The sequence below is a fragment of the Amycolatopsis orientalis DSM 43388 genome (assembly GCF_000411975.1).
Lineage (GTDB): Bacteria > Actinomycetota > Actinomycetes > Mycobacteriales > Pseudonocardiaceae > Amycolatopsis > Amycolatopsis orientalis_D.
On record NZ_ASXG01000094.1, the window covers coordinates 57,000 to 112,543 of the forward strand.

At 69.5% G+C, this 55,544-nt stretch carries 57 protein-coding genes (2 of these 57 cut by a window edge); 24 read left to right on the plus strand and 33 right to left on the minus strand.

The annotated features are described in order from the left end of the window. Positions 1-107: 107 nt before the first annotated feature. The 3 genes from L942_RS18690 to L942_RS18700 are packed head-to-tail and all read right to left on the minus strand — an operon-like array spanning position 108 to position 4,391. Positions 108-1,718, minus strand: a complete 1,611-nt coding sequence (locus L942_RS18690) for an amidohydrolase (RefSeq protein ID WP_037362051.1) — start codon at positions 1,716-1,718, stop codon at positions 108-110. 3 nt (positions 1,719-1,721) lie between these two features. Further along, complete coding sequence (locus L942_RS18695) at positions 1,722-2,510, minus strand: molybdenum cofactor biosynthesis F family protein (RefSeq protein WP_037362053.1); 789 nt, start codon at positions 2,508-2,510, stop codon at positions 1,722-1,724. A 9-nt stretch (positions 2,511-2,519) separates the two neighbouring features. Continuing rightward, positions 2,520-4,391, minus strand: a complete 1,872-nt coding sequence (locus tag L942_RS18700) for a primary-amine oxidase (protein WP_037362055.1) — start codon at positions 4,389-4,391, stop codon at positions 2,520-2,522. A gap of 142 nt (positions 4,392-4,533) precedes the next feature. Here L942_RS18700 and L942_RS18705 point away from each other — a divergent pair, with 142 nt between their 5' ends. From L942_RS18705 to L942_RS18720, 4 genes are read left to right on the plus strand one after another with little or no spacing between them, the layout of a single operon-like run. Then, the gene (locus L942_RS18705; RefSeq protein ID WP_037362057.1) at positions 4,534-5,250 is read left to right on the plus strand and encodes an SDR family NAD(P)-dependent oxidoreductase; all 717 of its coding nucleotides are present in this window, start codon (positions 4,534-4,536) and stop codon (positions 5,248-5,250) included. A gap of 15 nt (positions 5,251-5,265) precedes the next feature. Beyond that, positions 5,266-6,063 (plus strand): SDR family NAD(P)-dependent oxidoreductase, encoded by a 798-nt coding sequence (locus L942_RS18710; RefSeq protein ID WP_037362203.1) that lies wholly within the window; start codon positions 5,266-5,268, stop codon positions 6,061-6,063. A 15-nt stretch (positions 6,064-6,078) separates the two neighbouring features. Further along, positions 6,079-6,552, plus strand: a complete 474-nt coding sequence (locus L942_RS18715; RefSeq protein WP_037362058.1) for a hypothetical protein — start codon at positions 6,079-6,081, stop codon at positions 6,550-6,552. Further along, positions 6,549-7,007 carry a hypothetical protein gene (locus tag L942_RS18720; protein WP_158684490.1) on the plus strand — a complete coding sequence of 153 codons (459 nt, stop codon included), beginning with the start codon at positions 6,549-6,551 and terminating at the stop codon, positions 7,005-7,007. Before L942_RS18715 ends, L942_RS18720 begins: the two co-directional genes overlap by 4 nt. Positions 7,008-7,255: 248 nt before the next feature. On the opposite strand, the gene L942_RS18725 is transcribed toward L942_RS18720, so the two are convergent. After that, positions 7,256-7,933, minus strand: coding sequence for a TetR/AcrR family transcriptional regulator (locus L942_RS18725; RefSeq protein WP_051166078.1), 678 nt, complete (start codon positions 7,931-7,933; stop codon positions 7,256-7,258). 79 nt (positions 7,934-8,012) lie between these two features. Between L942_RS18725 and L942_RS18730 the strand changes: the two genes are divergently transcribed. Continuing rightward, positions 8,013-8,768 carry an SDR family oxidoreductase gene (locus L942_RS18730; protein ID WP_037362064.1) on the plus strand — a complete coding sequence of 252 codons (756 nt, stop codon included), beginning with the start codon at positions 8,013-8,015 and terminating at the stop codon, positions 8,766-8,768. A gap of 28 nt (positions 8,769-8,796) precedes the next feature. Next, a complete protein-coding gene (locus tag L942_RS18735; protein ID WP_037362066.1) occupies positions 8,797-9,126 on the plus strand; it encodes a nuclear transport factor 2 family protein in 330 nt (109 codons plus the stop codon). Positions 9,127-9,172: 46 nt separating this feature from the next. Here L942_RS18735 and L942_RS18740 read toward each other — a convergent pair whose 3' ends face one another. From L942_RS18740 to L942_RS18795, 12 genes are all read right to left on the minus strand, one after another. Then, positions 9,173-9,868 carry an ABC transporter ATP-binding protein gene (locus tag L942_RS18740; RefSeq protein WP_037362068.1) on the minus strand — a complete coding sequence of 232 codons (696 nt, stop codon included), beginning with the start codon at positions 9,866-9,868 and terminating at the stop codon, positions 9,173-9,175. After that, complete coding sequence (locus tag L942_RS18745; protein ID WP_037362070.1) at positions 9,865-11,583, minus strand: branched-chain amino acid ABC transporter ATP-binding protein/permease; 1,719 nt, start codon at positions 11,581-11,583, stop codon at positions 9,865-9,867. Before L942_RS18745 ends, L942_RS18740 begins: the two co-directional genes overlap by 4 nt. Next, positions 11,570-12,430, minus strand: coding sequence for a branched-chain amino acid ABC transporter permease (locus L942_RS18750; protein WP_037362072.1), 861 nt, complete (start codon positions 12,428-12,430; stop codon positions 11,570-11,572). The genes L942_RS18745 and L942_RS18750 overlap by 14 nt, the downstream gene beginning before the upstream one ends. A gap of 24 nt (positions 12,431-12,454) precedes the next feature. Beyond that, positions 12,455-13,633: an ABC transporter substrate-binding protein gene (locus L942_RS18755; protein ID WP_235079245.1), complete on the minus strand. Its 1,179-nt coding sequence runs from the start codon at positions 13,631-13,633 to the stop codon at positions 12,455-12,457. A gap of 93 nt (positions 13,634-13,726) precedes the next feature. Continuing rightward, on the minus strand, positions 13,727-14,113 hold the full coding sequence (locus tag L942_RS18760; RefSeq protein ID WP_037362074.1) for a nuclear transport factor 2 family protein: 387 nt from the start codon (positions 14,111-14,113) through the stop codon (positions 13,727-13,729). A 10-nt stretch (positions 14,114-14,123) separates the two neighbouring features. After that, positions 14,124-14,891: a MoaF C-terminal domain-containing protein gene (locus tag L942_RS18765; protein WP_037362076.1), complete on the minus strand. Its 768-nt coding sequence runs from the start codon at positions 14,889-14,891 to the stop codon at positions 14,124-14,126. 121 nt (positions 14,892-15,012) lie between these two features. Then, positions 15,013-15,960: a helix-turn-helix domain-containing protein gene (locus tag L942_RS18770; protein WP_051166079.1), complete on the minus strand. Its 948-nt coding sequence runs from the start codon at positions 15,958-15,960 to the stop codon at positions 15,013-15,015. Between the two features lie 103 nt (positions 15,961-16,063). Then, positions 16,064-17,116, minus strand: a complete 1,053-nt coding sequence (gene hpaD, locus L942_RS18775) for a 3,4-dihydroxyphenylacetate 2,3-dioxygenase (RefSeq protein ID WP_037362077.1) — start codon at positions 17,114-17,116, stop codon at positions 16,064-16,066. After that, positions 17,113-18,621 (minus strand): 5-carboxymethyl-2-hydroxymuconate semialdehyde dehydrogenase, encoded by a 1,509-nt coding sequence (gene hpaE, locus L942_RS18780; protein ID WP_037362079.1) that lies wholly within the window; start codon positions 18,619-18,621, stop codon positions 17,113-17,115. Before hpaE ends, hpaD begins: the two co-directional genes overlap by 4 nt. A 2-nt stretch (positions 18,622-18,623) precedes the next feature. Beyond that, positions 18,624-19,568, minus strand: a complete 945-nt coding sequence (gene dapA, locus L942_RS18785) for a 4-hydroxy-tetrahydrodipicolinate synthase (protein ID WP_037362081.1) — start codon at positions 19,566-19,568, stop codon at positions 18,624-18,626. Further along, positions 19,565-20,257: a GntR family transcriptional regulator gene (locus L942_RS18790; RefSeq protein WP_037362083.1), complete on the minus strand. Its 693-nt coding sequence runs from the start codon at positions 20,255-20,257 to the stop codon at positions 19,565-19,567. Before L942_RS18790 ends, dapA begins: the two co-directional genes overlap by 4 nt. After that, the gene (locus L942_RS18795) at positions 20,245-21,690 is read right to left on the minus strand and encodes a fumarylacetoacetate hydrolase family protein (protein ID WP_037362085.1); all 1,446 of its coding nucleotides are present in this window, start codon (positions 21,688-21,690) and stop codon (positions 20,245-20,247) included. Before L942_RS18795 ends, L942_RS18790 begins: the two co-directional genes overlap by 13 nt. Before the next feature lie 236 nt (positions 21,691-21,926). Here L942_RS18795 and L942_RS42050 point away from each other — a divergent pair, with 236 nt between their 5' ends. Genes L942_RS42050 through L942_RS42055 form a run of 4 tightly spaced genes read left to right on the plus strand, consistent with a single transcriptional unit; the run spans position 21,927 to position 24,947 of the window. Then, positions 21,927-22,604, plus strand: a complete 678-nt coding sequence (locus L942_RS42050; RefSeq protein WP_051166080.1) for an SAV_915 family protein — start codon at positions 21,927-21,929, stop codon at positions 22,602-22,604. Between the two features lie 2 nt (positions 22,605-22,606). Next, positions 22,607-22,954: a hypothetical protein gene (locus L942_RS18805; protein ID WP_037362087.1), complete on the plus strand. Its 348-nt coding sequence runs from the start codon at positions 22,607-22,609 to the stop codon at positions 22,952-22,954. Further along, a complete protein-coding gene (locus L942_RS18810) occupies positions 22,878-24,215 on the plus strand; it encodes a hypothetical protein (RefSeq protein WP_158684491.1) in 1,338 nt (445 codons plus the stop codon). The genes L942_RS18805 and L942_RS18810 overlap by 77 nt, the downstream gene beginning before the upstream one ends. 18 nt (positions 24,216-24,233) lie before the next feature. Further along, entirely contained in the window at positions 24,234-24,947 is a 714-nt protein-coding gene (locus tag L942_RS42055) for a hypothetical protein (RefSeq protein ID WP_051166081.1), read from the plus strand. 11 nt (positions 24,948-24,958) lie between these two features. Here the strand turns inward: L942_RS42055 and L942_RS18820 are convergent, their stop codons facing one another. Both L942_RS18820 and L942_RS18825 read right to left on the minus strand, forming a co-directional pair. Beyond that, entirely contained in the window at positions 24,959-26,026 is a 1,068-nt protein-coding gene (locus L942_RS18820) for a DmpA family aminopeptidase (protein ID WP_037362091.1), read from the minus strand. Further along, positions 26,023-26,634 carry a TetR/AcrR family transcriptional regulator gene (locus L942_RS18825; RefSeq protein WP_037362093.1) on the minus strand — a complete coding sequence of 204 codons (612 nt, stop codon included), beginning with the start codon at positions 26,632-26,634 and terminating at the stop codon, positions 26,023-26,025. Before L942_RS18825 ends, L942_RS18820 begins: the two co-directional genes overlap by 4 nt. A 156-nt stretch (positions 26,635-26,790) precedes the next feature. Between L942_RS18825 and L942_RS18830 the strand changes: the two genes are divergently transcribed. The 5 genes from L942_RS18830 to L942_RS18850 all read left to right on the plus strand — a co-directional run bounded on the left by L942_RS18830 (position 26,791) and on the right by L942_RS18850 (position 34,366). After that, positions 26,791-28,182 (plus strand): APC family permease, encoded by a 1,392-nt coding sequence (locus tag L942_RS18830; protein ID WP_037362096.1) that lies wholly within the window; start codon positions 26,791-26,793, stop codon positions 28,180-28,182. A 75-nt stretch (positions 28,183-28,257) separates the two neighbouring features. Further along, on the plus strand, positions 28,258-29,211 hold the full coding sequence (locus L942_RS18835) for an MsnO8 family LLM class oxidoreductase (RefSeq protein ID WP_037362099.1): 954 nt from the start codon (positions 28,258-28,260) through the stop codon (positions 29,209-29,211). Between the two features lie 130 nt (positions 29,212-29,341). Then, positions 29,342-30,271 carry an ABC transporter ATP-binding protein gene (locus L942_RS18840; protein WP_037362102.1) on the plus strand — a complete coding sequence of 310 codons (930 nt, stop codon included), beginning with the start codon at positions 29,342-29,344 and terminating at the stop codon, positions 30,269-30,271. Further along, a complete protein-coding gene (locus L942_RS18845; protein ID WP_037362104.1) occupies positions 30,268-31,623 on the plus strand; it encodes an ABC transporter permease in 1,356 nt (451 codons plus the stop codon). Before L942_RS18840 ends, L942_RS18845 begins: the two co-directional genes overlap by 4 nt. Before the next feature lie 4 nt (positions 31,624-31,627). Continuing rightward, positions 31,628-34,366, plus strand: coding sequence for a bifunctional YncE family protein/alkaline phosphatase family protein (locus L942_RS18850; protein WP_037362107.1), 2,739 nt, complete (start codon positions 31,628-31,630; stop codon positions 34,364-34,366). A 129-nt stretch (positions 34,367-34,495) separates the two neighbouring features. Here the strand turns inward: L942_RS18850 and L942_RS18855 are convergent, their stop codons facing one another. Beyond that, positions 34,496-35,803, minus strand: coding sequence for a lipase family protein (locus L942_RS18855; protein ID WP_037362110.1), 1,308 nt, complete (start codon positions 35,801-35,803; stop codon positions 34,496-34,498). 357 nt (positions 35,804-36,160) lie between these two features. Here L942_RS18855 and L942_RS18860 point away from each other — a divergent pair, with 357 nt between their 5' ends. From L942_RS18860 to L942_RS18875, 4 genes are all read left to right on the plus strand, one after another. Further along, entirely contained in the window at positions 36,161-36,898 is a 738-nt protein-coding gene (locus L942_RS18860; protein WP_037362113.1) for an IclR family transcriptional regulator, read from the plus strand. An 89-nt stretch (positions 36,899-36,987) separates the two neighbouring features. Beyond that, positions 36,988-37,968 (plus strand): thiamine pyrophosphate-dependent dehydrogenase E1 component subunit alpha, encoded by a 981-nt coding sequence (locus tag L942_RS18865; RefSeq protein ID WP_037362117.1) that lies wholly within the window; start codon positions 36,988-36,990, stop codon positions 37,966-37,968. Positions 37,969-37,991: 23 nt separating this feature from the next. Next, on the plus strand, positions 37,992-39,026 hold the full coding sequence (locus L942_RS18870) for an alpha-ketoacid dehydrogenase subunit beta (protein WP_037362118.1): 1,035 nt from the start codon (positions 37,992-37,994) through the stop codon (positions 39,024-39,026). Next, on the plus strand, positions 39,023-39,256 hold the full coding sequence (locus tag L942_RS18875; protein WP_037362121.1) for a biotin/lipoyl-containing protein: 234 nt from the start codon (positions 39,023-39,025) through the stop codon (positions 39,254-39,256). The genes L942_RS18870 and L942_RS18875 overlap by 4 nt, the downstream gene beginning before the upstream one ends. A 56-nt stretch (positions 39,257-39,312) precedes the next feature. On the opposite strand, the gene L942_RS18880 is transcribed toward L942_RS18875, so the two are convergent. Beyond that, a complete protein-coding gene (locus L942_RS18880) occupies positions 39,313-39,792 on the minus strand; it encodes a carboxymuconolactone decarboxylase family protein (RefSeq protein ID WP_037362212.1) in 480 nt (159 codons plus the stop codon). A gap of 135 nt (positions 39,793-39,927) precedes the next feature. Here L942_RS18880 and L942_RS18885 point away from each other — a divergent pair, with 135 nt between their 5' ends. Then, entirely contained in the window at positions 39,928-40,893 is a 966-nt protein-coding gene (locus L942_RS18885) for an EamA family transporter (RefSeq protein WP_037362125.1), read from the plus strand. On the opposite strand, the gene L942_RS18890 is transcribed toward L942_RS18885, so the two are convergent. Next, the gene (locus L942_RS18890; RefSeq protein WP_037362128.1) at positions 40,868-41,344 is read right to left on the minus strand and encodes a (2Fe-2S)-binding protein; all 477 of its coding nucleotides are present in this window, start codon (positions 41,342-41,344) and stop codon (positions 40,868-40,870) included. The two genes, L942_RS18885 and L942_RS18890, sit on opposite strands and share 26 nt — an antisense overlap. 14 nt (positions 41,345-41,358) lie before the next feature. Beyond that, positions 41,359-43,695: a molybdopterin cofactor-binding domain-containing protein gene (locus L942_RS18895; protein ID WP_037362130.1), complete on the minus strand. Its 2,337-nt coding sequence runs from the start codon at positions 43,693-43,695 to the stop codon at positions 41,359-41,361. Between the two features lie 169 nt (positions 43,696-43,864). Between L942_RS18895 and L942_RS18900 the strand changes: the two genes are divergently transcribed. Then, a complete protein-coding gene (locus L942_RS18900; RefSeq protein ID WP_235079247.1) occupies positions 43,865-45,499 on the plus strand; it encodes a sigma-54-dependent Fis family transcriptional regulator in 1,635 nt (544 codons plus the stop codon). 189 nt (positions 45,500-45,688) lie between these two features. Here the strand turns inward: L942_RS18900 and L942_RS18905 are convergent, their stop codons facing one another. Genes L942_RS18905 through L942_RS18930 form a run of 6 tightly spaced genes read right to left on the minus strand, consistent with a single transcriptional unit; the run spans position 45,689 to position 50,320 of the window. Beyond that, positions 45,689-46,594, minus strand: a complete 906-nt coding sequence (locus L942_RS18905) for a phosphotransferase (RefSeq protein WP_037362133.1) — start codon at positions 46,592-46,594, stop codon at positions 45,689-45,691. Beyond that, the gene (locus L942_RS18910; RefSeq protein WP_037362136.1) at positions 46,595-47,080 is read right to left on the minus strand and encodes a hypothetical protein; all 486 of its coding nucleotides are present in this window, start codon (positions 47,078-47,080) and stop codon (positions 46,595-46,597) included. It abuts the gene before it with no gap. Further along, on the minus strand, positions 47,077-48,111 hold the full coding sequence (locus L942_RS18915) for a MerR family transcriptional regulator (protein ID WP_037362140.1): 1,035 nt from the start codon (positions 48,109-48,111) through the stop codon (positions 47,077-47,079). The genes L942_RS18910 and L942_RS18915 overlap by 4 nt, the downstream gene beginning before the upstream one ends. Before the next feature lie 59 nt (positions 48,112-48,170). Further along, positions 48,171-49,010, minus strand: coding sequence for an aminoglycoside adenylyltransferase domain-containing protein (locus tag L942_RS18920; protein WP_158684492.1), 840 nt, complete (start codon positions 49,008-49,010; stop codon positions 48,171-48,173). Positions 49,011-49,028: 18 nt separating this feature from the next. Next, positions 49,029-49,637, minus strand: a complete 609-nt coding sequence (locus L942_RS18925; protein WP_051166084.1) for a CatB-related O-acetyltransferase — start codon at positions 49,635-49,637, stop codon at positions 49,029-49,031. 53 nt (positions 49,638-49,690) lie between these two features. Continuing rightward, a complete protein-coding gene (locus tag L942_RS18930) occupies positions 49,691-50,320 on the minus strand; it encodes a DUF5701 family protein (RefSeq protein WP_037362141.1) in 630 nt (209 codons plus the stop codon). A gap of 96 nt (positions 50,321-50,416) precedes the next feature. Between L942_RS18930 and L942_RS18935 the strand changes: the two genes are divergently transcribed. After that, complete coding sequence (locus L942_RS18935; RefSeq protein ID WP_037362144.1) at positions 50,417-51,043, plus strand: TetR/AcrR family transcriptional regulator; 627 nt, start codon at positions 50,417-50,419, stop codon at positions 51,041-51,043. 104 nt (positions 51,044-51,147) lie between these two features. Next, on the plus strand, positions 51,148-52,683 hold the full coding sequence (locus tag L942_RS18940) for an MFS transporter (RefSeq protein WP_037362146.1): 1,536 nt from the start codon (positions 51,148-51,150) through the stop codon (positions 52,681-52,683). Between the two features lie 83 nt (positions 52,684-52,766). Here the strand turns inward: L942_RS18940 and L942_RS18945 are convergent, their stop codons facing one another. The 4 genes from L942_RS18945 to L942_RS18955 all read right to left on the minus strand — a co-directional run bounded on the left by L942_RS18945 (position 52,767) and on the right by L942_RS18955 (position 55,109). Continuing rightward, positions 52,767-53,612: an SAM-dependent methyltransferase gene (locus L942_RS18945; RefSeq protein ID WP_037362147.1), complete on the minus strand. Its 846-nt coding sequence runs from the start codon at positions 53,610-53,612 to the stop codon at positions 52,767-52,769. Between the two features lie 135 nt (positions 53,613-53,747). Further along, positions 53,748-54,053, minus strand: a complete 306-nt coding sequence (locus L942_RS46340) for a cysteine hydrolase family protein (RefSeq protein ID WP_440201326.1) — start codon at positions 54,051-54,053, stop codon at positions 53,748-53,750. A 2-nt stretch (positions 54,054-54,055) separates the two neighbouring features. Continuing rightward, a complete protein-coding gene (locus L942_RS46345) occupies positions 54,056-54,298 on the minus strand; it encodes a hypothetical protein (RefSeq protein WP_440201327.1) in 243 nt (80 codons plus the stop codon). Between the two features lie 49 nt (positions 54,299-54,347). Continuing rightward, on the minus strand, positions 54,348-55,109 hold the full coding sequence (locus L942_RS18955) for an alpha/beta fold hydrolase (protein WP_037362150.1): 762 nt from the start codon (positions 55,107-55,109) through the stop codon (positions 54,348-54,350). 67 nt (positions 55,110-55,176) lie between these two features. Between L942_RS18955 and L942_RS18960 the strand changes: the two genes are divergently transcribed. Next, positions 55,177-55,544 carry the 5' portion of a MarR family winged helix-turn-helix transcriptional regulator gene (locus tag L942_RS18960; protein ID WP_037362152.1) on the plus strand. The gene runs 52 nt beyond the window's last position, so 368 of the gene's 420 nt are visible here — the first part of the coding sequence; it begins with the start codon at positions 55,177-55,179; its stop codon lies beyond the right edge, outside the window. Then, positions 55,539-55,544, minus strand: the 3' end of a protein-coding gene (locus L942_RS18965) for a helix-turn-helix transcriptional regulator (protein WP_037362155.1). 993 nt of this gene lie beyond the right edge of the window; the window shows 6 of its 999 coding nt (coding positions 994-999); its start codon lies off the right edge, out of view — the gene reads right to left on this strand; it ends in the stop codon at positions 55,539-55,541. The genes L942_RS18960 and L942_RS18965 overlap by 58 nt on opposite strands.

Genomic DNA, 55,544 nt, shown 5'->3' on the forward strand with positions numbered 1-55,544 from the left:
CAGCCGGGTTGTCCACAGCACGCGCGAGTTGGGGAAAAGTCTCGCACGCGCCGCAGGGGTCGTGGGTGGCGATGCCGGTGAGAGCCGGCACGCGCCACCCACGACTTTCAATCCCGCGCGAAAACCCGCTTGCCGCCGAACCACGTCTCCCGCACCGTGATCCCCGCCAGTTCGTTCGCCGGGGTCTGGAACGGGTCCTGGTCCAGCACCACGAAATCCGCCGACTTCCCCGGTGTCAGGGAACCCGTCACGTCGTCCAGTCCGCACGCTCGCGCCGAGTTCAGCGTGAACACCTGGATCGCCTCGGCCAGCGTGATCGCCTGTTCCGGCCACAGGCTCCCAGGGTGCTTGCCGTGCGGGTCCTGCCGGGTGATCAAGCCCTCGATGCCCTCCCAGGCGTTCGGGGATTCGCTCACCGGCCAGTCCGAACCTCCGGCGACGAGTGCGCCGGTGTCCAGCAGCGTCCGGTTCGGCTGCATGCGCGACGCGCGTTCGGCCGGAATCACCTGCGCGATGGCGTCCGGGATCACTCCGGGCACCCACAGGAACGGCGAGATGTCCGCCGACACGTTCAGCGTCGCGAACCGCTCCAGGTCGTCCGGGTGGATGAACTGTCCGTGCGCCACCTGGATTTTCGTCGTGGAGTCGCCACGGGCGCGCAGGGCGGCCGCGGCGTCCAAAGTGGCTCGGACGGCCGCGTCGCCCGCGCAGTGGATCTTCGCCGAAAGACCGGCCGAGACCGCGACGTCCAGCCATCCCGCGAGTTCCTCCGGCGGCATCGTGGTGTCGCCGCAGAAGCACTCGTGATTCAGGTACGGCTCCAAGAACGCCGCGGTGTGCGCGGGCGGGGTGCCGTCGAGGAAGATCTTCACGAAGTCCGGCCGGTGGTGCTCGCTGCGGTACGCCGCGGCGCGGTCGAGCAGCGGTCGGCCGATCGGGTCCGCGCCGAAGATCGGGTCGTTAACCAGCATCGACGACACGACCCACGCGGTCAGTTCGCCAGCGTCGTCCAGCGTCTTCAGCGCGGCGAGGATGTCCAAAGTGGCCCCGGCGTCCTGGAACGCCGTGATGCCGTACGAGTGCAGGATTTCGATCGCTCGCCGCGAAGCTTCGGCGTGCTGTTCGGCGGTGAGCGTGCGCGTGTCCCGCATCGCCCGTTCCACCGCGAGTCCCGCGGTCTCGATCAGCAACCCGGTCGGCGCGCCGCTGGCCGGGTCGCGGTGGATCGTCCCGCCCGCCGGGTCCGGAGTGGACTCGGTGATCCCGGCCAGCTCCAGTGCCCGGCTGCTCGCCCACCGGTTGTGCCTGCTGTCCTCGATCAGCACCACCGGACGGCCGCCCGCCGCCTCGTCCAGCGCGCGCCGGACGGAGTCGTGGCCGAGTTCCGGGGCCAAAGTGGACGGCCAGGCTCCGCCGACGACCCATTCGTCCGGGCCGAGCCCAGCGGACCATTCTTTGACCGCGGCGAGGATTTCCTCGAGACTCGAGCCGCTTTTCAGGCGCAGCTCGAAAAGTTCACGTCCAGCCAGGGCGTGGTGGCTGTGCACGTCCACGAAACCCGGCAGCACGAACGCGCCGCCGAGATCGACGACCTCGGTGTCCGGACCGGCTTCGGCGGTGGTGATCCGCCCGTTTTCCACCGCGAGCGAGGTCGCCCACGGCCGGTCTTCGTCCACTGTGTACACAATGGCATTGGTGAGGAGCAGTTCAGCCGCCACGGGTCAGTGTCCAGCGGGGTCGTAGTCCGGCGAATAGACGGTGTTGCTGAGCAAGCGTCCATACGCGCCGAAGGTGAAGTGCGTCGGCGTCTTGCCGTCCTCGGCGAGTCCGAACAGCGAGCCGTGCGACCGCAGTTCCCGCACGTTCCGGTGGTCGGCCACGGTCACCGACGCGCACGGGATGACCTTCTCGCGCCAGGCGAACACGTAGATGCCAGGCCGGATCTGGTAGACCGAGTTCTCGTCGGTGTCGGCGAGGCCGCGCTCCGGCCCGGACAGGCACTGCCAGGTGTACCAGTGCGGAGTGAGGTAAACGTGCTCGTACGCGTGCTCTTCGCTGTAGACCCACTGCACGCGACGGCCGATCAACGCCGTGTTGGGCGCGATTTCCTCGCCGTGCGCCTCGCGGCCCTGGATCGTTCCTGGCCGGAACCGTTGCGTCACCCGGGGAAGTCCGTCTCCGATGGTGCTGGTGATGACCAGCGCGCGGCCTTGCCGCACGTCCAGCAACAGGCTGTACGAGGTCTCCGCGCCCGGGTGGAACTGCACGTAGAACAGTCCGGCGTCCACCAGGAACGTCTCGGAAGCGGCCTCGCCGGCGGTGCCGTCTTCTTTCCAGGACGCGCGGCCGCCGGAGAAGCTGATCGAGAACGTGCCGCCGTCGGCACAGTCCACAGTGAACGATTGGTTGTCGAGATCGTCCACAGTGGCCGCTTTGTTCGCGTCGAAGCCGGGAGCGAGACCGTCGAGCGGGAGCCAGGTGGAGGTGTCGGACAGATTGGTCGCGGGCATGGGCCTTCCTCAGTGTTCGCAGTGGCCGTGAGCGGCCGAGGGCAGGTCGAGTGCTGGGTTCCGGTCGCAGAACCCGTAGGGGCGCACCATGAATCCGGAGTAGTCGACCGGCATGACCGGCCAGTCCTCCGGACGCGGGATGTGCGTCGGGCCGAAGACGTGCCACAGCACGATGTCGGTGTGGCGGACGGAGCGGTCGGCCGCCGTCCACGCGGGCAGGCCGGCCCCGCCCGGGTGCGCGTTCGGGCGGTCGCCCGCCGGGAAGCGTTCGCCGGGCGCGTACGGCGTGACCCACAGGTGGTTCGTGGCGAACGTCGCGCGCTGGTAGACCGACGATTCCGGTTGCGCCATCAGGGTCGCGGACGGCCGCGGCACGAGCTGGTAGGCGGTTGGCGCGCCCAGCCGGTTGGTGTGCTCGGTGCTGCGGACCTCCCACACCCGCGCGGTCGCCGGGTTCGCGTGCCGCTTCGCTTCCTGCTCGGTGCGCAGTTCGGTGGCCTTCCAGGTGAAGGCGTTGCCATACGGGTTTTCTTCCCCGATCGGAATGCCGACCGCGTCCACTTCGTACACCGAATTGCGCTGGCCGTCGACGGCGAAGTCGAGCCGGGCGCAGAACAGGTGCTGGTGCACCGGCGCGAACAGGCCGGGCGCGATCTCGGACGCGTGCGGATGCGCGGACCCGGGCTCGCCCGCGCCGGAGAAGACGATGCCGGTCGCCTTGGCTTCGCATTCGATGGTGCCGTCGAGGTAGAGATACCAGAAGAAACCGTAGTCGTAGTTGCCGATGGTGGAGATCGACGAGATCACCAGCCGGCGCGAACGGCGGACCTCGGCCTTGCCGTCGAGATCGGTGTGCTTCCAGAGGATCCCGTAGTCCTCCTCGTGCATGCAGATCGCGTTGGGCACGCGCACCGGCCGGCCGTGGTCGTCGGCGACGAAGGCGTCGAAGTAGTGGATCACGCCGAGGCAGTCGCAGCCCAGGCGCAGGCTGTTGCCGTTCTTGCCGAGCAGGTATTCGCCCGCGTCGAAGTAGCTGATCCAGAACCGGCCGATTGACGTGTCCCCGTAGGGCACGACCATCTCCGGCACCGACGCGCGATACAGCACCGAGCGGTCCTGGAAAGCCAGCTGGTGCAGGGTCAGGCCTTCGCGTGCGTTGAACCCGACGCGCAGCTGCCAGCCCTCCCACGTCACCAGCGAGCCGTCTACCTGGAAGCTCGGGCCTTCCGGCTGGGTGATCTCGATCGGCTTGAGCGTGGTGCGCGCGGGGTGGTGGCCGTAGCGGCCGGAATCCTCCGGGACCGGGGTGTCGCCCTCGTCCTCGACGCGCAGGACGCGTTGCTCGGTGAGGTTGAGGTGCGCGACCAGGCCCTCGACCGGATGCGCCCAGGGGCTGTCGGTGCTGTCCTCGCGCAGGAAGGTGAGCGAACGGATGACCCGGCCGGTCTCGTCCTCGCGGCCGAAGTAGCCGGGGGCGAGCGGGGCGCAGAAGGCGTGCTCGATGCGGTCGCCGAGGCCGCGCCGGCGCATGGCCGCCTGCCACTCCGGGGAGGCCTTCGTAATGGCCTCGGCCAGGTCGTACTCCTCGAAGAGATACGGCGGCTGGCCCTCGCCGCACTTCTCGTGGCTGACCAGCTCGCCCGCGGTCACCGAGACGACCGCGTCGGCCGATTCGCCGGTCGCGGTGTCGAGCAGGGTGAACTGGATGCGGCGGTCGGTCGCGGTGCCGGCCAGTACGGCGGCCTTGTCCGGCTCTACCGGAAGGACCTGCGGAAACCGGGTCGTCTCGGTGATCAGCCCCTGTGCCTCCAGCACGGCCCGGCCGGCGGCGAGCTCGTCGGCGGTCAGCGGGTCAAGGGGGTGCGGGTGTGCGTTGCTCATGGTGTCCCTTCGCGCTCCTCGCCGCAGTGTTCGCGGTCGCCCGGGGGCAGCGGTAGCCACACTCCGGGGGTCGTGCGGTCGCTGACAACAAGGATGCACTCGTTGCCAAACCGCGGCGGCGCGGTTGCTGCAGGATTGCCGAATGCGACTCGACCTCGCCGGAAAGGCCGTGCTGATCACCGGCGCCGCGTCCGGGATCGGACTGGCCTGCGCGCGGGCGTTCCTGGAGGAGGGCGCGCGGGTCGGCGTGGTCGACCGGGTCCGTCCGCCGTCGCTGGCCGGGGACGTCGTCGCGGCGCGAGCGGACATCACCGACGAAGGGCAGGTCGCCGCGGCCGTGCGGCTCGTGGCGGAATCCTTCGGCGGGCTTGACGCGGTAGTCGGCTGCGCCGGGATATCCGGGCCGGTCGGCCGGCCGCTCGCGGAGACCAGCGCGGAGGACTTCACCGCGGTCCTGTCGGTGAACGTGCTGGGGCAGTTCCTCGTGGCGAAGCACGCCCGGCCGTGGCTGGGAGACGGGAGTTCGATCGTCTTCCTCGCGAGCGATTCGGCCTTCGTCTGCGCGCCCGGGATGGTGCCCTACTGCGCGTCGAAGGGCGCGGTGGTGTCGTTGACGCGGGCGCTGTCGGTCGAATTCGACGGCGTCCGGGTGAACTGCGTGTGCCCGTCGGTCGTCGATACGCCGATGGCGCGCGGGGATTTGGGAGACCTGCTGGACGAACCGGGCTTTCCGGTGCAGGCGGCCGAAGACGTCGCCCAGCAGGTGCTGTATCTGGCTTCCGCGCGGGCGCGGACGGTGAACGGCCAGGCCTTGCTCGCCGACTTCGGCTATTCGGCTCGGTCTGGATTTCCGGCTTGAAAGGGAGAAATGACGATGGCAGACACGCGGGTCGTGGCGATTACCGGCGGAGGGACGGGCATCGGGGCCGCGGTCGCCCGGCGGTACGCCAGCGAAGGCGCCCAGGTCGTGGTGTTGGGGCGGCGGCGGGAGCCGCTGGAGAAGGTCGCGGCGGAGACCGGCGCGCACGTGATCGCCGGCGACGCCAGCGTGCGGGAGGACGCCGAGGCGGCGATCTCCGAGATCCTCGGGAAATTCGGGCGGCTGGACGTGATCGTCGCCAACGCCGGGGGGCACGGGCTGTCTTCGGTGGTGGACACCGGGGACGAGGAATGGGAGATCGCGCTCCGGTCCAATTTGTCCAGTGCGTTCGTGTTCTGCCGGGCCGCGTTGCCTTCGCTGGTGGAGAGCGGCGGGCAGGTCGTCATCGTTTCTTCGCTGGCCGGGTTGTTCGCCGGGCCCAATGTCGCGGGCTACACGGTGGCCAAGCACGCGTTGATCGGCTTGACCCGGTCCATCGCGCGGGATTACGGGCCGCGCGGGGTCCGGGCCAACGCGGTGTGCCCGGGATGGGTGCGCACGCCGATGGCGGACGGGGAGATGGAGCAGTTCGCCGAGGCGGCCGGGTTCGACGGAGGGCACGACGAGGGGTACCGGCGGGTGACCGCCGAGGTGCCGTTGCGCCGTCCGGCCGAGCCGGAGGAAATCGCTTCTATCGTGCGGTTCCTCGGGTCTTCCGAGTCTTCGTACATCACCGGCGCCGTGCTGGTCGCGGACGGCGGGGCGCACGCGGTCGACTTGCCCACCTTGGCCTTTGAGCGGGCCGGAATGTAGGCCGATAATGGCCGGATGACGTTCGAGGGGGACTGGGCGGCGAAGACCGCGACGGTCAATCAGCGGTTCGCGGACCAGGCCGTCGCGATCGCCCGGGAAGTCGAAGTCCTGCTCGGCCGCGAGGCGATGAGCTATCCGCGGCACCCGGTCGCGCGCGTCCGCGAGGCGCTCGCCGACCGGGTGCTCGCGCTTTTCGCCGCGGCGCGCGACGCCAGCACGACCTTCTATCACGTCGAACGGGTGCCGGTCGCGATCGTGTCCGACTCCTACGGCGACGACTGGGTCGACAAGGTGGCCGACGCCGCCGGCACGCTGGCCGCCGCGATGGCCCGGGCCGCCACCGTGCTCACCGGAGTGGTGGACACGCAGTTCAAGGACGCCGACGTGCAGCAGTGGGCCACCGGAGTGCTGGACGACGTGCGCGACGCCGCCGCCGAAGTCCTCCGCGCGGCGGCGGGCCGCCTCCCCGCCGCCGGTCAGCCGACGTGACGACGCAAGCCGTCGTCCGAGCGCGATTGCTGAGCCACTTCACCGAAACCCTCCGGGCGCTTCCGTCCGGATCGGCCCTGGTGCTGCGGCATCCGGACCTGCCCAACGCGGTGTTCCACAGCGGGCTCACCTTGGCTGACGACTACGGCCGCGACGAAACCCGGCGCTTCTTCGACATCGCTTACTGGGTGCTCGGGGCCACCGCCGAGACGTCCGGCCAGTACCTCGACCTGACGATGCGCTCGTGGCGCGCCCGGGGATGGGCGACGGAGTTCCGCGCGAATCCGCCCTCGGCCGGTTATGCGCGCACTTCCGACGGGTACGGGTTCGCGATCCGGTGCAGTATCAACGGATACGTCAGCATGGCGGGCACGACGCCGGTCTTCGCCGCGGACTCGCCCGAGGGAGACCCGTTTCCCTGCCGGATCGATCGTCCGGTGGTCGCGGCAGGGTGATTCCGCGAGGGTGCGGTGCCGGGCGATAGGGGTTCCGCAGTGGGTGGCCGCGCGGTTGCCGCGTCAGCTTGATTCCGCGAGGGTGCGGAGCCGATTGGTGGGCAGTGGAGGTTCCGCAGGGCGGGGAATTCGGTTTCGCGGTCGCGTGCGTGGCCGTCGCGGTGAGGATTTGGCGTGGTGCGATGCCGGTGCTCGCGGTGCGGCGGCGCGTGGCCTGCCTGGTCCGGCGAGATCGTCCGGTGGCCGCGTCAGGCTGATTCCCCCAGAGCCCTGAGCCATTTCGTCAGCAGCTGCGTCTCCGCGACACCCAGGATCTCCGGGTTCGCCGCCGCGTACTCCAAGACCCGGTGGATCTCCGCGTGCCGGTTGTCCGTCGCCGCGGTGCCGGTGATCGCGGCGATCGCGCCTTCGCGCACCGCCACCGACAGGGCGCGATCCTCCTTCGCGAGGATAATCTGCCGCAGCGTGACGCCGATGTTGGCGACCAGGATGTGCGCCGCCGCCTGGTCCGGCGGGACGGTCAGGCGGCCCTGGTCGGCGGCGGCTTGCGTCAGGGCGCGCAGCATCGCGCTGGGGCGTTCCTGCGCCTCGGGCGCGTGTCCGGGGCGGACCTGGCCGTACATCAGCGTGTAGAAGCCGGGGTTCGCGATCCCGAACGCGACGTGGGCGTCCCAGCCGTCGCGCAGGTCCTGGATCGGGTCGCCGGACGGCTCGCGCGCGCCTTTTTCCGCCAGGTACAGGTCGAAGCCGCGCTCGACGACCGCGTCCAGCAGGCCCTGTTTGCTGCCGAAGAAGTGGTACAGCGTCGGCATTTTCACCCCGGCCTGTGCGCAGATCGCGCGCAGCGAGATGTCCTCGCCCGGGGTCGCGGCGACCTGCTCGGCGGCGGCGTCCAGGAGCCGGGTCCGGGTATCCGCGTTCGCCATCTGTGTCACACCGCTATAGTAACCGCTGTTGCAGTGATACAGTGGTGCATATCAGCGATAAAGAGATGGAGGGATCCGCATGACCGACCACACCCTCAAGGGCAAGAACGTCCTCGTCGCCGCCGGCGCGAAGAACCTGGGCGGGCTCATCAGCAGGCAGGCCGCCGAGGCCGGCGCGAACGTGGCGATCCACTACAACTCCGAGCAGACCCGCCCGCAGGCGGAGGAGACGCTCGCCGCGGTCGAGGCGGCGGGCGGCAAGGGGGCCGTCCTCACCGGCGACCTGACCGTTCCGGCGAACGTGGAAAAGCTGTTCGCGGACGCCGAGGCCGCGCTCGGCAAGATCGACGTCGCCGTCAACACGGTGGGCAAGGTGCTGCGCAAGCCGATCGTCGAGACGACCGAGGACGAATACGACTCGATGTTCGACATCAACTCCAAGGCCGCGTACTTCTTCATCAAGGAAGCGGGCAAGAACGTCGCCGACGGCGGCAAGATCGTCACGATCGTGACCAGCCTGCTCGCCGCGTTCACCGACGGGTACTCGACCTACGCGGGCGGCAAGAGCCCGGTCGAGCACTTCACCCGCGCCGCGGCCAAGGAATTCGCCCCGCGCGGGATCTCGGTCACCGCGGTCGCGCCCGGTCCGATGGACACGCCGTTCTTCTACGGCCAGGAGACCCCGGAACGGGTGGAATTCCACAAGTCGCAGGCCATGGGTGGGCAGCTGACGAAGATCGAGGACATCGCCCCGATCGTGTCGTTCCTGGCGACGTCCGGCTGGTGGATCACCGGGCAGACCATCTTCGCCAACGGCGGCTACACCACTCGCTGATTTTCACCGCGACAGCAAGGGAAGCGCAATGTCCGAAGTGGAGATTCCGGAACCGGTGGCGTCGTTCGTCGACGCGGTGAACCGGCACGACGACGCCGCGTTCCTGGACGCGTTCACCGAAACCGGCGTCGTCGACGACTGGGGACGGTCGTTCGCCGGGCGCGCCGCGATCAAGGGCTGGAGCGACGTCGAGTTCATCGGCTCGCGCGGCGTCCTCACCCCGGAGGAGGTCACGGTCTCCGGCGACGAGGTCACCGTGGTCGGGGACTGGCGAAGCAACCACGCCAACGGCCGGTCGAAGTTCGTCTTCGCCGTCGACGGCGACCGGATCGCCAAAATGACCATCCGGGAAGGCTGACCGGCCGGGGCGCGGGCGTCCCACCGCGGAACGCCCGCGCCCCGGGTCAACCGGCGCCCAGGTACGCCTGGTGCAAGGTGTCCGGATGGTCCAGCAAGTGCTGAGACTCGCCGGCGTAGGTGACCTTGCCGGAGGAGACGACCACGGCTTCCTGCGAGACCTTCAACGCCAGGTGGGTGAACTGTTCCACCAGGAGGATCGCCGCGCCCGCGGCGGCGAATTCGGTGACCGCCGGGAGAAGCCTGGTGAAGACCGCGGGCGCCAGGCCCAGGGACATCTCGTCGATCAGCAGGAACTGGGGTTTCGCCGCGAACGCCCGGCCCAGCACCACCATTTGCTGCTCGCCGCCGGACAACAGCGCGGCCGGGGAGTTCTTGCGTTTCTCCAGTTCCGGGAAGAGCGCGAGGACTTCTTCCACGCCAGCAGGGGATTTGGCGGTCAGGCGCAGGTTTTCCAGAACTGTCAAGCCCGCGAAGACCGCGCGGCCTTGCTCTACGTGCGCCAGTCCGAGCCGCGCTCTGGCTACCCGCGAGTGTTTCGTGACGTCCGCGTCTCCGATGCGGATGGTCCCGTTCGCCGCGGGGAGCACGCCGGACAACGCTTCCAGCAGGCTGGTCTTGCCCGCGCCGTTGGGCCCGACCAACGCGGTGATCTTGCCGGCCTCCAGCGTCAGGCCGACATCGGCGATGACCGGGCCGGCGCCGCGCGTGACGGTCAGGTTCTCGATCCGCAGCGTGCTCACAGCATCTCCGTTTCGCCCAGGTAGGCCTTCAGGACCGCCGGATCCGCCAGCACTTCCGCCTGCGGGCCGCTCGCCAGCACCTCGCCGAAGTCGAGCACGGTCAGGGTGTCGCAGACCGACCGGACCAGGTCCAGGTCGTGTTCGATGATCAGCACCGAGACGCCGAACCGGGCCGGGACCTGCCGCAGCCGTTCGCCGAACGCGACGTGTTCCTCGTGCGGCAGCCCGGCGGCCGGTTCGTCGAGCAGCAGCACCTGGGGCTGGGCCATCAGGTGACCGACGACTTCGACCAGGCGGCGCGCGCCCACGTCGACCCGGTCCAGCGGCGTCGCGGCCGGCGGGCAGCCGAAGAACTCCAGCGCGGCGGCGACCTCGGCGGCGGGCGGCCGACGGCGGGCCACGAAGTGGACGTACGCCTCGATGGTCAGCCCGGAGGGGACCCGGTCCTGCTGGAACGTCCGGCGCAGCCCGGAACGGGCCCGGTGCGTCGGGTCGCCGGTGAGCGGGCGGCCGGCCAGTTCCACGGTTCCGTCGGCCTGCGGCAGGAAACCGCTGATCGCGTCGACCAAAGTGGACTTTCCGGCGCCGTTCGGCCCGATGACGCCCAGCACGCCGCCCTTCGGAACGGCCAAGTCCACTCCGGACAGTGCCGTGACCTGTCCGAAAGCGACACTCAGGCCGCGGACCACCAGCACCGGCTCGCCCGGCGGCAGGCGCGGAGGTTCTTCGTCCAGCGTGGTGATCTGTACCCCGGCGCTCGCCCGCGATCGGCGCCGCCACAGTTCGCGGATCGCGGTGCCCAGGTTGCCGCGCCCGGCCAGCGCCTGGATGCCCAGCAGGCCGAAGATCACGTAACCCCAGTCCTGCGGGACTCCCCAGCGCTTCAGCAGCTCCGGCACCGCGACCCAGAGGACCGCGCCGAAGATCGCCATGTCGATGAGGTGCGCCCCGGACATGATCGCCAGCACGTACAACGCCAGGGACTGCAGCGGGGCGAAGCTGGTCGGGAAAGCGAACCCGACCTGCGCGGTGAGCAGTCCGCCGCTGAGGCCGCCCAGGGTCGCGCTGACCGCGAAGGCCGACAGCTTGGCCATCCGGACGCTCGCTCCGGCCGCGGCGGTGCCGCGTTCGGAGAACGCCACCGCGGCCCAGCTGCTGCCCCACGGACCGCGGCGGAGGAAATGCACGAGCAAGGCGCAGACGATCAGCACGATGACGCAGAGCAGGAAGTACGCGTTGTCGTCGGCGACCAAGGACGGCCGGTCCACCGAAACGCCTTCGGTGGTGCCGGGGAACTGGATTTCCACCAGGGTCACGTCGGCGGCCGCGGCCAGGCCGAGCGTCACCACCGCCAGGTTGATGCCACGCAGCCGCAGTGCCGGGAGTCCGATGAGGACACCGACCACGCCGGCCGCGAGACCGCCCAGCAGCAGCCAGAAGAGGAATCCGCCGGGAGCGTGCGCGACATTCAGCGCGGACACGACCCACGCGCCGATCGCGCCGAAGGTCAGCTGGCACAACGAGATCATGCCCGCGCTGCCGGTGACGACGCCGAGGCCGAGAAGGGCGATCGCGGCCACCACGACGCTCACGCCGAGGTAGGCGAAGTAGCCGTTGAGGCCGACGGTCAGGCCGATTCCGGCCAGCACCGCGACCACCGCGACGACCAGTGGGGTTCCTAAGCGGGACACTGCGCCCCGGTCAGCGAGCTGCATCCCACACCTCCTTGCGCTGAGACCACACGAGCAGGCCGACGATGGCCAGGAACGGGACGAAATTCCGCACTACCGAAAGCTGGTCGACCTGCGCGAGCGCGCCCTGCAGCATGCCGAGCACCAGCCCGCCGACGACGGCGAGGTCCAGCCGGCGGAACCCGCCGAGCAGGGCCGCCGCGGCGGCGGGCACGACCAGCATGGCCAGCGACGTGGCGTCGTTGGACTGTGACGGGGCGACGATCACGATGATGACGGTGCTGATCAGGCCGGTCGCGCCCCAGACCGCGGCACTGAGCCGCTTCGCCGGGATGCCCAGCAGCTCAGCGGTGGTCGGGCGTTCCGACAACGCGCGCAGTGAGATGCCGACGGGCGTCTTGGTGAGGATCAGCCGCGCGGCGAAGGCGATCACCACGGCCAGCGCCACGGTCACGACCGTCACCTGGCTGATCACCACGCCGCCGACGGTGAAGGCCGGACCGGCGAGCAACGCCTGGAACGGCTGCGGTTTGTTGCCGAACAAGATGAACGACAACGAGATCAACAGCAGCAGCACCGCGACCGTGACCGCCGAACGAGTGCCGGTGCCCGCTTCGGCCAGCCAGGTCGAGACGACCCAGCCGATCAGCACGCTCAGCACCCCGCCCAGCAGCACGCCGAGCACCACTGCCAGCCATTCCGGCAGTCCGCCGTGGACGGACAACGCCACCCCGACGTAACTGCCGAACATGCCGGTGGCCGCCTGGGCGAAGTTGACGACCCGGACCAGCCGCGACATCAGCGTCAGGCACACCGCCAGCACCGCGTAAAGCCCGCCGGCGGCCAGCCCGGCCAGCGCTCCCTGCACCATTGCAGTCTCCTCTGTCAGATCGGGCTAGCGCCGCGGGATCCGCAGCCAGTCGGTACCGGCGATCTGCCACCGGTTTGCGCCCGTCGCGAGCTTCACCGGCCAGCCCGCGGTGTTGTCGTGGTGAGTTTGCCCGGGGCCGAACACGTACGGCGTGCCGACCATCGGGTCGGAGATCGGTTTCATTTCGCGCAGCGCCTTCGTCACCGTTTCCCGCGTGATCTCGCCCCGCATGCCGTTCAGCACCCGCAGGAAGTACTTCGCCGCGAGGTAACCGCCCTGGCTGAACGAGGTCAGCGGAATGTTGTTGCGCGTCATGAGATCCCGCCACTCCTTGGTGCGCGGGCTCGACGGGTCGGTGAAGGGGTAGAACTCAGCGGGAACGTAAACTCCGGCACCGGCTTCGGAGACCGCCTTCGCGTACTGTTCACTGTAGACACTCGTGAGCAGCAGCCAGGTCACGTCTTTCCACCCTTGTGCCTGCGCGGCTTTCAGCTGGCCGATCGAGTCCGGCTCGACCGGGTTGACCGTCACGGCTTTGCACCCGGCGGCGCGCGCCTTGACGATGTAGGGCGTGTAGTCGGAACCGTTGTACGGAACGGTCGCGTCGACGTACTTCAGTTTCTTGCCGGTGATCTTCGACCATTCGTCGATGGCCGCGCGGTAGTACGGCAGGGTGTTCCCGGCGATTTCCAGCAGCGCGCACATGTCTTGCAGGTGCAGCACTTCGGAGCCGTACAGCAGGGTCAGCGTCATGTCGTGGAACGGCCCGACGTTGGCGGGGCCGATGTTCGGGCTGGTGAAGCACGACGGGTCGACGCCGATGCCGGAGATGGAGAGCACCTTCTCCTGCTGGTAGTACTTGGCGTTGATCTGGCATTCGATGAGGCTGGACGAACCGACCAGCGCGACCGCCTGATCGCCGCCGACGATTTCGCGAGCGGCGGCCGCCGCGGCGGCGGGGTCGCCCTTGTCGTCGATGGCGTGGTATTCGATCTTGCGTCCGTGCACGCCGCCGGCCGCGTTCGCCGCGTCGAAGACGGCCTTGGCGGCCTGGGAGGATTCCGGGAAGGTGGCGGGTCCGCTCAGCGCGTTGACCGAGCCGACCACGATCGGTCCGTTCGGATCGGCGGTGCCCGCGCAGCCCGCCGCGACCAGCGTGACGAGCACGGCCGAGGCGAGCGCGGGCAGGAACTTTCTCATCATGGCTCGGCTTTCCGGTCCGCAGTGACCAGAGGGGAGGGGAGGAGAACGGGGGCGGTGCCGGGGGAAGGCCCGGCACCGCCGTTCGCGGGAGGCTCAGTCGGTCGCGGCGGCGACCGGCGCGGAATCGACGATCTGCTCGAAGCTCGCGACCTGGTCGCCGTCGAACTTCCACACGTGCGCCACCCGCGCGGTGAACGCTTTGCCGGATTTGCGGTTCGTGCCGGAATACGTGCCCAGCCCCACGATCGAATCGCCGGCGTCCAGCAGCGCGGACAGGGTGAACTGGTAGCCGTCCCAGTCGCGCGCGATCGCCTCGAAGACGTTGCGCCGCACCTCGTCCGGGCCGGTGTAGGTGCCCGCGTAGGGGAATCCGGCGGCCTCGGTCCAGGTGGTTTCCGGGCCGATCGGCGCGAGCATGCCGTCGAGGTCGCCGCGGTCGCTCGCGTCGTAGTGCGCGGTGATCACGTCCATCTTGGACACGGGAAACTCCTTAGACAGGCTGGACGTCGGGGTAGCTGATCGAGCCGAGCGGGTAGATGTGCCCGCCCGCGCGGGAATGCTCGGACCGGCCGTCGCCGGTGATGCCGAGGAAAACGCCGGTGGTGCGCAGGTCGTAGCCGAGGTCGTGCAGCCACACGCTGGCCACCGCGATCCGGAACTCCCGGAAGCAGAACAGGTACAGGCCGTCGGCGAACTTCCAGACGGTCGACAGGTCCACGTCGCCGTGTCCGCGCTGCACGCCCTCGACGCACTGCCAGCAGTAGCGTTCCGAGGAGAGGTAGACGTGCTCGTACAGGTGGTTCGGGCTGTAGCGGTAGACGTTGCGCTTGCCGATGAGGTCCCGCGACGGACCGGGCACGTCGCCGGTCGGTTCGCCGCCGTCGGTGGTGGCGGCGTGGAAGGTCTGCGAAACCCGCGGCGTGCCTTCGATGTCCTCGTCGCCGATCACCGACCGCACGGTGAGCGCGCGGTGCGTGGTGGTCGAGTAGACGACGGTGAGGGCCTCGCCCTCGACGCTCGTCCGCGGCAGGTTCACGAAGAAGACGTCGGGACGCACGGCGACCGCGTCGTACGGGTCCTCGACGCCGTTGCAGGCAAGCCGTTCGCCGTCGAGGAACCGCAGTTCGAGCTTCGTTCCGTCATCCTGCGTGACGGTGAGTTCCTGCCCGGTGAGGTCCGCGTTGGGCAGCCGGTAGGTGTCGATCCCGGCGGCGAACTCGTCATAGGTGCGCCATTCGTCAGGGGAAGGGTCGGACATGCCCCTCATGCTCGCCGCGCCCCGCCCCGGGAGCGAACGTTCGTGCGCTGGCTGGCAACTGCCGGACGCTCGCGGTCAACCCCTCGTGAGTGCTGATGCCGGTTCTAACCGGCATCAGCACTCACGAGGCCCGCGCGCGCAGCTCGCTGGGCGACTGGCCGAACGCGGCTCGGAACACCCGGGAAAAGTGCGCCGCGTCGACAAATCCCCACCGCGCCGCGATCGCCGCGACCGGACGGGCCGCGAGCAACGGATCCCGCAGATCCCGGCGGCAGTGCTCCAGCCGCCGCTGCCGGATCCACCCCGCCACGGTCGTCCCCTGCTCCTGGAACAACCCGTGCAGATGCCGCGTCGAGATGTAGTGCTCCGCCGCGATCTGCGCGGGCCCGAGATCGGAGCGCGACAGATTCGCGTCGATGTAGCCGCGGATCCGCCGCATCAGGTCGTGGTGCGGGTCGGCGGCCGTGCGGTCCAGGTCGAGTTCGGTGGCGAGCATGGTGGTCAGCAGGTCGACCGCGTTGTGCGCCAGCCGCACGCCCACCGGGCTCGTCAGCACGTCCAGATTCCCGCCCAGCTGCGCCAGGAACGGCACCACGACGTTGCCGACCCCCTCCCGCCCGGACATCCGCACCGCGGTGAGCTGCCCGACCAGGTCGCGGGGCAGGTCGACCTGTTGCTGCGGGAACATCAGCACCAGCGTGCGGAAATTCTCCTCGAACACGAGCGAATACGGCCGGTTCGTGTCGTACAGCGCGACGTCGCCGGGCCGCAGCACCGCCTCGCGGCCGTCCTGGGTGAGGATTCCGGTGCCGGCCAGCATGACGCTGAGCTTGTAGCACGGCCGGTCGGCGCGGGCGATGAGTTCCTGCGTGCGCTCGACCGCGTGCGGCGACGCGGTGATCTCGGTGAGCGCGATTTCGCCCGCCTCGTGCGTGCGGAGCCTGCCGTGGAAGCGATCGCGATGTTCGGTGCTCACCTGCAGCGGCACGAACGAGCGCAGGACAGCGGACCGGAACTCCGTGAAGTCCTGCGCGGCCGTGGCGGGCGTCTGCAAGATTGCCGTCATCATGTCACCTCTCCGTCGAAGTGCCGCTGCCGCTGCTGGTGGTCCGTGAAGGGCCCCTTCCGGGAATCAGATTCCCTCAAGGAGCCCTTCACGGACGGGACGCACCTTAGACCTGTTCGCCCAGTTTGAAACCCTGCTCGGCGCCGTCGGCGCGGGTGTAGGAGAACCCGTCCGCGCCGATGGTCACGTCCATTTCCTTCGTTTCCGTGCGCTCGACGACTTCCTGGAGCTTGCCGTCGAGGTCGAGCACCCGCGAGGCCTCGGTGTACCAGCTCGGCACCACCGGATTGCCCCACCAGTCGCGCCGCTGGTTGTCGTGCACGTCCCAGCTGATCACCGGATTGTCCGGGTCGCCGGTGTAATAGTCGTGCGTGTAGATCTCGATCCGGTGCCCGTCCGGGTCACGCACGTACAAATAGAACGCGTTCGACACGCCGTGCCGGCCCGGGCCGCGCTCGATCTGGTCCGATTTCCGCACCGCGCCGAGGTGGTCGCAGATGTGCAGGATCTGGTGCCGCTCGTGGGTCGCGAACGCGATGTGGTGCAGGCGAGGGCCCGCGCCGCCGGTGAGCGCGACGTCGTGCACGGTCGGTTTGCGGAACATCCACGCCGCGTACACGGTGCCCTCGTCGTCGCGGATGTCTTCCGACACCCGGAAACCGAGGCCCTCGTAGTACTTCCGCGCGGCAGGCACGTCCGGCGTGTTCACGTTGAAGTGGTCCAGCCGCGAAAGCGCGCCCGCGCCGTGCACGTCGTAGCGCTGGGTGAACCGCTCGACGTGTTCGGCCTCGTAGAAGAACTCGATCGGGAAGCCGAGCGGGTCGAGCACCCGCACCGCTTCGCCGATGCCGCGCGTGGTGCCCGCCGGGACGCGGCGCACCTCCACGCCGAGTTCCCGGTAGTACGCCTCGGCGACGTCGAGTTCGCCCTCGCCGCGCACGCGGTAGGCGAGCACGGCCAGCGCCGGTTCCGCGCCCTTGCGCAGGATCAGCGAGTGGTGCAGGTATTCCTCGAACGCGCGCAGGTAGATCGCTTCGTCGTCCTCATAGGTCACGACGAGACCGAGAATGTCCACATAGAACTCTCGCGACGCTTTCAGGTCGCTGACGATCAGTTCCGCGTACGCGCAGCGGATGACGTCCGGCGGGGTCGTGGTCATGCGTTGTCCTTCCCGGCCCCGAAGCGCGCCGTGTGCACGTCGCCGAGCGTGATGTGCACGGCCTGCTGTTCGGTGTAGAAGTCGATCGAGCGGTAGCCGCCTTCGTGGCCGAGGCCGGACGCCTTGACCCCGCCGAACGGCGTGCGCAGGTCGCGCACGTTGTGCGAGTTCAGCCAGACCATGCCGGCTTCGATGTTCTGCGCGAAGGTATGCGCGCGGGTCAGGTCGGCGGTCCAGACGTAGGCGGCCAGACCGTACTTGACGTTGTTGGCCAGCTCGAGCGCTTCCTCGTCGGTGTCGAACGGCGTGATCGCCACGACCGGGCCGAAGATTTCCTCCTGGAAGATCCGCGCGTCCGGCTTCACGTCGGCGAACACCGTCGGGGCCACGTAGTTCCCGGTCTCCAGGCCCTCCGGACGGCCGCCGCCGGCGAGCAGCTTCCCTTCCGTCTTGCCGATTTCGATGTAGCTCATCACCTTGTCGAAGTGCTCCGGGTGCACCAGCGCGCCGACCTCGGTGGCCGGGTCGTGCGGGTCGCCTACCACGATGTTGCGCGCGCGTTCGGCGTACCGGGCGCAGAACTCGTCGTAAATCGAGCGCTCGACCAGGATCCGGCTGCCCGCCGTGCAGCGTTCGCCGTTGAGCGAGAAGACGCCGAACAGCGTCGAGTCCAGCGCCGCTTCGAAGTCCGCGTCGGCGAACACGACGGCCGGGGACTTGCCGCCCAGCTCCATCGACATGCCCTTGAGGCCGCGCGCGCAGTTGCGGAAGATCGTCTCGCCGGTGGTGGTTTCGCCGGTGAACGAGATCAGCCGGACGTCCGGGTGCTTGACCAGCGCGTCGCCCGCTTCCTCTCCGAGCCCGTTGACGAGGTTGAACACCCCGTCGGGCACGCCGGCCTCGCGGAAGATGTCCGCCCACAGGCTCGCCGACAGCGGCGTGAACTCGGCCGGCTTGAGCACCACGGTGCAGCCGGACGCCAGCGCCGGCGCGAGCTTCCAGCTCTCCAGCATGAACGGCGTGTTCCACGGCGTGATCAGCCCGGCGACGCCGACCGGCTTGCGGTTGACGTAGTTGACCTGGCGGCCGGGCACCTTGTAGGTGTCGTCGGCCTGCGCGACGATCAGGTCGGCGAAGAACCGGAAGTTCTCGGCCGCGCGCTGCGCCTGGCCGAGCGCCTGCTTGATCGGCAGGCCGGTGTCGAAGGTTTCCAGCTCGGCCAGCTGCTTGTCGCGGCTCTCCACGAGATCGGCGATCTTGTTGAGGATCCGGGCGCGCTGGCGCGGCAGCATTTTCGGCCACGGGCCGTGGTCGAAGGCTTCCTTCGCCGCGGCGACGGCGAGGTCGATGTCCTCGGCCTTGCCCGCGGCAGCGGTCAGATACGGCTTGTTGGTGACCGGGTCGAGCACCTCGAAGGTCTCGCCCGAGACGCTGTCGGCCGGCGCGCCGCCGATGTAGTGGCGGATGTGCTCCGGCAGGTTGTCCGGAACGTAGTGCGCGGTCATGGTCACTTTCCTTCCACAGTGAAGCCGTCGACGGGCGAGAGGTACTGCTCGCCCTGGCGCATCAGTTCGGTGATCCGGGCGAGGCCCGCTTCGGTCGGGGTGATCAGCGGCGGGCGCACGAAGCCCGACCGGATGAGGCCGCGCTGCTCCAGCACCCACTTTCCGGGCGCCGGGTTGGTCTCGACGAACAGCAAGTCGACCAGCGGGTGCAGGCCGTAGTGGATCTCGCGGGCGCGGTCGAAGTCGCCCTCGGTCCACGCGCGGTACATCTCGGCGCTGGCCGCCGGGGCGATGTTGGCGGTGGCGCTGACGAATCCGGCGCCGCCGAGGGAAAGCAGCGGCAGGCACAGCAGCTCGATACCGGACCAGACGAGCAATTCCTTGCCGCACAAGTGCAGCACGCGGGAGAAGTGCTCGAAGTCCTTGGTGGTCTCCTTGATCCCGACGAAGTTGTCGAAATCGCGGAACAGCCGCGCGACCGTCTCCGGGGCCAGGTCGACCGACGTCCGGCTCGGCACGTTGTAGGCGACGATCGGCAGGTCCGGGAATTCCTTGGCGACCGTGGCGTACCAGCGGTAGAGCGCTTCCTGCGTGGGCCGCGCGTAGTACGGGGTGATGATCAGCGCGGCGTCGATGCCCGCGTCGCGCGCCTCGGCGGTCAGCTCGAGCGTCTCGTCGAGCTTCGCCGAACCGGTGCCGGGCATGAACGGCACCTTGTCGTCCACCGCCTTGGCGACGGTGCGGATCGTCTCCGCGCGCTCGGCCACCGTCATCGCGCCGGGCTCGCCGGTGGAGCCGCCGATCGACACGCCGTGCGAACCGGACGCGAGCTGCCAGTTCACCAGGTTGGCCAGGCTCTCGTGGTCGACCTCGCCGTCGGAGGTGAACGGGGTCATCAGCGGCGCGATCGAGCCGGTGATGGCGTTCGGGGTGCTGCGGAACCTCATGGAGTGGGGTCCTTCCGGGTAGCTTCGGCGGGCAGGGCGGCCCGCCGGTCGAGGTAGGCGTCGAGGGTGGCGGTGCGGTGCCGGCGCGCGGCCAGCTCGAGTTCGAGCGGGTCGACGTTCTGCTCGATCAGCACCAGCAGTTGTTCGTGTTCCTTGACCGATTCGTGCGCGCGGCCCGGGACGAAGCTGAACGTCGAATCGCGCAGCGAGGCCAGCCGGTGCCAGCCGCGGTGCACGAGGTCGAGCACGTGCGGGTTCGGGCAGGGTTCGAAAAGGACGGAGTGGAACTCCTGGTTCAGCTCGGTGAACCGGTGCGGTTCGAAGTTTTCCAGGGACAGCCGCATCTGCTCGTTGACCGCACGCGCCCGTTCGATGTCCTGTTCGGACAGCATGGGTGCGGACAGCGAGGTGGCGAAACCTTCCACCAGGGCAAGGGTTTGCATGGTGTGCTCGTAGGCGGTCTCGTCGACCATCACCACCTGCGCGCCGACGTTCCGCTCGAACGTGACCAGCCCTTCGGCTTCGAGCAGCCGGATCGCTTCCCGCACCGGGACGACGCTGACGTCGAGTTCCTTGGCGATTTGCCCCAGCACCAGGCGGTAGCCGGGACCGAAGGTCCGGTCGGCGATCCGGTCCTTGATCCAGCGGTACGCGCGCTGGGATTTGCTCTCGCCGGCTACGGGCGCCACTGGGCGTACCTGGCCTTCCAGTGCTCGTTCATCGGGTAGAGGCCGTCGACGCTCTCGCCGTTCGCGACCTGCTCGGCGATGAACGTTTCCTGGCGTTCCTGTTCGATTGCGGCGTCCGCGATTTTTTCTACCAGGTGCGGCGGAATGACCAGGACGCCGTCGGAATCGCCGACGATCACGTCGCCCGGCTGCACGGTCGCGCCGCCGCACGCGACGGTGACGTCGATGTCCCACGGAACGTGGCGGCGGCCGAGCACCGCCGGGTGCGGGCCGGAGTGGTAGGTCGGGATGTCCAGCGCGGCCACCGCCGCCAGGTCGCGCACGCCGCCGTCGGTGACGATCCCCGCCGCGCCGCGGACCTGGGCGCGCAGGGCGAGGATGTCGCCGATCGTGCCGGTTCCCTTTTCGCCGCGGGCTTCCATCACCAGGACGTCGCCGGGGTTGAGCGAGTCGATGGCGCGTTTCTGGGCGTTGAAGCCGCCGCCGTGGGATTTGAAGAGGTCCTCGCGGAAGGGGACGTAGCGGAGCGTCCTGGCCCGGCCGACGAGTTTCTTCTCCGGGCGGGTGGAACCGAGACCGTCGATGGAGACGTGGTTGTAGCCGTTTTTGCGCAGCTGGGCGGAAAGCGTTGCCGTGCCGACGCTGGCGAGCTTGGTCTTGAGTTCCTCGGTGAGCTCGAATTCCGCCGGAAGTCCCGCGGATTCCCGGTCGCCGTAAGCCTGTTCGCGCTGCTTGTCGTCGATTTTGGGCTGAGCGCTGAAGTCTGGGAGCGGGGTGGTGCCTTCGACGACCGGCGTGACCAGCCGCCCGGTCGTCTTCTCGCCGCAGCTGACCTCGACCTCGACCACGTCGCCCGGCTGCACGACGGACGATCCCGCCGGGGTGCCGGTGAGAATGACGTCGCCGGGTTCGAGGGTGCTCAGCTGCGAGAGGTCGGCGACGAGGGTGCCGAAGCCGAAGATGAGGTCTTCGGTGGTGTCGTCCTGGACGAGTTCGCCGTTGACCCAGGTGCGGACGCGGAGTTTCTCGGGATCGACCTCCGCGGCCGGAATCGTGGCGGGCCCGAGCGGGGTGAAACCGTCGCCGCCCTTGGAGCGGAGGTTCGACCCGCCGTCGGCGTGCCGCAGATCGTATACGCCGAAGTCGTTGGCGGCGGTGATGCTCTCGACGCAGTCCCAGCCCTGGTCCGGGGTGACGCGGCGGGCCTGCTTGCCGATGATCAGGGCGATTTCGCCTTCGAAGGCAAGGAGTTCGGTGCCCGCCGGGCGTTCGATGGGGGTGCCGGAGGAGCTGATCGAGGTGGCCGGCTTGACGAAGTAGGAGGGCTTCGCCGGAATCCGGCCGCGTTGCTTCGCGCGGGACGGGTAGTTCAAATGAAGCGCGATGACCTTGCCCGGCCGCTCCGGCGGGGTGGTGCTCGATGCGGGACTCATGGGGGTTGACCTGCCCGGATGTCGTCGGGAGAGGAAGATATCTCAAAAGATATACGATTCTGGCGGGTTGGGGCAAGGGCTGGATTCAGTCTTTGCGTGGCAACGGAAGCGGCGGCGTACCTGCTGGTCAGACGTCTCCATTCGGCGCAGGCCGGTTGCCGCCCGCTGACACTCGGCCGGTGCCGCCACTACAGTGACGGCACGAACACGCATAGTCGCGCGGGCGGGAGGTGAGGATGTCCGGTCACTCCGACGCGTCCAACGTCGTCCAGGCCCTCGTGCGGCTCGACGACGTGCGGGAGCGATTGCCGGATCTGGTGTTCGTGCTGGTCACGCTCGGAACCGGGGAGCAGCCGGGCGAGCTTGAGGTCCGTCGGACCACGCGGAACGAGTTCGCGGTCGCGGCGTACTCGTCCCTGGATCGGCTGGTCGAGGCGTGCGGGAGCGGGCAGCCGTGGGCGCGGGTCACCCGGGACCGGCTGCTTGAGGTATGCCGCGAGCTGGGGATCGGCGTCGTCGTGTTCGATGCCGTACTCGACCTCGTGCCGCGGTATCCGGAGGTCGACAGCCGGGAGCAGCCTCCGCTGGAGCCAGCCGAGCCGCTGGCCGAACCGGACGGCCGGCTGTACGTGCCGTCGCGCCCGGTCCGGGCCGGTCGCCAGATGGTGGAGCTGGAATTGCAGCCGGTTCGCAACGGCCGTCCGGTGTTGCTGGCCTACACGTCGCCCGAGCTGCTGGCCGCTGGGTGCGGACCGTATCAACCGTGGGTCGCGGTCGAGAGCGCTGATCTCGAAGCCGTCGCGGACGAGGCGGGAGCGCACGGGGTGTTGCTCAATCCCGTGCTCGCTGAAGAGTCCCGGCATGCCGCGCCCGTGCGGGACTGGACGTCTCGGGCCGAGATCGGAGGGGAGTAGGCATGTCCGCGCCGTATGGGGATGCGACCGGCTACAGCTTCACCGAGGGAGCGCTCAACAGCATCGTCGGCCAGCTCCGCGAAGGCGAGAAGGCCCTCGACGACGTGACCTCGAAGGTCGTGCGCGGAGTCGATGCGGGTGCGTCGTCCGCGATCGTCGGCACCGTGCTGGACGATCTCGTCAAGTTGGGCGTCGGAGCGGCTGGTGCGGCTGGTGGCGCGGCGGAGAAGGTGCATGCCGCCAACGGCGCCTACGACGATATCGAAAACACCCATGCCGGCCAGCTCAAGCTCAACGGCAAACACGCCGACGATCCTGATACGCAGCGGGAATCGCACGTCCACGGCTGAAGGGGAGGTCAGCATGGGGCAGGCGCTCAACACCACCGTCAACGGTTCGTCCGGCACGTGCGTCGCCGCCGCGGACTGGCTGCGCACCGTTGCCGAGGCCGGGCATCGGGCGGCGGGCAATGTCCGGGCCGCGCGCAGCGGTGCGGAGGCGGGCTGGCACGGACCTTCCAGCCAGGCCTTCCAAGAATCGATCGCGAATATCGACGTCGCCGCGGACGACATGGCCAACTGGGCCGCGACCGCCGAGCGAGGCCTGCGCGAGTTCGCGTCGTCGCTGGACGCGGTGACCGCCCGGATGAACGAGGCTCTCGCCCAAGCCCGCGCGGCCGGGCTGCGGGTCGACGGCCCGTTCATCGTCGAGCCGGACCCGATCCCCGCGAACAAGCCCGGCACCCCGGTCGAGGTGTGCACCGCCGGCGGCGCGACCCGGGCGGTCGGCACCTACCAGGGCGACATCAAGCAGTACAACACCCTCGTCTTCCAGTACAACGGCAAAGTGGCTGCCTACAACGAGTGCAAGGCGATCGTCGACGCCGCGCGCACCGCCGAAGGCAACGCGCACCAGGCACTCCGCCACGCCCTCCAGCCGCCGTCGGGCCGGCTCGACATCGATGCCTACGCGGTGGGAACAACGACCATCGCCCGGGTCAACGGCTACATCAGCTCCTTTGAAAACCCGCGCAAGGAAGCACTCCTCAACGCTCAGCGCTCCGCGGCCAGCGCACAGTTCTTCGACGACTGGGCCCACGGCACGCGCATCAACCTGACCGCGCTCAACAAGGAAGACCTCGCGTGGGCGGCTGGCAAGGCACGGGACAACAAGGCTGCGTACGAAACCCGGGCGCAGCAGTTCCAGCAGTACGTCGACAAGGTTCCGGAGCCGGTGCGCAAAGCAATTGCCGCCTACCCTGGAAAAGGCAAATACCACGTCCTTCCGGAGGAAGCAGGGGCAAGCCTGAAAGCCGGGCAAAAGCTGCTCAAGGGAATGCCGTATGTCGGTAGCACGCTCACCGTGATCAACGAGGCTGCCGGTGCAATGAGCGGCGAGCAGTCCTGGGGGAAAGCTGTCGCAGATTCGGGCGGCTTGATCGTCGGAGGCGCAGCGGGTGCGGCACTTGCGAGCGCAGGCGCGGGCGCGGCCAGCGGCGCTCTTTTCGGCTCGCCGTTAGGGCCGGTCGGCTCTTTCGTGGTAGGCACGGTCGGCGGAATCGCCGGCGCGGTCGGGGGTCAAGCTGTCGCTGACTGGCTCGTGCCGAAATAATCCGAGGAGCCGGATCCGATGACCGACGCAGCAGAGGCGGATGACGCCATGATCGACGCACTTCCACCGCGACCGGACAGAGAGACGGGCGAACCGTTCCCTCCGCCCGGTCTCAGTTACTTTCGCGGCGAGGAAGCAGCTTCGGAGCAGGACGTCCGCCGGGAGAGCCGGCTCGCGGACCGGCCGGACCCGCCGCCGGGCCTGGGGCCTGCGCTTGCCTGGCATCGGGAGAGCCGCCGCGGGAAAATCGCGCTCATCCTGACCAGCGCTATCATCCTGATCGTCGGGGCCATTGTCATTTCCTTGTTCCACCGGGGCGGGATCGGGATCCTCACGGCGTGGCCCATCTGGGCGATTGTCGCCGTAGGCGTTCTCCTGATTTCCAGTCCGTTCAGTTACTTCACCTACGCGGCCGGCGCAGACTGGTTGATGGTCGAGCGCAGCCGGTGGGGAGTGAAGAGCCGGGCCTGGGTGGATACCTATGAACTGACGAAGATAGACGCTGCGTACGGCGGGACGACCTTCCATTTGTGGCTGTACGACAAGGACATGGGCATCACCCGCAGCAGCGAAGAACTCCAGCGCGATCGCCGGATCTGGGACCTGGTGTACAACGGGATCCTGCACTCGGTGGCCGGCGGTGCCCAAGTCAGCCCTCAGGCGATCGGCATTCTCCAGCTCAACAAGACACCAGCTCTCAAGATCCGGGACTCTGGCGACACCGGCCGGTAGCTGCGCCCGCTCTAGGCCTCCCAGCGCGTCAACGGAAGCGCCGGAACCCGGTGGCCCCGATGCCCGACCATCTCTTCATTCGCCACCAACGCGTTCAGCACCGCTTCCTCCACCGCCTGCACCACCGCTTCGAAGAACGGGTCGATCGCTCCCCACGGCACGAACCGCATGGTCTCGTACGGTGCATCGTCCGGCCGGGGGAAATGGCTGGTCAACGCGCCCGCGTTGGCCGTGCTGAAGGCCAGGAACAGATCTCCCGAGAAGTGCGACCCGGTGGTGCCGGTGCGGGCGAGGCCCAGCGGTACGCGGCGGGCCAGGGCAGTGCACTGGCCGGGCAGCAGAGGCGCATCGGTGCCGATCACGACGATCACCGAACCGGCGCCCGCCGGGGCGAGCCAGCTGGTATCGGCCATCGGGTTGTCGTCGGCGAGTTCGGCGCCCAGGTGCGAACCGGCCACGGTGAGTTCCGAGCGGCTGCCGAAGTTCGCCTGTACCAGGGCGCCGACGGTGTAGCTGTCCGAACCATGCGCGACCACCCGGGACGACGTACCGGTACCGCCCTTGAAGCCGTAGCACGTCATCCCAGTGCCGCCGCCGACCGAACCCTCGGCAATGGGACCCGAAACAGCCGCGTCGATGGCGGCGACTGCGTGTTCGGTCCGGATGGTCGGGGCGTTGACGTCGTTGAGGTAGCCGTCCCACGTTTCCGCGACCACGGGCAGCAGCCATTCCGCCGCGGCGTCCGGGCGTTCGCGGACGACCCAGTCGATCGCGCCCCGATGGCACTGCCCGACCGAGTGGGTGCTGGTGATCAGCACCGGCAGGGTCAGCGACCCGGTCTCGGCCAGCCAGGCGCGGCCGGTCATTTCTCCGTTGCCGTTCAACGAAAAGGTGCCCGCCGAGCACGGCACGTCGAACCGGGAACGGCCGCGCGGGAGGATCGCGGTGACGCCGGTCCGCACCGACGAACCTTCGATCAACGTGGTGTATCCGACCTCGACGCCGGGGATGTCCGTGATCGCGTTATGCGGGCCGGGCTTGCCGCCGAGGGCGAGACCTAGGTCGCGGGCGCGGGTCATGCGGGGTCCTCCAGGGAGCATCGGGTCGAAACGCGGGCGTAGGACAGCACCATCGTCTCGGCGACGGAGCGGTCCACCGGCGGCACTGCTTGCGTCAGGTGCAGTCCGTACCCGTCTTCGAGGGTGACGAGGTTGCGGGCGATCGTGACCGGGTCGTCGGTCAGGTCGAAAATCCCGGTCGCGGCACCGGCTTCCAGGATGCCGACGTACCCGCGGACCTGGCGTTCGTACAGCGCGATGTGCCGCGCGGCGTACGCCGGTTCGCGGCGCGCGATGGTGCCGAGTTCATACAGCAGCACGCACAGCTCGTCGTTCTTGCCGTTCGGCAGGCCGCTGCTGATCATCGCGCGCATCCGGGCGCGCGGGTCGGCTTCGGCGGCGACGGCGGCTTCGCGCGCTACACAGAAGCGTTCGACGGCCTCCTGCTGCACGTCTTCGAGCAGGTCGCTCAGGGAAGGGTAGTAGTACAGCAGGGAACCCGGCGACATGCCGGCTTGGTCCGCGACGTCGCGCAGCTTCAGGTTCAGCACGCCGCGTTCGACGACCGTGTGCCGCGCCGCCGCGACCAGTTCCGCCCGCCGCTCGGGGGCCTTGCTCGGTCTTGCCATGCCCTGATTCTTTGAACAAAACCCGAAAAACGCAACCCCTGGCGACGCTTGAGCACACCAGACCCTTGACGTAGCGGGCGTGAAGGCCTTAGCTGAACGCCCGGCTGGTTATTTGAGTTCCATTCAAAGAACGCAACGACGTGATGGAGGCCAGCGTTGTCCACCCCAGTCTTGCGCCGCGGGTTGCGCACCCTCGGCATGCTGCTGATCACGCTCTCCGCGATCAGCCCGGCGTCCTCGGTGTTCGTCATCGCGCCGGGTGTCCTCACCGGTGCCGGATCGGGCGCTTTCTACGCCTTCCTCGCCGCCGCCGTGGTCGGCGTCTTCATGGCCTTCGTGTACGCCGAACTGGGCTCGGCCTTCCCGAGCGCGGGCGGCGAGTACACGATCGCCGCCCGCACGCTGGGCAAACTGCCCGGATTCATGGTGCTGGGCATCATGATCGTGACGCAGGTGCTGATCGTGGCGGTGATCGCGCTCGGCGTCGGCACCTACCTCAGCGTGGTGCTGCCCGGCGTCTCGCCGGCGGTCGTCGCGTCGGTGACGTGCGTGCTCGCCGCGATCGTCGCGGTGTTCGACATCAAGCTGAACGCCTGGGTCACCGGCGTTTTCCTCGCGGTGGAACTGCTCGCGCTGGCCGTGGTCGCGGTGCTCGGGCTGTCCAGCCCGGCCCGTCCGTTCACCGACCTGCTGGCGCATCCGGTCGCCCCGGGCGGCGGTCCGGCGACGATCAGCGCGGTGATGATCGCTACCGCGATCGCGATCTTCGCCTACAACGGCTACGGCTCGGCGGTCTACTTCGGAGAGGAAACCAAGGACGCCGGACGCGGGGTGGCGCGCGCTGTCCTCATGGGACTCGGCGTTACCGTGCTGGCCGAACTGGTCCCGGTCACCGCGGTGCTGATGGGCGCGCCGGATCTCGGCACTTTGTTCACCTCTCCCAACATGTTGTCCTACTTCGTGCAGGCTCGCGGCGGCAGCACGCTCGACACGGTGCTGAGCCTCGCGGTCGCGCTCGCCATTATCAACGCGGTCCTCGCCATCGTGCTGATCAGCTCGCGATTGGTGTTCAGCAGCGGACGCGACCGCGCGTGGCCGAAGGCGATGAACCGCGCGCTCGCCGCGGTGCACCCGAAGTTCGGCACGCCGTGGGTAGCGACGCTGGCGACCGGTTTCGTCGCCGCCGCACTGTGCTTTGTGGACCCGCAGATCCTCACGGTCGTGACGAGCACGTCGATCGTCGTGGTCTACGCGGCGTTGTGCCTCGGTGCGATTTTCGGCCGCCGTTCCGGAGCGACGGCGGGGGCCAAGTACCGGATGCCCGGTTTCCCGATCGCACCGGTGGTCGCGTTGGTCGCGCTGGCCTTCGTGCTGTACGTGAACGCGACCGACCCGGTGATCGGACGGCCGAGTCTCATCGTCACCGCCGGGATCGCGTTGCTGGCCTTGGGGTACTACCTCGTGGTCTTGCGCCGGCGGGGCGGCTGGCAGTTGAGCGAGGCGGTGGAGGAGGAGGGCGCGCCCGCGCCGGTGCGGGAGACCTCGTGAGCCGCGGCTGGACCGTCCACTTGAGACGTGGGCGGTCCGGTTGTCCTGCCGCGTCCGGTCCGGGATGATGCCCGGGTGCGGGTTTCAGTGCTGGACACATCGCCGATCGTCGCGGGCTCGACCGCGCGCGAGGCGTTGCGGCACACCGTCGAACTGGCCGAACAGGCCGACGAGTGGGGCTATCACCGCTACTGGCTGGCCGAACACCACAGCATGCGCGGGGTCGCGAGCGCCGCACCGGCCGTGGTGGCTGCCCGGATCGCGGATGCGACGAAACGGATCCGCGTCGGCGCGGGCGGTGTCCTGCTGCTCAACCACTCGCCGCTCGTCGTCGCCGAACAGTTCGGCACGCTCGCCGCGTTCCATCCGGGCCGCATCGATCTCGGGCTCGGCCGCGCGCTCGGCGGCCCGCGCCGGGTGGCCGAAGCGCTGAATCCCGGTCCTGCGGAAAGCTTTCGCGACCGGATCGAGGAGTTGCTGGAGTACTTCGCGGACGCTGACCAAGCGTTGCGGGCAACCCCGGCGCAAGGGAACGTGCCGGACATCTGGCTGCTCGGCTCGACCTCGGCCAGCGCCCGCCTCGCCGCCGAACTAGGCCTGCCGTACGCGTTCGCCTACCATCTCCGTCCCGCCGAAGCCGCCGCCGCGACCCGGCGTTATCGGGAAACCTTCCGTCCCGGCCGGGTCCGTGAACCGTCCATTGTGGTCAGTGTCGCGGTGGTCGCGGCCGCGACCGAGGAGCGGGCCGAGTGGCTCGCCAGGTCCATTCGGGCTAAGGCGTTGAGCCGTTCGCGCGGCGAGCGGATTTTGTTGCCGCGTCCGGAAGACGCGGTCGTCGACCCGGCGATCGGCCCCGGCCCGGTCCTCGCCGGAGCCCCGGCGGCGTTGCGGAATTCGTTGCGCACAGTCATCGCCGAAACCGGCGCGGACGAGCTGATGATCATCACCCCGATCCACGACCACGCGGAGCGGAAACGGTCCTACGGCCTGGTCCGGGAGGTCTCGGACACTTTACCGACGCGCTATTAGTTCTGTTTGTCCGGTTCGGTCGCCGGAAACCGGCGGTGGCGCACGGGGTTTCCCCAACGTTCAACCTGGCGCGGGTTCGCATGTCACTTGTCGTGCCTAAGTTCCTCACGGCTTCGGAAAGTGGGGATTCATGAACACCAGCGACGCGGTGCGAGCCCGCGCGATCACCAAGTGTTTCGGCGACGTGCTCGCGCTCGACGACGTGGATCTCGACGTCGCGTACGGCGAGATCCACGGGCTCGTCGGACCGAACGGCGCGGGCAAGACCACCCTGCTCGGCCTGCTGCTCGGGCTCGCGGTCGCGGACGAGGGCGAACTCGAGATCCTCGGCCGCCCGGTCGGCCGGGCACTCGCCACCCCGGACGGCATCTCCGGATTCGTCGACGGGCCGGGGCTGTATCCGTCGCTCACCGCGCGGCAGAACCTCGCCGCGCTGGCCTCGCTGCGCGGCCAGACCGTCGACCTCGACGACCTCCTCGCGCAGGTCGGGCTCACCGACGTCGCCGACGACCGGACGCGCGGGTTCTCTCTCGGCATGCGCCAGCGCCTCGGCCTCGCCGCCGCGCTGCTGACCAAACCGAAGCTGCTGGTCCTGGACGAACCCGCCAACGGCCTCGACCCGGCGGGCAAGAAGCACGTGCACCGGGTCCTCACCCGGCTCGCTGACGAGGGGACCGCGGTGGTGCTGTCCAGCCACCGGATGGACGACCTCGAAGCGCTCTGCTCGGAGGTCACCATCCTTTCCGCCGGCCGCGTCGTCTTCACCGGCCCGCTGGCGAAACTGTCCTCGGAGGACCGCGAACTGGCCTACCGCCTGGTCACCTCGGACCAGAAGGCCGCCCGCGAGATCGCCGAGACCGTGCCCGGACTGCGGATCGACGACACCCAGGCCCCGCGCGGACAGGCCGACGTCCTGGTGGTGAGCGGCCTGGTTCCCGCGCTGGACGACCTGGTCGCGCGCATCGTCGGCAAGGGCATCGGCGTACGGGAACTGGCTCCGGTCGTTTCGCCGCTGGAGGCCGCGTTCCTGGAACTGACGGAGCAGGGGGAGAAGCGATGACCGTCGTCGAGGCCCCGGAAGCACCGGCCTCGGTCCGCCCGGTCGGACTGGGCCGCGGCTACCGGTTCGAGCTGGTGAAGCTGGTGTCGCAGTGGCGGATCCGGGTCCTGCTGCTCGCCTGCTGGCTCGCGCCCGCGGTGTTCGTCGCCGCGGTCAGCCAGCAAAGCGACCTGCCGGTCGACACCCTCTTCGGCCGCCTGATGAACGTCACCGGCTGGGCCGGTCCGCTCGTGCTGCTCGGCTTCGCCGGCAGCTATGCGCTTCCGCTGCTGACCTCGCTGGTCGCCGGGGACGTGTTCGCCGCCGAGGACCGGCTCGGCACGTGGCGGCATCTGCTGGTGGCGATGCGGTCCTACCGGCGGATCTTCGTCTCGAAGACGCTCGCCAGCCTCACCGTGGTCCTGCTGCTGGTCGTCGGGTTGGCAGCGTCCAGCACGGTCGGCGGGCTCGTCGCGGTCGGCGGGCAGCCGCTGATCGGACTCGACGGACATCTGCTCTCCTCGGGCGACGCGGCGCTGAAGGTCGTGCTCGCGTGGATCTGCGTGCTCGCCCCGACCCTCGCCCTGGCCGGGATCGGCCTGCTCGGCTCCGTCGCGTTAGGACGGTCGCCGATGGGCCTGCTGCTGCCCGCGGTGGTCGCGCTCGTGATGGCGGCGGCGCAGCTGCTGCCGTTGCCGGTCGTCGTCCGGCTCGCCCTGCCGACGTACGCGTTCATCTCCTGGAACGGGCTCTTCACCGACCCGGCCCAGCTCGGCCCGCTGCTGATCGGCGTCGGAGTGAGCCTGGCGTGGGCGGTGGTCGCGACTGGGCTGGCCTACGTGCTCTTCGTGCGGCGCGACTTCACCGATCTGACCTACGACGGAGCCGGTCGTCGCGTGCTGACCGCGGGCCTGCTGCCGCTCGCCGCGTTGCTCGGCGTCACAGTGGCGGTCGTCGCGGTCGCCACGCCGGCGTCGGGTTCGGGCATCGACCAGGCCAAGCTGCAGCACTCGCTGTCCGCCGAGTTCGCGCACCTCTACCGGATCCAGACCGCGCAGCTGCACCGCCCGGACGTCCCGGAAGAGCAGCTCGCGGCGAGCACGGAATGCACCAAGGGCGGCGGCCTCGTCGAGGCCGAAGGCCCCGGCAACGACTGGCATTGCGTCGTCTCCTGGCATCTCCCGGGCATCTCGGCGACCGGGCAGGCGATCTACCAGCTCGATGTCACCTCCGACGGGCGGTTCGTCGCCGACGGCGACGGACCGAAGGAAGTGAACGGCTACTTCCAGGTGCGGACCCCGGAAGGGGACCGGCCCAACCCGCTGTGGCAGTTCGACGGCAACGTCGAACTGCTCTCCTCCACGAAGGGATGAGGACATGCAAGTAACGCGCCGTCGCAGGCGTGGCGGGAAGAAAGAACTCCGCAGATCCCGCAAGCTGCGCTTCGTCACGGCCGGGGCGACCGCGGTCGCTCTCGTCGCCGCGGGCTCGGGCATCGGCCTCGCCTCCACCAAGCAGTTCGGCACCGACCAGGTCGGCCAGGAAACCGGAAACGGCCTGACCATCTCCAGCGACCAGTACCTCAAGCCGATCGGCGAGCGGCTGGTCCTGCCGAACGGCAAGATCATGTCCTCGACGGTCAGCCCGGACGGCAGCCACCTCGCCGCGCTGACCACCGACGGCGGCATCGCGCTGACCATCGTGGACCTGAAGAGCTGGAAGGTGCAGCAGCTCGTCGGCAAGGACAAGAAGGCCGACCTGCAGCTGCCCGGCAACGACGTCGGCCAGGAAGGCCCGTCGTACTCGCCGGACGGCAAAACGCTGTGGCTGGGCCAGATCGACGGCTACCGCAAGTTCGCCGTGAACCCGGACGGCAGCGTCGCCAACCCGGTCTTCGTGCCGATCCCGGCCGACGGGGACAAGCATTCCCTCGCCTCGGGCGCGGTCTTCTCCGCGGACGGGTCCACTGTGTACTCCGCGGTGAACGGCCAGAACCGCGTCGTCGCGATCGACGCGGCCAGCGGCCAGATCAAGCAGAGCTGGACCGTCGGCAACGCGCCGCGCGCGCTCGTGCAGATCGGCAACCGGATCTACGTCAGCAACGAGGGCGGCCGTCCGGCGAAGCCGGGCGACCCCACGATCAACTCGTACGGCACGGACATCGTCGCCGATCCGAACACCGCGTCCGCCACGACCGGCACGGTCAGCGTGATCGACCTGGCGAACCCGTCCGCCCCGGTGAAGAGCATCGACGTCGGCCTGCACCCGACCGCGTTGCGCGCCAAGAACAACACCCTGTTCGTGGCGAACACCGGCAGCGACAGCGTTTCGGTGATCGACACCCAGCGCAACGCCGTGGTGCAGACCATCGCGACCCAGCCGTGGCCGGAGGCGACGGTCGGGTACGAACCGACCGACATCGCGCTCACCGACGACGGCCACCTGCTGGTGACCCTCGGCCGGGCCAACGCGGTCGCGGTCTACCGCTACTGGTTCCCGCAGGCTCCCGCCGCGTTCATCGGGCTGCTGCCGACGGACTACTTCCCGTCCGGCATCTCCGCCTCGGGCAAGAACATCCTGGTCGCGAACACCCGCGGCATCGACGCCCGCCGCCCGACCACCGCCGCCGGGCACGGCACGCACGACACCACGTCGAGCCTGCAGCGGTTCACGCTGCCGAGCGACCAGCAGACCTGGGCGCAGACCGCGCAGGTCTTCAAGCAGAACGGCTGGACGCCGGGTTCGGTGCAGGAGGCGAACGGCAACCGCGACGTCAAGCCGGTCCCGGTGCCGCAGCGGCTGGGCGACCCGTCGACGATCAAGCACGTCTTCTTGCTGGTCAAGGAGAACCGGACGTACGACCAGGTCTTCGGCGACATGGCGAAGGGCAACGGCAACCCGGCGCTCGCCCAGTTCGGCCAGGAGGTCACGCCGAACCAGCACGCGCTGGCCAGCCAGTTCGGGCTGTACGACAACACCTACGACATCGGCACGAACTCGGCCGAGGGCCACAACTGGCTGATGCAGGCGGACAACCCGGAGTACACCGAGTCGTCCGCCGGCGAGTACAAGCGCAGCTACGACACCGAGGACGACGCGCTGGGCCACCAGCGCAGCGGCTTCCTGTGGACCGGGGCGCAGGCGGCGGGCAAGACCGTCCGCGACTTCGGCGAGTTCCAGCAGTTCCTCACCAAGCCCGCGGGCGCGAGCTGGCAGAACCTGTACTGCGACTCGAAGAACATGGCCGCGACCGGCGAGCCGACCGCGTACCCGCTGGTCTCGTCGTCGCCGATCCCGTCGCTGAACAAGGTTTCGGTGCCGGGCTTCCCGAAGTTCGACACCGACGTGCCGGACCAGTACCGGTACGAGATCTGGAAGAACGACTTCGAGAAGAACGGCCCGGCGAACCTGAACATGTTCTGGCTGTCGAGCGACCACACCGGCGGGCCGCCGAGCCCGGCCGCGCAGGTCGCCGACAACGACCTGGCCGTGGGCAAGATCGTGGACAAGATCTCGCACAGCCAGTACTGGAAGGACTCGGCGATCTTCGTCGTCGAGGACGACTCCCAGGCCGGGCTGGACCACGTCGACGGGCACCGGGCCCCGATCCAGGTGATCAGCCCGTACGCCCAGCACGGCAAGACCGACAGCCGGTACTACTCGCAGATCACCATGATCCGCACCATCGAGCAGATCCTCGGGATCCACCCGATGAACCAGAAGGACAGCGCGGCCACCCCGATGGCGACCGCGTTCACGCCGCAGCCGGACTACACGCCGTTCACCGCGGTGCCGAACCAGACGTCGCTGACGGCGGGGCTGAAGACCCAGCCGTCGTGCGGCCCGGACAACGTCCCGACCGCCTCCACCGCGGCGGCGTCGGCGGCGGTGCCCGCGGACAAGCAGCAGCTGGCGCAGCAGTGGCAGCAGTGGCAGGCGCAGCAGAAGCTGACCGGCCCGAACGCCACCGCGGACTACGCCAACCCCGCGCAGATGGACCACTTCACGTGGTACCAGGTGCACGGATGGACCCAGCCGTATCCGGGCGAGGACAAGATCTTCGCGCCGGACCAGGTGCCGGGTGCGTTCATCCCGTCGGCCGAGTCGGACGGCTGATTGCCTAGCTGGTAAGGGAAAGCCCCTGTCCGCGAACGTGCGGGCAGGGGCTTTCTTCGTGAGCGCGGGCGGGAGTCTCGTGAGTGCGCAGGCCGGTTCTAACCGGAACAGGCGCTCACGAGACGGCGGTCAGGAGCCGGTGTGCTGCTCCGGGGCCAGCGAGTTCCCCGGCGGGATGTGCCCGCAGCTGGACGGTGCGGCCTTGCCCGCGAACCGGTCGCCGAGCCAGGCGATCGCGGCCGGGGCCCACGCCGGGAGCGCGGTGGCGTGGCTGAGCGCGTCATACTGGGTGTACTGGATCGAAGTGTTCCCGGTCGCGCAGTACTGATTCGCGAGCGCGCGGACGTCTCCGGCCACCATCACGCCGTCGCCGCCGCCGATGCCCGGTTCGTTGCTGACGGTGCCTTCCAGCGCGCCGTTGGCGGCCTGGCCGATGAAGCCGGGGATCGAGGGCGTCGCCGCGGACCCGATGTTCACCTCGTTGACCGCGTCGACGAACGGCGGCACCGAATCCGGGTTCGCGTACTCCGGCTTCACCAGCTTCTGCCAGGTCAGCCCGGGGTAGTGGCCGAGCGCGTCGGCGATCGACGCGTGCTCCAGTTCGGCGAGCACCTTGAGGCCGTACTCGCTGGCGTACGGCTTGAGGTCGATGCCGTAGCCGCGCGCGACGCCGATCAGCGCCATCGGGATCACGCCGGACCAGATCGGGCTGCCGCCCACGTACTTGAGGTTGTGCGCGGGATCGACGAGCACCCCGCCCTCGGCGAAGCCGACGAGGTTCTTCTCGACCTCCGGTGCGTAGCTCCCGGCGATCGCCGACGCCCAGCCGGTCGCGATCGCGCCGCCGGAATAGCCGAGCAGGCCGAATTTGGTGGACTCGGTCATTCCGGTGCCGGACGCGTGCGTCGCGGCGCGAATCGAGTCCAAAGTGGTCTTGCCGTATTCCGGACCGGCGGCGAAATCGGCCGTCGGGCCTTCGGTGTCCGGAATGACGACGCTGTACCCGAGCGCGAGCGCGGGGGCGATGAGCAGCGATTCCGCGTTCGGCAGCACGCCGCCGAGCCGGACGTCGCCCGCGATCGCGCGCGACGGTGCGTCCGCGGGATCGAGCGAATCGTACGCGGACTGGTACGAAACGGCTTTTCCGTTGTTGCTCAACGGATTGCGGACGACCGAGGTGACGTTCGCGGTCGGATTTCCCTGTGCGTCGGTAGTCCGGTAAAGCAGCTGGGTGGCCTGTACCGGAGTCGGGAAGCCGAAGACGTGATACGTCAACGTCCGGGTTTTCAAAACGGTGCCCGGGGCGTACGACGAAAGCGGCGTGCTGCCGTCGTAACTGTAGAAGGAATCGGCCGAAGCCGCGGCGGGCACCGCGACGGCGGACGTGATCGCGAGAGCGGCGGCGGCGATCAGCGCGCGGACGGGTTTCCGGATCATGACTCCCCTTTGAACCATGAAGTGGATCACGACTGGCGGGTAACTTACCAGCGAGTAGGTATCTGCACAACTACGGAAGGTGCAGGTCGGGCCGCAGCCGAGAGTCCCGGGAGGCCCGGCGTACGCGGCGACCAGGGCATGTGGTTCGGTGCACAATGGTTGCGGCGCAAGGACTTCCGCGTTCGGGCGAGCTGCCCCGGCACCCAGTCGGCCCCCGGGAATCCGGAAAGCCGCCGCTGGCCGAAACCCTCCGTTCGTACTGGCTTCTTCCCGCGCGCCGTCCGGCGGAACTGCTCTTGCCCAGGTCAGAGCGGTAGCGCATGCTGGAGGCCGCAGGGACGCGCGGAGGTGACGGGGATGGCGGCTGAGCCGACCTTGATCGGGTCCGTGCAGCGCGCGCTTCATCTGCTCGACGCGGTCGGCGCGAGCGAGCGGCCGGTGCCGGCCAAGGTGCTCGCGCGGACGGTCGGGCTGCCGTTGCCCACGACGTACCACCTGTTGCGCACCCTCGTCCATGAGGGATACCTCCGCAAACTGGAAGACGGCTACGCGCTCGGCAACCAGGTCAGCGAACTGCGCCAGCACACGTCGCTGCACGCGTTGCTGCCGAAGATCCGTCCGGTGCTGCGAGCCCTGCGCGACGAGGTGCACGGCGCGGCGTACCTCTCGCTCTACTCCGACGGCGACATCAAGCTCGTCGACATCGCCGACGGCCCGGCCGCCCCCTCGGTCGATCTGTGGGTCGGCGTGCACGAATCGGCGCACGCGACGGCGTTCGGCAAGTGCATCCTGTCCGGTCTCGACAGCGAGCGCCGCCGGGATTACCTGTCGCGGCACCGGCTGGCGGACCTCACCCCGCACACCATCACCGACAGCCGGGTCCTGGAGCAGCGGCTCTCGCAGAGCGGCGACGTGTTCAACGATCGCGAGGAGTACCTGCTCGGCACCGCCTGCTTGGCGACCATGGTCCGCACGCCCGGCGCGCTGGGCGCGGTCGCGATCTCCCTCCCCGCGCGGCGGCTGGGTTCGGCGCCGGCGCAGTCGTTGCGCCGAGCAGCCCAACGGGTGTCTCGCGCACTGGCCGTCACGCACTGAACCGGCCGGTTATCACCATCTGAAATCCAGCCCGTTGTCCGGCGGAGCGCGCCCGGCGAAAGTGGCCTCCAGAGCGAACGGGAGGTCCCATGGAAGCGCAGGACAGGCTGGACCTGTACCGCACGATGGTCCTGATCCGCACCTACGAGGAGGCCATCCTCCGCGAGTACCACGCCGACAAGAAACCGGTCTTCGACATCGGCGCCGGGCTCGTCCCCGGCGAGATGCACCTGTCCGCCGGGCAGGAACCGGTGGCGGCGGGCGTGTGCGCGCATCTCACCGGCGACGACGCGGTCACCGCGACCCACCGGCCGCATCATTTCGCTATCGCGCACGGCGTCGACCTGAACCGGATGACCGCTGAGATCTTCGGCCGCACCACGGGACTGGGCAGGGGCCGCGGCGGGCACATGCACCTGTTCGACCCCGCCGTGCACTTCTCCTGCTCCGGCATCATCGCCGAGGGCTACCCGCCTGCGCTCGGGCAGGCGCTCGCGTTCCAGCGCCGCGGGACGGACCGGATCGCCGTCGCGGTCACCGGCGAGGGCGCGGCGAACCAGGGCGCGTTCCACGAATCGCTCAACCTCGCGGCGTTGTGGAAGCTGCCGGTGGTCTTCGTGGTGGAGGACAACGACTGGGGCATCTCGGTGCCGCGCAGCGCGTCCACCTGCGTCACGTCGAACGCGGACCGCGCCGCCGGGTACGGGATTCCGGGCGTGCGGGTCGAGGACAACTCGGTCGAGGCGGTGCACGAGGCGGCGGGCCAGGCGGTCGCCCGGGCGCGCGCGGGGGAAGGCCCCAGCCTGATCGAAGTGCACACGCTGCGGCTGTGGGGCCACTTCGAGGGCGACGCGCAGGGTTACCGGTCCGATTTGGACGGTGTGCCTGGGCGGGATCCGTTGCCCACCTACGAGAAGCAGCTGCGCGCCGACGGCCAGCTCGACGACGCGAAGGTCGCTGGGTTCCGCGCGGCGGCCAGCGAACGAGTCGAAGCGGCGATCGAGTTCGCCAAGGAAAGCCCCGAGCCGGACCCGGCCACCGCGCTGGACTTCGTGTTCGCGCGAGCCTGACGACACAGCGAGGAGACGCAGCAATGACGCTCACCGAACCCTCCGCGCCCGCCGGGCGGAAACTCAGCACCGCGAAGGCCATGGTCGAGGCCATCGCCCAGGAGATGGACCGCGACGAGCGCGTGTTCGTGCTCGGCGAGGACGTCGGGTCCTACGGCGGGATCTTCAGCTCCACCACCGGATTGCTCGACCGGTTCGGTCCCGGCCGGGTGCTCGACACGCCGATTTCCGAGACCGCCTTCATCGGCGCCGCGATCGGAGCGGCGGTCGAGGGCCTGCGGCCGGTGGTCGAGCTGATGTTCGTCGACTTCTTCGGCGTCTGCATGGACCAGATCTACAACCACATGGCGAAAATCCACTACGAATCCGGCGGCGCCGTGTCCGTGCCGATGGTGCTGACCGCGGCGGTCGGCGGCGGGTACTCGGACGGGGCGCAGCATTCCCAGTGCCTGTGGGGAACGTTCGCGCACCTGCCCGGCATGAAGGTCGTCGTGCCGAGCAATCCCGCCGACGCCAAGGGGTTGATGACCTCCGCGATCCGCGACGACAACCCGGTGGTGTACCTGTTCCACAAGGGAGTCATGGGCCTGCCGTGGATGGCGAAGAACCGCCGTTCCATCGGCCCGGTTCCGGAAGGCGACCACGAGGTGCCGATCGGCAAGGCGAACGTCGTGCGCCCGGGCACCGACGTCACCGTCGTGACGCTGTCGCTGTCGGTCCACCACGCGCTCGACGTCGCCGACGAACTCGCCGGGCAGGGCGTCGACTGCGAGGTCGTGGACCTGCGCAGCCTCGTCCCGCTGGACACCGACACGATCCTCGACTCGGTCGGCAAAACCGGCCGGTTGCTCGTCGTCGACGAGGACTACCTGTCGTTCGGCCTGTCCGGCGAGGTGCTCGCCCGCGTCGTGGAGCGGGACCCGAGCCTGCTGCGCGCTCCCGCGGCGCGCCTAGCGGTGCCGGACGTGCCGATTCCGTACGCGCGACCGCTGGAGTACGCGGTGCTGCCGACGCCGGCGCGGATCCGCCAGGCTGTCCTCGACCTGGTGGGCGCATGACCGACGTGCCGTTCCCCGTCCTGTCCGAAAACGACCCGGACGGCGAGGGCGTCCTCGCCACCTGGTTCGCGACGGACGGCGCGGCGGTCCGCGAGGGCGAGCTGATCGCGGAGGTCGCGGTGGACAAGGTCGACGCGGAAGTCCCGGCTCCGGCGTCCGGCGTGGTGCGGTTCCTGGTGGGGGAGGGCGAGGTGGTGAAACAGGGCGCGCCGATCGCCCGCATCGAATAGGCGCACGGGCCGCCGCCGGCTTCCACCGCTGGCCGGCGGCGGCCCGTGTTTCCCCTTCAGCTGACGTTCGCGAACTGGCCTGGCTGGTACAGCCCGGCCGGCGTGCGCACGATGACGTTCATCCGGTTGGCCGCGTTGATCAGCCCGATCAGGCAGACCAGCACGGCGAGCTGGTCGTCGTCGTAGTGCTCGCGGGCCTGCGCCCACGTCTCGTCCGAAACCCCGCCGCCGTCCGCGATCCGGGTGCCCTCCTCGGTCAGCGCGAGCGCGGCCCGCTCGGCCGGGGTGAACACGGTCGCCTCGCGCCAGACGGCGACCAGGTGGAGCCGTTCCGCGGTCTCGCCGGCCGCGGTGGCGTCCTTGGTGTGCATGTCGGTGCAGAAGCCGCAGCCGTTGATCTGGCTGGCCCGCAGCGAAACCAGCTCCTGCGTCGCCTTCGGCAGCGACGAGTTGTGCAGCAGCATGCTCAGCCCGGCGAACCGCTTGCCGAGCGACTTGCCGAGGTCGTTGTTCATCAGGTCGAACCGTGCGCTCATCAGATCCTCCAGTGTGGTGAAGCGGATGCCCATGAGATGCCGCCCGCGCGCCGGATGTGACACCGCGGGTTGTGACCCGCGTCGCATCCGGAAAACCGGTGGCCGCGGCGACCGGCCGGGCCGCAGAATGCCGGCATGGCCGACCGGGGCGGTACCGCGCGGGCGACCGGGCTGAGCCTGGTCTCCTGGACGCTGTTCGCGAGCTCCGGCCCGCTCGCCAAGGCCATGCTGGACGCGGGCTGGAGCCCGGCGGCGGTCACCGCGGTCCGGATCGGGCTCGCCGCGGTCCTGCTGGCGCCCGGCGTCGCGCTCCTGCGGCCGCGGGCGTTGCGGTTCCGGCGCGCCGAACTGTGGCTGCCGCTCGGTTACGGACTGCTCGGCGTCGCGGGCGTGCAACTGTTCTTTTTCGTTGCGGTGTCCCGGGTTCCGGTCGCGGTGGCGATGGTGCTGGTGAATCTGTCACCGGTGCTGGTCGCGTTGTGGGTGCGCGTCGTGCGGCGGACGCGGCTGCCGGTGGCGGTGTGGCTGGGCATCGCGCTGGCGATCGCCGGGCTGGTGCTGGTCGCCGGCCTCGGACCCGGGGCGAAGCTGGATTTTCTCGGGGTCGCGGCGGGATTGGCGTCGGCGGTGTGTTCCGCCGGATACTTCCTGCTCGGCGAACGCGGTGCGCAACGGCACGATCCGCTCGGGATGACCGCGGCCGGGCTGACCATCGGCGCGGCGGCGACGCTGGCGGTGAGTCCATTGTGGACATTGACGGTCGCCTCGAATCCGGTGTCGCTCGGCCGCGCGACGATCCCGGTCTGGCTGGCCCTGGTGATTCTGGCGGTCTTCGGCACCGTGCTGCCGTATCTGGCCGGGCTGCACGCGTTGGGCGGCTTGCCGGTCGCGCTGGCCGGGGTCCTGGCGCTGGCCGAACCCTTGGTCGCCGCGCTGCTCGCGTGGTTGCTGCTGGGCCAGGCCCTGGGTCCCGGGCAGCTCGTCGGGGTGGCCGTGCTGCTGGGCGGCGGAACACTGGTACAGACGGGAAAGCTTGCCCCGCGGCCGGAAATGGCCGCGGGGCAAGCGAACCCGGTCACATCTTCGCGGCGCCGGCCTTGATCGCCTCGCGGATCCGGGAGTAGGTGCCGCAGCGGCAGACGTTGCGGATCTCGTCCAGGTCGTCGTCGGTGATGTCGCGGCCTTTCGCCTTGGCCTCCTTGACCTTCGCGACCGCCGCCATGATCTGGCCGGGCTGGCAGTAGCCGCACTGCGCGACGTCGTGCTCCAGCCAGGCTTCCTGCATCGGGTGCAGGTCGGCCTTCACGGTGTCCGGCAGGCCCTCGATCGTGGTGATCTCGTCGGTGGCCTTGATGTCGGCCACCCGCACCGAACACGGGTTGAACGCCTTGCCGTTGAAGTGCGACGTGCAGGCCTTGCACACGTTGATGCCGCAGCCGTACTTCGGGCCGCGGACGCCGAGCACGTCGCGCAGGACCCACAGCAGCCGCACGTTGTCGTCGACGTCGACCGACACCGGCTTCCCGTTGAGGATGAAGGTGTGCTTGCTCATCGGTGGCTTGCTCCTCAGTAGGTCCAGTTCAGGCCGTCGGTCGGCGATTCGGGAACAGGCGGGACGAACGACTTGACCTCGAAGGCGAGCGGGTCGTCGTGGTTGATCGGGAACCGCTTCGGGACCTTCCCGGTCGCGCGGGCGTACGCGCACGCGACGGCCGCGACGGAACAGGCCACGCCGGCCTCGCCGCCGCCGCCGGGCTGCTCGCCGTTGGACGGCATCGCGATCGCGGTGAAGTCGTGCGGGATGTTCCACTGCCGGGTGTAGAAGTAGTTGTCCCAGCTGGCTTCCAGGAAATGCCCGTCCTTCAGGTGGACACTGCTGGTGAGCGCGAGCGCCAGCCCGTCCGAGAAGCAGCCCATCATCTGCGCTTCGAGCCCGCGCGGGTTGATCACCAGCCCGGCGTCGATCGCGATGACCGCCTTCGTCACGCGCGGTCCGGTGACGCCGTCGCGCACCTTGCGGTTCACCGTCTCCGGACGGCAGTCGATTTCCACCAGGCAGGCGCTGGCGCCCTTGTACTCCTTGTGGATCGCGATGCCCTGCGCGGTCCCCGGGGCCATCTTCCTGCCCCAGCCGCCGACCTCGGCGACCTTGCGCAGCACGCCCTTCACCTTGTCGTTCTTGAGGAATTCCATCCGGAAGTCGTACGGGTCCTTGCCCATCGCCTTGGCGAGCATGTCCACGACCAGCTCGTTGGCGCAGCCGACGTCCGGCGAGTAGACGTTGCGCATCGACCCGGTGTTGAACCGCTGGTCGGTTTCGGTGAGCGTCTGGTCGACGACGCCGAAGTTGTACGGCATTTCCTGGCTCAGCACGAAAACCGCCTCGGCGACGCCGAGATTGCCCAGCCCGGTCGGGAGTTTGGTGGCGACCGAGGTGAGCATTTCGCCGAGGCCGTGCCGGAACGACGTCTCGACCGAGGTGTGCCGCTGCTCGAAGGTGAGCACGTTCCCGGCGAGCACGGTCGCCCGGATCCGCGACGTCGCCATCGGGTGCAGCCGGCCCTGCCGCGGCTCGTCGGCGCGGTGCCACATCAGCCGCACCGGCTTGCCGAACGCCTTCGACGCCTGCGCCGCCTCGACCGCGTGGTTGCCGAACAGCTTGTGCCCGAAGGAACCGCCGCCGGTGACGACGTGGACCTTCACCTTGCCCTGCGGCAATCCGATCGCCTGCGCGACCTCGCCTTGCGCGACGATCGGCGACTTCAGCCCGGCCCAGATCTCCGCGCTGCCGTCGCGGACGTCGGCGACCGCGCAGTACGGCTCCAGCGCGGCGCTCGAGCGGAACATGAACTCGAAGTCCGCCTCGACCGTCTTGGCCAGCACCGGAACCTTCGGCACGGCCAGCGGAAGCTCGGCGCGGCGCAGATTCGCGAGCACCGACTCGTCGTTCTCGCCCTCGACGCTGCCGGGACCCCAGTCGACCTGCAGCGCGCGCACGCCGTCGATGCACTGGCCGAACGTCTCCGCGCGGACCGCGACGCCGGTCGGGATGATCGCGACGTCGGTGACCCCGGGCAGTTTCAGCACGTCGGCCTTGTTGCGCACGGCCTTCGGCGTGCCGTTGAGCGTCGGCGGACGGCAGATCATCGTCGGCAGCGCGCCGGGGATGTCCAGGTCCATCGCGAACTGCTTCTTGCCGGTCACGATGTCGAGCGCGTCGAGCCGGGTCTGCGGCTTGCCGAGCACCGTGAACTGGCTGGAGCCCTTCAGCTTGCTCGGGTCCAGCTGCACCTGCTTGGTGGTGCTGGACGCGGCCTTCGTCGCCAGTTCGCCGTACGTCGCGGACTTGCCGTTCGGCGCGGTGACGACGCCGCCCTTGACGATGAACCGCTCCGCCGTGCCGCCGAGCAGGATGGCCGCCGCTTCGAGCAGCTGCTGCTTGGCGATCGCGGCGGCGACGCGGATCGGCGTGTAGGTCGAAACCGTGGTGTTCGACCCGCCGGTGAGCTGGTTGAACACCAGTTCCGGACGCGCCGGGGCGAGCGTGACGTGCACCTTCTCGACCGGAAGGTCCAGTTCCTCGGCGATGATCATCGCGGTCGAGGTCGTGATGCCCTGGCCGACTTCGGCGCGCGGGATTTCGAACGAGGCGCTGCCGTCCTTGTTGATGGTGACGGTGATCAGCTGCGACGTCGGGAGCCCGGCGTCGGTGAGCGCGTCGTTGAGGTCGTACAGCTCGGGCGGCTGCGGAGCCGACGGGACGGCGGCCGCGGCGGGGGTGGAGAGCCCGACGTCGGCGGCGACGACGAGGGTCCCGGCCGCGACGACGTACCCGAGGAACCCGCGCCGGGAAACGCCCGGGCGCTCCTTTCCGGTGTCCGGCTCGGAGTGACTGAGAGTCACGCTGATTCCCCTTTCGAGGTAAGGACCGCGTGCCGGAAGGCAACACGTGCACGCGGGTGGTGGTGAGGGACCACCTTGCCGGGTGAATCGGGGCTTGAGTGTTCAAGTTCTGTACAGCGGCAGCGGAGAGCGATGGTTATCCTGCTGCGCGTCACCAACGAAGGTGGAGATGCGCGTGAGCTCGATGACGTCCTCGCGCAGCGTGGCGCTGCGGGAACCGATCGCCCAGTCTTGGCGGCGTGCCTCGCTCGCCGGAGTGCGTCCCGAAACCGCGCTGCTCGACCTGCGGTTCGAGGAGGTCGACCCGGGCAGCAGGCTGCTCTCGGCGGCCGCGCCGGTGCTCGCGGACCTCGACGATCGGCTCGCCGGAACCGCGATGTCCACGGTGCTCGTCGACCACGACGGAAGGCTGGTGCACCGCTGGAGCGCGGACCGCGCCGCCGAGAACTGTTTCGAGGAACTCGGCCTCGGGGTGGGCGTCTGCCTGCTGGAGGACGAGGTCGGCACGACCGGCCCGGGCACCGCGCTGGAAACCCGGTCGAGCATCGTGGTGCACGGGGAGGAGCACTACGCCGAGGCGCTGCGCGGGTTCAGCTGCTACGGGCACCCGATTTTCCACCCGGTCACGCGCCGGCTGGAGGGCGCGCTCGACATCACGCTGCTCGCCGCCGAGGCGAATCCGCTGCTCGCGCCGCTGGTCGCGAAGGCAGTGGAGGAGATCGAACGCCAGCTGCTGGAAGGCAGCCGGGTCTCCGAACGGTCGCTGCTGGCCGCCTTCCAGGCCGCGACGCGCCCGACCCGGCCGGTGGTCGCGATCGGCCCGGACCTGTTGCTGTGCAACCAAGCCGCCGCGGACCTGCTGGAAGGCGCGGACGTCGCGCTGCTGTGGAACCTGGCCGGCGAGACGGCCGGACCGTCCGAAATGGAGACCGAACTGCGCTCCGGCCAGCGCGCCCGGGTGCGCGCCGAGCCGGTGCCCGGGGCCCGCGGCGGAATGCTCGTCGAGATCCGCCCGCTCAGCGCGAACGAGGCCCGCCGAACGCGCCGGCGCGCTGCCGCCGAACCCAGCCCGGTGGCTGGCCACGTGCACATTTCCGGGCCGCCCGGGAGCGGCCGCACCACCGAGGCCCGGCTGCGGGTGCCGGAGGAACCGTGCACCACGTTGACCGGCTCGGAAGCGGTCCTCGGCGGATCGGCGGCTTGGGCCGCGCGATTCACTGCCGCGGTCGAGACCGGCTCCGGCAGCATCTGCGTCGACGGCGCGGATCTCCTGCCCGCCGAACTGGTCGACCTGGTGGCCAGCCACGCCGCCCGCGGAGTCGGCCCGCACCTCGTGCTGACGACCGGGCCGCGCGAGGGGCTGACCGGTCCGGAACGGGCGCTGATCGCGTCGTGCGCGGAGTGCGTCGAACTGCTGCCGCTGGCGCACCGGCCGGACTTTCCCGAGGTCGCGGTACGAATGCTGGCCGAACTCGGGGCGGCGCGCACGCACAACATCACGCCGGGCGCGTTGCGGATCCTCGGCTCGTACGACTGGCCGGGGAACCTGCCGGAGCTGCGCGGCGTGCTGAGCCAGGCGATCCGCAAACGGTCCGTCGGCGCGATCGGCCCGGGAGACCTGCCGCCCGCGCTGGTCGCGGACGCTTCCGGACCCGAGCTGGCGCCGATCGAACGAGCGGAACGGAACGCGATCGTCGCGGCCTTGCGGTCGGCTGGCGGGAACAAGGTGCGCGCGGCGAGCACGCTGGGGATTTCGCGGACGACGCTGTACGCGCGGATGCGGGCGTTGAAGGTGCCGGGCTAGGTCCTGGCGGGCTTCGAAAAACCGGGGCGGAAGGGGGCCAGAACCGCCGGATCGTCGGTGGTCAAGGTTAGCCCTTGGTTAGCGGGCGGCTTCCGGTGGATTTCCACCCGATCGGGTGACTTTGCTGTGCTCGGGCGCCGGCCAGCTGTGGGTCCGCTTCGGAGCTCGGCAGCAGTTCCGCGCGAGTGCTCAGGCGTTCGCGAGACGCAGGCGTTCCGCGGCCTGCTCCCGAAGCGCGGTGCCGCACGTCGGTCGATCGCCGTGCAGCGCTTCCCATCGGGCGTTGTGCGCGGCGGGCCACAAGCTCGCCGCCCACGCGACTTCCCGTTCGGCCAAGGAGAACCGGCGGCCGCGGAAGTCCTGATAGGACTCCAGGAACGCGGCGGAACTCTCGATCGGCGCCAGCGTCGGCGGGGTCGTGTTCGGGAACATCCCGCTCGCCGCTCCGGCCAGGGCCGCTTCCGGTTGCCAGGCCAGGCTGTCCCAGTCGTGCACGGTCCAGCCTTCGGTGGCCTTCCAGCGCAGGTTCTGCGCTTCGAAGTCTCCGTGGCCGAGGACGTTCGGCAGTTCGGCCGCGAGCAGCCGGCGGCGGGCCCGGTCCGCGGTTTCGCCGACGTCATCGGGGACGACGCGCTGGTCTCGTTCGTCCAGGAAATCGATCGCCGGCCAGAGACCGGAGCCGGAGTGATCCCAGCGCAGCCAGCGGGGGTTCGGCAGCGGCGGCTTGACGGAAATCCCCTCGAGGGCGGCCAGCAGTCGGGCGAAGACCTCGGCATAACGCGTTGCCACGTCCGGCGAATCTCCGCGGACAACTTCGCCGCCGGGGCGGTATTCCTCGGCGTGCACGGCGAGGGAGCCGACCCGGACAACTGGCGTCAGCGGTCGCGCGCACGGGAAGCCTCGGTCCCCTAAGCACTTCTGCGCGGCGACGCACGACTCAGCGCGGCCGTCGTCCGGCCGGGCCTTGACGACCACCTTCCGCCCATCTTCCAGCTGAAGGCCATGCACGGTCGAGATCTGCCGTGCCTCGAACAGCACGCCGACCGGTGCGGTGCCGAGATGCGTGCGGCACCAATCCGACAGCCATGGTTCCAACTATTCGACTCCCGGTGCCGTCGTGCGTCGTTCGGTAGACCGGCGCTCGATCGCCTCCGCGACGCCGTCGATCGCCTGCCGGATGACCGCACCGTACTCGTCGTCGGCGAGCACGTCCTGATGTTTTCGCGCGGCGGCGAGCTGCTCCGCTGCCGCGGAGAACGAGCCGAGGCGGCGGAAGTTGTCGGCCAAGTTCAGGTGCAGCGACGGGTAGAAGCCGGCGACGGCGAGTCCGGCATCGTGGGCCTGGACTTGTTCGTCGGTGACCGTCGCGGCGGCGTCCACGGCGCGGATGTCCCAGACCAGGGCTTCGGCCGGGTCGGCGAACAGGTCTGCCTGGTAGTGCGCGAGAACGCAGCGGTGGAACGGATTCCCGTCCGGGCCGATCTCCTCCCACAGTTCCCGCAGACGCGCCCGGGCGGCGTCCGGCGAGCCCGTCCGGCCCAGTGCCACCGCGGCGGTGATCTCGGCCATCGTGTCCGTCATCCGGGAGTTCCTTTCACTGGCATGGCAAGGGAGGTCAGGTCGCCGTCGTCGGCGGAGCGCACGACGACCGGCAGGTGCGGGCCCGCGACGTCGAGCATCACGTCCGGGCCGACAGCGGTGCTGATCGCCGGGTGCAGCGTGCTGACGGCGAAGGAGAGCGAGATCGGCGGTCCTATGACGTCCGCTGGGATCTTCTCCGCGCCTGCCGTGACTGCGGCGGCGGAGAAGTCCAGCTGGAGCTGCGGCGCGTAATGGCGCTCCAGGGATGCCACGAGCGCGTTGCGAGATAGCACCGCCCGGGTAAGGACTTCCGGCAGAGAGGCGAGCATGAGCCGGTAGTCGGGGAAGTCGTCGGCAAGGGTGCGGCAGGTTCGTACCGAGCTGTCTTCGCCGTGGAAGCAGATTTCGTCGGCGCGGACGCTCAGCCGCAGTTCGTGCTGACGGCGCGTCCATGGCATCGCCAGCCGCAGGTCGTCCGCGTCGACGGTCGCGGTCCAGGCGGAGGCGCTCGGTTCGGCGAGGACCAGAGTGCGGGTGGAGAGCCGGTACCGGTCCGTGGCGGTGAGCACGATCGCCTCCGGAGCGACTTCCAGGTGCACGCTGTTCAGCACCGGCAGGTCCTGCGACGTCGCGGTCAGCACCTGCTCGATCGCCGCGGTGAACACCGGACCGGTGAGCTGGACCGACGGAGCCGGGGCCGACGAACCCAGCGTGGCCTTCACCGCCGCGGCGGTTTCCCGTGCCTGCCGTACCTGAGATGCCAACCCGGCGACGTGGTCGTCGATGACCCGCGACGCTTCGGCCGGTTCGGCGGCGAGCACCGCGCGGACCCGCTCCAGCGGCAGGCCGATCTCGCGCAGCCGCCGGACGACCAGCGCGGCCGAGACCTGGTCGGGGGAGTAATAGCGGTAGCCGGAGTCCTCGTCGACCCGGATCGGGCGCACGAGGCCGGAATCGGCGTAGAAGCGCAGCGCGCTGGCGGTCAGGCCGCAGCGGCGGGCGAACGCTCCGATGGTCAGCAGGTCGGGCACCTGCCCATCATCAGGCTTCAAGCAGCTTGAAGGTCAACCCGGCGCACCCGATCGGCCCGTTACGCCAGGGCGAGCGCGTCGTCGATCGTGGCGTCCAGGAAGGCGAGCGTGTCGCGTCGCCGAGCCAACGGGTTCCGGTAGCCGCGCTGGCCTTCGGCGCCTCCGGTGCGCAGGCGCAAGCTCTCCGCGACGATGCGCTGCCATCGCGCGCCGAATTCTCTTGCCGCATAACGGCCCGCGCCGGATTTGGACGTCAGCTCCCCGGTGGCCAGCACGTGGTGCAGGCGGCTCACCCCGAGCACCGCCCACACCGGGAACCACGGGCTCGTCCCGAGCGCCAGCGACAACGCGCTGATGCGCCGGTTCTTCTCCCACCACGGCCGCCAGTAGCCGCGCAGGTTGTCGACCGTGAACGCACGCAAGGCCGCCCGGTCCGCCCAGACCTCCACATCGGACGGTCCCGGACCCCGCAGCGCGATCCCGCGGCTGGCGAGCTCGCAGAACGTCACCGGGTTGATGCCGTGCCGGCCCGCGGCGGCGAACCGGTTCTCCTGCGCGCACGGAACGTCCGGACAGGCGTCGGGTCCGGCGGCGAGGTCGGCCCAGGTGAGCACGGAGCCGTCGAAATGCGGCTGGGGATACTGGGCGATCGTGGCGGCATGCGCGTGCGCCAGCGTGGAGATCTCCCTCGGCTCCGGACGTCGGTCGGTGACCGCGACGAAGTCGATGTCGCTGGCCGTGCCCAGCCGCCCGCGTCCGGCGCCGCGGGCGTGGAAATCGCCGAAGCAGACCGAGCCGACCAGGTAAAAACCAGTCACCAGTCCCGGGGCTGCTCGGTCCACTGTGGACAAGAACCGGGTCGTGCTTCGGCGGACTTCCTCGGGTATCTCAGGCGGCACGCCCGCCACGCTACCGGCTCAGGCCAGTTCGGCCGCGGCCTTCGCCAGGTCGTCGACGCTGCCCGACATCACCGTGCGGACGTACTTGGTGAGGTGGTCCAGCGGCCAGTCCCACCACCCGATCTCCAGCAGCCGCTCGACGTCCTCGTCGCGGTACCGGCGGCGGATCAGCTTGGCCGGGTTGCCGCCGACGATCCCGTAGTCCGGCACGTCGTCGACCACGACGGCCCCGGAGGCGACGATCGCGCCGTGCCCGACGGTCACGCCCGGCATGACCGTCGCCCGGTAGCCGAGCCAGACGTCGTTGCCCAGCACGGTGTCGCCGCGGCCGGGAAGACCGGTGATGACGTCGAAGTGCTCGGCCCAGTCGCCGCCCATGATCGGGAACGGGAACGTGGACGGCCCGTCCATCCGGTGGTTCGCGCCGTTCATGATGAACCGCACGCCCTCGCCGAGCGCGCAGTACTTGCCGATCACGAGCCGCTCCGGCCCGTAGTGGTACAGCACGTTGCGGGTCTCGAAGGCGGTCGGGTCGTCCGGGTCGTCGTAGTAGGAGAACTCGCCGACGTCGATCAACGGCGAGGTGACCAGCGGTTTCAGCAGCACTACTCGCGGCTGTCCGGGCATCGGGTGCAGGACGTTCGGATCGGGGAAAATGGGAAGCCTCCTCGGTCGGTGTCTCAACGGCGGCCCGTGGCGGAGCCGAAACCCAGCCAGGTGTGCCGGTTGCCCCACCAGCACCACCCGACCTTCGGGGCGTTGCGCCGCTCGCTGCCGTCGCGGCCGGTGCCGTTGCTGATCCACAGCGCCGGCGTGCGCGCGTCGAACTTGCCGTTCTCCTTGCGCAGCCGGGAGCCGATGGTCATGAAGCAATGATTGCGTTCGAGCGCCGACGGCTGCTGCAGCACCCAGTGGATCCCCTCGGTGAGCAGCAGCGGACTGCGCCCGGCCTTGGTGATCGCGGGCAGCGCTTCCTCGGGGCTCCAGTTCGCCATCTCGTCGCCGCGGTCGATCCCGGTGACGAGGTACAGCGGTGCGTCGGGCAGTTCGAGGTCGCACGGCGCGAACTGGTCGACGTCCGGCATGTCGGTGACGACGAAGCCGGGCTTGTCTTCTCGGCGGAGCAGCGGCGAGAGCGCCGACGCGGGCGCCCGATCCGGATGGACCGCCAGCAACGCGCCCTCCGCGGTGCCGTGGTCCGCGGCGAAAGCACGCAGGTCGTCGTCGGAAAGGCGGGCGATCTCGGGCACTCCCAGGGCGATCAGGCGGTCGGCCTGGTCCGCGAGCGACGGGAGGGCAGCGATCGACAAGGGGTTCTCCTTCGGGCTATATTTACATCGGTAGTAAAAGTATCCCGAGGCGAAAAACGGATGTCAAGGTAAAATTACGTCGGAGGTAAGTTTTCGATGGATGTGGGCCTGCGGGAAGCCAAGAAGCAGGAGACGCGCCAGCTGATCTCCGACCACGCCACGCGGCTGTTCCTGGAGCAGGGCTTCGAAGAGACGACGATCGCCCAGGTCGCGGCGGCCGCGCGGGTCGCGAAGAAGACGGTGACCAACTACTTCGCCCGCAAGGAAGACCTGGTGCTGGACCATCAGGACGAATTCGTCGCGACCCTGGCGGACGCGGTGGCGGCGCGGAAGCCCGGGGAGTCCGCGCTCGCGGCGCTGCGGCGTTCGTTCGAGGCCGCGGTCGCCGCGAAAGACCCGGTGGCCGGGTTCGCCGGGCTGGAGTTCAGCCGGATGATCGCCGAGAGCCCGAGGTTGTCCGCGTGCCTGCGCGGCCTGCACGAACAGCGGGAACGAGCCTTGGCGCAGGCGCTGGCGGACGCGGTCGGCAGCTCCCGGTCGGACATCACCGTCCGGACGGCGGCCGCGGTGCTGGGGGCGGTGCACCACAGCCTGTTCCAGCGCATCGAGGAGCTCACCCTGGCCGGACGGCCCGTCGACGAGGTCGCGGAGACGGTCGCGGCGGAGGCGGCGCGGGCGTTCGACCTGCTGGAACCTTCTCTCGGGGACTACGCCGTGGCCTGATCCGGCAGGCTCGCCGGAAAAAGTTACCCGGCGATGTCGATCCGGGCGCGCCCCGATCGTCGCGTCAGTGAGACCACCGACGAGACGACCACCGGGGAGACGAAATGAGTGCCGGACGACGCGAGTGGCTGGGCCTGGCGGTGCTGGCCCTGCCGACCGTGCTGTTGTCGCTGGACATGAGCGTGCTGCACCTCGCGGTTCCGCACCTCGCCGCGGATCTGCGGCCCTCCAGCACGCAATTGCTGTGGATCATCGACATCTACGGCTTCATGATCGCCGGGTTCCTCGTCACGATGGGCACCCTCGGCGACCGGATCGGCAGGCGGAAGCTGCTGATGATCGGCGGCGGCGCGTTCGGGCTCGCGTCGGTCGCGGCGGCGTTCTCGACCAGTCCGGAGATGCTGATCGCGGCGCGGGCCGTGCTCGGGATTGCCGGGGCGACGCTCATGCCGTCGACACTCGCGCTGATCAGCAACATGTTCCCGAACCCGAAGCAGCGCGGCACCGCGATCGCGGTGTGGATGAGCTGCTTCATGGGCGGCATGGTGGTCGGCCCGGTCGCCGGCGGATTCCTGCTGGCGCATTTCCGCTGGGGCTCGGTGTTCCTGATGGGCGTGCCGGTGATGCTCCTGCTGCTCGCGACCGCCCCGAAACTGCTGCCGGAATACCGCGACCCCGACGCCGGACGCCTCGACCTCGCCAGCGTCGCGCTTTCTCTCGCGGCGATCCTGCCGGTCATCTACGCGCTCAAGGAGATCGCCAAGAACGGCTTGTCCCTGACCGAAATCGCGGTGCTCGTCGCGGGGCTCGCGGTCGGCGCGGTGTTCGTCCGGCGGCAGCGGCGGCTGGCGCATCCGCTGCTGGACCTCCAGCTGTTCCGGGTGCGGGCGTTCAGCGCGGCGGTGGCGATCATCCTGGTCGGCGCGGTCACCATGGGCGGGGTGTTCATGCTGGTCAGCCAGTATCTGCAGATGGTCGCCGGGCTGAGCACCGTCGGCGCCGGGCTGCTGCTGGTCCCGCAGGCGCTGGCGGTGGTCGCCGGGTCGATGATCGCGCCGCGGCTGGCGCGCCGGTTCCGCCCGGAGTTCGTGCTGGGCTTCGGAATGCTGATCGCGGCGGGAGGCATCGTGTTGTTCACGCTCGCCGGCGGGTCCGGCGGGTCCGGCGGGGTGGCGTTCGTGGTGCTGGGCATGTCGGTCGCCAGCTTCGGCATGGGGCCGCAGGGCGTGCTGTGCACCGAAATGGTCGTCGGTTCGGTTTCGCCGCAACGGGCCGGCGCGGCTTCGGCGATGTCGGAAACCAGCGCGGAATTCGGGATCGCCATGGGGATCGCGGTGTTCGGCAGCGTCGCGACGGCGGTGTACCGCGGCCAGATCGCGGTCCCGGCGCACGTGCCCGCCGCGGCGGCTGCCCAGGCGACCGACAGCATGGCCGGGGCGATGGAGGCGTCGGCGACGCTGCCCGGTTCGCTCGGCGAGCAGGTGCTGGCGACCGCGCGGGAGGCGTTCAGTTCGGGGCTGCACACGGTCGCCGGGATCGGGGCGGCGATCGTGGTGGTGTTCGCGGTGGTGGGAATGGCCGCGCTGCGGCGGACCGCGGCGGCGGCGAAGGCGGAGGAGCCCGTGCCGGTCGCGTCCTGACCCCGCACGCCAGCGGGCCGGTGCCCCAGCCGAGCGTCAGCCCGGCCGGAACACCGGCCCGCGGTCGCGAATTCGGTGCGCGCTCAGGGTTTCCGTGCGACCCCGATCCCCACGATCCGCTGTGCGACGGTCGGCTCGCCCAGCAGCGGACCGTCCGGCCACCATTCGACCACCGGCACGATTTCCGCCGGTTTGTTCGGCCCGCTCGGGATCAGCTCCAGGTCGTGGAACAGTTCCTTGATCTCGGCGCGGGTGCGGGAAGAAACGTCCTTCATCGAGCCGTTGTGGATCGATTCGACGAGGCCTCGCACCGTTTCGTCGTCCTCGGAGCCGTCGTGCGGATCGAGCAGGTGCGAGATCGCCACGTACGAACCGGACGGCAGCCGGTCGATGAATTCCTTCGTGACCTTGCCCGGAAGCTCGCGGTCGCCGGTCTGGTGGTGCAGGGCGAGCAGGAACAGCACCGCGATCGGCTGGTTCCAGTCGAGGTGCTCGTTGACCGTCGGGTGGTCGAGAATGCTCGGCGGGTCGAAGAAATCGGCCTGGACGTATTCGGTGAATTCGTTTTCGTCGAGCAGCGCCCGGCCGTGGCTGGCCACCACCGGGTCGTAGTCGACGTAGACGACCTTCGCGGCCGGATCCGCGCGCTGCACGATCTGGTGCACGTTCTCCGCGGTCGGCATGCCGGACCCGCAGTCGATGTACTGGCGGATGCCCGCGTGGTAAGCGAGGAACCGGCAGACCCGGGTCATCAGGTGCCGGTTGACCTGCGCGGTTTCCGCGACGTCCGGCATCACCCGGGCCAATTCCCTGGCGACCTGCCGGTCGATCTCGTAATTGTCCTTCCCGCCCAGCAGATAGTCGTAAACGCGGGCGGCGCTCGACTGGTTCGGGTTGACCCCCGGCGGTGCGTTGAGTGCGTCGGACACGACGCGTACCTCCCGCGTATTGGCCACGGTGATAGATGCCGTACTGAGAGTAGCGGACTTGCCGGACGCGGAGAAACCGGTCTCGCCGGCGCGCCGGGCCCGGTTCGGCCGGTCCGCTGACCAGCGACTCCGCGCTCAGGCGGGCTGTCCGGCCCACTCGGCGCAGGAGACGACGTCGAATCCGCGGCTGGGGAAGACCCGGTCCAGCAGGAAATCGTTGACGGTCTGGTCGCTGTCGGCGCACCCGTCGCGCAGCACCGTCACCTGGTAGCCGCGATCCGCCGCGTCGTAGCACGTCGCGGTGACCATCGCGCTGGTCGCGACCCCGGCGACCGCGACCCGGCGGATGCCCCGGGCGCGCAGCACCAGGTCGAGATCCGTGCCGGCGAACGCGCTCGCCCGGCGCTTCCGGACGACGACGTCCTCCGCGGCGACCGGCAAGGTCAGTTCAGTGCCGGCGAACCCTCGTGGAAAGCGGTTCCGGCGTCGAAGAAAGAGCGGTACAGCGCGCCGTCGGGCAGGTCGGTTCCGTTGTCCCGCAGGGCGAAATGCGCGAATACGACGAGCGCGCCGTTTTCGCGGGCGCGGGGCAGCAGGCCGGCGAGCGGAGGCACGACCTGGCGGGCGAACGGGTAGCCGTCGGTGATGCCCCGCTGGACGTCGCCGACGATCAGTGCGGTGGTCACGAGAATCCCCCTTGTGCGCGGCAGCCGCTATCCAACTTAGCGGGGCGGATCAGGCGGCAAGGGCGACCAGCGCGGCGAGCAGTTCCTCCGGAGTCTCGACCTGCGGCAGATGCCCGGTGCGAGGAAGCACGGTGAACGTCGCGCCCGGGATCGCGGCGGCGAAGGCCTCGCCGTACTGCGGGTCGGCGATGCGGTCGCTTTCGCCCCACAGGACGTGGACGGGAAGGTCCGCGGTGGCCAGCCGCTCGGCCAGGGTCGGGTCGGACATCGTCGGGCCGGTGTAGCCGACCAGCGCCAGGACGTCCGGGCTCGGACCGGTGCTGCCGGCCGGCGGAGTCGGCGCCTTCGCCGGGTCGTGGAACGAGAACTGCTGGATTTCCGCGACCGTCTTGCCGCGGACGTCGGCGAGCGGATGGCCGTCGACCTCGATGCCGATGCCGTCGATGATTACTGCGCGGCTGACGCGCGGACTGCGCAGCAGGGCGATTTCCGCGGCCAGCCAGCCGCCGAAGGAGTTGCCGGCCACGGTGACGTTCGAGACGTCGAGGTGGTCGAGCATCGCGACGTACGCCTTCGCGAGCGCGGTCACGTCGGTGAGTTCGGCGGCTTTCGGCGTGCCGTTGAAGCCGGGATGGGTGGGCAGCAGGACTCGCGAGCGGGTGCGTTCGGCCAGCAGATCGGCGAACCCGGTCATCGTCGCGACGCCGCCTCCGCCGTGCAGCAGCAGGAAAGCCTGGGTGCGGTCGTCGTCTCGCACGGTGACCTCGACCGGGCCGGAGGCGGGGAACTGGAGGAGCTGAGGAGTCGTCATATCAGGAACCTTATATAAAGAACCTTAGATAAGCAACCTGTGCTTCGCCGGGGTAGGCTCCGCGGCCATGAAGTACCGCCACGCCGACGTCGCACTCGCCGTCAAGCGCCTGCAGCACCGCCACCACCGCGCGCTGAGCCAGGCGCTGCAGCCGCTGGGGCTGTCGCTGGTGCAGTGGGACACGTTGCGGCACTTGGCCAATCACCCGGAGGCGTCGCTGCACGACCTCGCCGTGCTGACGTTCCAGACCGACCAGTCCTTCGGCACGCTGGCCGCGCGGATGGTCGACCGCGGCCTGATCGAGCGGGTGCCGGCGCCGGGCCGGGCGGTGCGGCACCGGCTGACGGAGAAGGGCGAACAGCTGCGGGCGGCGGGGCAGGAAGTCGTGGACGTCGTGGTGAAAAAGTCGTTCAGCCGGCTTTCCGCGGCTCAGCT

Coding starts and splice junctions, on each gene's coding strand:
- L942_RS18700 (WP_037362055.1), bottom strand. CDS start 4,391: ATGAGCAACGCACACCCGCACCCCCTTGACCCGCTGACCGCCGACGAG.
- L942_RS18745 (WP_037362070.1), bottom strand. CDS start 11,583: ATGCAGCTCGCTGACCGGGGCGCAGTGTCCCGCTTAGGAACCCCACTG.
- L942_RS18715 (WP_037362058.1), top strand. CDS start 6,079: ATGACGTTCGAGGGGGACTGGGCGGCGAAGACCGCGACGGTCAATCAG.
- L942_RS18925 (WP_051166084.1), bottom strand. CDS start 49,637: ATGCCCGGACAGCCGCGAGTAGTGCTGCTGAAACCGCTGGTCACCTCG.
- L942_RS18840 (WP_037362102.1), top strand. CDS start 29,342: ATGAACACCAGCGACGCGGTGCGAGCCCGCGCGATCACCAAGTGTTTC.
- hpaE (WP_037362079.1), bottom strand. CDS start 18,621: ATGACCGCGCACTACGTTCCGGACAACCTGCCGGAGCACATCCGCCAC.
- L942_RS18710 (WP_037362203.1), top strand. CDS start 5,266: ATGGCAGACACGCGGGTCGTGGCGATTACCGGCGGAGGGACGGGCATC.
- L942_RS42050 (WP_051166080.1), top strand. CDS start 21,927: ATGTCCGGTCACTCCGACGCGTCCAACGTCGTCCAGGCCCTCGTGCGG.
- L942_RS18725 (WP_051166078.1), bottom strand. CDS start 7,933: ATGGCGAACGCGGATACCCGGACCCGGCTCCTGGACGCCGCCGCCGAG.
- L942_RS18820 (WP_037362091.1), bottom strand. CDS start 26,026: ATGACCCGCGCCCGCGACCTAGGTCTCGCCCTCGGCGGCAAGCCCGGC.
- L942_RS18695 (WP_037362053.1), bottom strand. CDS start 2,510: ATGCCCGCGACCAATCTGTCCGACACCTCCACCTGGCTCCCGCTCGAC.
- L942_RS18810 (WP_158684491.1), top strand. CDS start 22,878: ATGCCGGCCAGCTCAAGCTCAACGGCAAACACGCCGACGATCCTGATA.
- L942_RS18935 (WP_037362144.1), top strand. CDS start 50,417: ATGGATGTGGGCCTGCGGGAAGCCAAGAAGCAGGAGACGCGCCAGCTG.
- L942_RS18750 (WP_037362072.1), bottom strand. CDS start 12,430: ATGGTGCAGGGAGCGCTGGCCGGGCTGGCCGCCGGCGGGCTTTACGCG.
- L942_RS18875 (WP_037362121.1), top strand. CDS start 39,023: ATGACCGACGTGCCGTTCCCCGTCCTGTCCGAAAACGACCCGGACGGC.
- L942_RS18910 (WP_037362136.1), bottom strand. CDS start 47,080: ATGACGGACACGATGGCCGAGATCACCGCCGCGGTGGCACTGGGCCGG.
- L942_RS18940 (WP_037362146.1), top strand. CDS start 51,148: ATGAGTGCCGGACGACGCGAGTGGCTGGGCCTGGCGGTGCTGGCCCTG.
- L942_RS18705 (WP_037362057.1), top strand. CDS start 4,534: ATGCGACTCGACCTCGCCGGAAAGGCCGTGCTGATCACCGGCGCCGCG.
- L942_RS18845 (WP_037362104.1), top strand. CDS start 30,268: ATGACCGTCGTCGAGGCCCCGGAAGCACCGGCCTCGGTCCGCCCGGTC.
- L942_RS18885 (WP_037362125.1), top strand. CDS start 39,928: ATGGCCGACCGGGGCGGTACCGCGCGGGCGACCGGGCTGAGCCTGGTC.
- L942_RS18880 (WP_037362212.1), bottom strand. CDS start 39,792: ATGAGCGCACGGTTCGACCTGATGAACAACGACCTCGGCAAGTCGCTC.
- L942_RS18855 (WP_037362110.1), bottom strand. CDS start 35,803: ATGATCCGGAAACCCGTCCGCGCGCTGATCGCCGCCGCCGCTCTCGCG.
- L942_RS18850 (WP_037362107.1), top strand. CDS start 31,628: ATGCAAGTAACGCGCCGTCGCAGGCGTGGCGGGAAGAAAGAACTCCGC.
- L942_RS18730 (WP_037362064.1), top strand. CDS start 8,013: ATGACCGACCACACCCTCAAGGGCAAGAACGTCCTCGTCGCCGCCGGC.
- L942_RS42055 (WP_051166081.1), top strand. CDS start 24,234: ATGACCGACGCAGCAGAGGCGGATGACGCCATGATCGACGCACTTCCA.
- dapA (WP_037362081.1), bottom strand. CDS start 19,568: ATGAGGTTCCGCAGCACCCCGAACGCCATCACCGGCTCGATCGCGCCG.
- L942_RS18900 (WP_235079247.1), top strand. CDS start 43,865: ATGCGCGTGAGCTCGATGACGTCCTCGCGCAGCGTGGCGCTGCGGGAA.
- L942_RS18735 (WP_037362066.1), top strand. CDS start 8,797: ATGTCCGAAGTGGAGATTCCGGAACCGGTGGCGTCGTTCGTCGACGCG.
- L942_RS18770 (WP_051166079.1), bottom strand. CDS start 15,960: ATGATGACGGCAATCTTGCAGACGCCCGCCACGGCCGCGCAGGACTTC.
- L942_RS18865 (WP_037362117.1), top strand. CDS start 36,988: ATGGAAGCGCAGGACAGGCTGGACCTGTACCGCACGATGGTCCTGATC.
- L942_RS18890 (WP_037362128.1), bottom strand. CDS start 41,344: ATGAGCAAGCACACCTTCATCCTCAACGGGAAGCCGGTGTCGGTCGAC.
- L942_RS18870 (WP_037362118.1), top strand. CDS start 37,992: ATGACGCTCACCGAACCCTCCGCGCCCGCCGGGCGGAAACTCAGCACC.
- hpaD (WP_037362077.1), bottom strand. CDS start 17,116: ATGACCACGACCCCGCCGGACGTCATCCGCTGCGCGTACGCGGAACTG.
- L942_RS18825 (WP_037362093.1), bottom strand. CDS start 26,634: ATGGCAAGACCGAGCAAGGCCCCCGAGCGGCGGGCGGAACTGGTCGCG.
- L942_RS18860 (WP_037362113.1), top strand. CDS start 36,161: ATGGCGGCTGAGCCGACCTTGATCGGGTCCGTGCAGCGCGCGCTTCAT.
- L942_RS18765 (WP_037362076.1), bottom strand. CDS start 14,891: ATGTCCGACCCTTCCCCTGACGAATGGCGCACCTATGACGAGTTCGCC.
- L942_RS18955 (WP_037362150.1), bottom strand. CDS start 55,109: ATGACGACTCCTCAGCTCCTCCAGTTCCCCGCCTCCGGCCCGGTCGAG.
- L942_RS18795 (WP_037362085.1), bottom strand. CDS start 21,690: ATGAGTCCCGCATCGAGCACCACCCCGCCGGAGCGGCCGGGCAAGGTC.
- L942_RS18805 (WP_037362087.1), top strand. CDS start 22,607: ATGTCCGCGCCGTATGGGGATGCGACCGGCTACAGCTTCACCGAGGGA.
- L942_RS18755 (WP_235079245.1), bottom strand. CDS start 13,633: ATGATGAGAAAGTTCCTGCCCGCGCTCGCCTCGGCCGTGCTCGTCACG.